The 57,671-nt window shown below is 40.4% G+C and carries 43 protein-coding genes, 1 tRNA gene and 1 riboswitch (1 of these 45 running past the window's edge); of the genes, 10 read left to right on the top strand and 34 right to left on the bottom strand.

Features of this window, described 5'->3' with window-relative positions; all coding sequences use genetic code 11:
* From rpoC to AB3I34_RS10470, 5 genes are all read right to left on the bottom strand, one after another.
* Positions 1–3,327 carry the 5' portion of a DNA-directed RNA polymerase subunit beta' gene (rpoC, locus tag AB3I34_RS10490; protein ID WP_081115775.1) on the bottom strand. 327 nt of this gene lie to the left of the window's left edge, so 3,327 of the gene's 3,654 nt are visible here — the first part of the coding sequence; the start codon lies at positions 3,325–3,327; its stop codon lies beyond the left edge, outside the window.
* A gap of 166 nt (positions 3,328–3,493) precedes the next feature.
* Positions 3,494–7,108 (bottom strand): DNA-directed RNA polymerase subunit beta, encoded by a 3,615-nt coding sequence (rpoB, locus tag AB3I34_RS10485; RefSeq protein ID WP_002389470.1) that lies wholly within the window; start codon positions 7,106–7,108, stop codon positions 3,494–3,496.
* Positions 7,109–7,478: 370 nt separating this feature from the next.
* Complete coding sequence (locus AB3I34_RS10480) at positions 7,479–7,820, bottom strand: type II toxin-antitoxin system PemK/MazF family toxin (protein WP_002360937.1); 342 nt, start codon at positions 7,818–7,820, stop codon at positions 7,479–7,481.
* Positions 7,820–8,050, bottom strand: coding sequence for a hypothetical protein (locus AB3I34_RS10475; RefSeq protein ID WP_002354773.1), 231 nt, complete (start codon positions 8,048–8,050; stop codon positions 7,820–7,822). The genes AB3I34_RS10480 and AB3I34_RS10475 overlap by 1 nt, the downstream gene beginning before the upstream one ends.
* Positions 8,051–8,372: 322 nt before the next feature.
* Positions 8,373–8,588 carry a zinc ribbon domain-containing protein gene (locus tag AB3I34_RS10470; RefSeq protein ID WP_085444190.1) on the bottom strand — a complete coding sequence of 72 codons (216 nt, stop codon included), beginning with the start codon at positions 8,586–8,588 and terminating at the stop codon, positions 8,373–8,375.
* A 138-nt stretch (positions 8,589–8,726) separates the two neighbouring features.
* On the opposite strand from AB3I34_RS10470, the gene AB3I34_RS10465 reads away from it, so the two are divergent.
* Positions 8,727–9,719 carry a biotin--[acetyl-CoA-carboxylase] ligase gene (locus tag AB3I34_RS10465; protein WP_081115774.1) on the top strand — a complete coding sequence of 331 codons (993 nt, stop codon included), beginning with the start codon at positions 8,727–8,729 and terminating at the stop codon, positions 9,717–9,719.
* A 263-nt stretch (positions 9,720–9,982) separates the two neighbouring features.
* On the opposite strand, the gene AB3I34_RS10460 is transcribed toward AB3I34_RS10465, so the two are convergent.
* Positions 9,983–10,621, bottom strand: a complete 639-nt coding sequence (locus tag AB3I34_RS10460; protein WP_002375448.1) for a lytic polysaccharide monooxygenase — start codon at positions 10,619–10,621, stop codon at positions 9,983–9,985.
* 429 nt (positions 10,622–11,050) lie between these two features.
* Positions 11,051–11,217, top strand: a riboswitch (M-box (ykoK) riboswitch).
* A gap of 91 nt (positions 11,218–11,308) precedes the next feature.
* Here AB3I34_RS10460 and AB3I34_RS10455 point away from each other — a divergent pair.
* The 3 genes from AB3I34_RS10455 (at position 11,309) to pepG1 (ending at position 13,783) form a co-directional block, all read left to right on the top strand.
* Entirely contained in the window at positions 11,309–12,925 is a 1,617-nt protein-coding gene (locus AB3I34_RS10455; protein WP_085444189.1) for a phosphatase PAP2/LCP family protein, read from the top strand.
* A 289-nt stretch (positions 12,926–13,214) separates the two neighbouring features.
* Positions 13,215–13,337, top strand: coding sequence for a putative holin-like toxin (locus AB3I34_RS10450; RefSeq protein ID WP_002404776.1), 123 nt, complete (start codon positions 13,215–13,217; stop codon positions 13,335–13,337).
* Positions 13,338–13,639: 302 nt separating this feature from the next.
* A complete protein-coding gene (gene pepG1, locus AB3I34_RS10445) occupies positions 13,640–13,783 on the top strand; it encodes a type I toxin-antitoxin system toxin PepG1 (RefSeq protein WP_306297395.1) in 144 nt (47 codons plus the stop codon).
* A gap of 177 nt (positions 13,784–13,960) precedes the next feature.
* Here pepG1 and AB3I34_RS10440 read toward each other — a convergent pair whose 3' ends face one another.
* The 6 genes from AB3I34_RS10440 to pplA all read right to left on the bottom strand — a co-directional run bounded on the left by AB3I34_RS10440 (position 13,961) and on the right by pplA (position 25,996).
* Entirely contained in the window at positions 13,961–17,020 is a 3,060-nt protein-coding gene (locus tag AB3I34_RS10440) for a WxL domain-containing protein (RefSeq protein WP_162784119.1), read from the bottom strand.
* A 211-nt stretch (positions 17,021–17,231) separates the two neighbouring features.
* Positions 17,232–21,077, bottom strand: coding sequence for a WxL domain-containing protein (locus AB3I34_RS10435; protein WP_240187225.1), 3,846 nt, complete (start codon positions 21,075–21,077; stop codon positions 17,232–17,234).
* Between the two features lie 955 nt (positions 21,078–22,032).
* Complete coding sequence (locus AB3I34_RS10430; RefSeq protein ID WP_085444187.1) at positions 22,033–22,395, bottom strand: LPXTG cell wall anchor domain-containing protein; 363 nt, start codon at positions 22,393–22,395, stop codon at positions 22,033–22,035.
* Between the two features lie 387 nt (positions 22,396–22,782).
* Positions 22,783–23,730 carry a 1,4-dihydroxy-2-naphthoate polyprenyltransferase gene (gene menA / locus AB3I34_RS10425; protein ID WP_085444186.1) on the bottom strand — a complete coding sequence of 316 codons (948 nt, stop codon included), beginning with the start codon at positions 23,728–23,730 and terminating at the stop codon, positions 22,783–22,785.
* Between the two features lie 13 nt (positions 23,731–23,743).
* Positions 23,744–24,811 carry an FAD:protein FMN transferase gene (locus AB3I34_RS10420; RefSeq protein WP_368027846.1) on the bottom strand — a complete coding sequence of 356 codons (1,068 nt, stop codon included), beginning with the start codon at positions 24,809–24,811 and terminating at the stop codon, positions 23,744–23,746.
* A 255-nt stretch (positions 24,812–25,066) separates the two neighbouring features.
* Positions 25,067–25,996, bottom strand: coding sequence for an extracellular electron transfer flavoprotein PplA (gene pplA, locus AB3I34_RS10415; RefSeq protein WP_002378870.1), 930 nt, complete (start codon positions 25,994–25,996; stop codon positions 25,067–25,069).
* Positions 25,997–26,273: 277 nt separating this feature from the next.
* Here pplA and AB3I34_RS10410 point away from each other — a divergent pair, with 277 nt between their 5' ends.
* From AB3I34_RS10410 to AB3I34_RS10395, 4 genes are all read left to right on the top strand, one after another.
* Positions 26,274–28,220 (top strand): NAD(P)/FAD-dependent oxidoreductase, encoded by a 1,947-nt coding sequence (locus tag AB3I34_RS10410; RefSeq protein ID WP_002354747.1) that lies wholly within the window; start codon positions 26,274–26,276, stop codon positions 28,218–28,220.
* Positions 28,221–28,437: 217 nt separating this feature from the next.
* Positions 28,438–28,860, top strand: a complete 423-nt coding sequence (locus AB3I34_RS10405; protein ID WP_002358956.1) for a NusG domain II-containing protein — start codon at positions 28,438–28,440, stop codon at positions 28,858–28,860.
* A gap of 11 nt (positions 28,861–28,871) precedes the next feature.
* Positions 28,872–29,429, top strand: a complete 558-nt coding sequence (locus tag AB3I34_RS10400; protein WP_002354743.1) for a Gx transporter family protein — start codon at positions 28,872–28,874, stop codon at positions 29,427–29,429.
* A gap of 37 nt (positions 29,430–29,466) precedes the next feature.
* Positions 29,467–30,453, top strand: a complete 987-nt coding sequence (locus tag AB3I34_RS10395) for a polyprenyl synthetase family protein (protein ID WP_002358954.1) — start codon at positions 29,467–29,469, stop codon at positions 30,451–30,453.
* 856 nt (positions 30,454–31,309) lie between these two features.
* On the opposite strand, the gene AB3I34_RS10390 is transcribed toward AB3I34_RS10395, so the two are convergent.
* The 6 genes from AB3I34_RS10390 to folB form a co-directional block, all read right to left on the bottom strand.
* Complete coding sequence (locus tag AB3I34_RS10390) at positions 31,310–33,358, bottom strand: hypothetical protein (protein ID WP_025191050.1); 2,049 nt, start codon at positions 33,356–33,358, stop codon at positions 31,310–31,312.
* A gap of 452 nt (positions 33,359–33,810) precedes the next feature.
* Positions 33,811–34,602 (bottom strand): dihydropteroate synthase, encoded by a 792-nt coding sequence (folP, locus tag AB3I34_RS10385; protein WP_010706955.1) that lies wholly within the window; start codon positions 34,600–34,602, stop codon positions 33,811–33,813.
* Complete coding sequence (locus tag AB3I34_RS10380) at positions 34,595–35,188, bottom strand: non-canonical purine NTP pyrophosphatase (protein WP_002415410.1); 594 nt, start codon at positions 35,186–35,188, stop codon at positions 34,595–34,597. The genes folP and AB3I34_RS10380 overlap by 8 nt, the downstream gene beginning before the upstream one ends.
* 3 nt (positions 35,189–35,191) lie before the next feature.
* Entirely contained in the window at positions 35,192–35,761 is a 570-nt protein-coding gene (gene folE / locus AB3I34_RS10375; protein WP_002415412.1) for a GTP cyclohydrolase I FolE, read from the bottom strand.
* Positions 35,755–36,240: a 2-amino-4-hydroxy-6-hydroxymethyldihydropteridine diphosphokinase gene (gene folK / locus AB3I34_RS10370; protein ID WP_002410681.1), complete on the bottom strand. Its 486-nt coding sequence runs from the start codon at positions 36,238–36,240 to the stop codon at positions 35,755–35,757. The genes folE and folK overlap by 7 nt, the downstream gene beginning before the upstream one ends.
* On the bottom strand, positions 36,241–36,603 hold the full coding sequence (gene folB / locus AB3I34_RS10365; RefSeq protein WP_002415413.1) for a dihydroneopterin aldolase: 363 nt from the start codon (positions 36,601–36,603) through the stop codon (positions 36,241–36,243).
* 177 nt (positions 36,604–36,780) lie between these two features.
* Here folB and AB3I34_RS10360 point away from each other — a divergent pair, with 177 nt between their 5' ends.
* Positions 36,781–37,554: a helix-turn-helix domain-containing protein gene (locus AB3I34_RS10360; protein WP_002415414.1), complete on the top strand. Its 774-nt coding sequence runs from the start codon at positions 36,781–36,783 to the stop codon at positions 37,552–37,554.
* Positions 37,555–37,668: 114 nt separating this feature from the next.
* On the opposite strand, the gene gor is transcribed toward AB3I34_RS10360, so the two are convergent.
* The 15 genes from gor to AB3I34_RS10285 form a co-directional block, all read right to left on the bottom strand.
* A complete protein-coding gene (gor, locus tag AB3I34_RS10355) occupies positions 37,669–39,018 on the bottom strand; it encodes a glutathione-disulfide reductase (RefSeq protein ID WP_002415415.1) in 1,350 nt (449 codons plus the stop codon).
* A gap of 86 nt (positions 39,019–39,104) precedes the next feature.
* Complete coding sequence (locus AB3I34_RS10350) at positions 39,105–39,503, bottom strand: hypothetical protein (RefSeq protein WP_002375430.1); 399 nt, start codon at positions 39,501–39,503, stop codon at positions 39,105–39,107.
* A gap of 22 nt (positions 39,504–39,525) precedes the next feature.
* Entirely contained in the window at positions 39,526–40,665 is a 1,140-nt protein-coding gene (locus tag AB3I34_RS10345) for an ImmA/IrrE family metallo-endopeptidase (protein ID WP_002415417.1), read from the bottom strand.
* Positions 40,643–41,308 carry a hypothetical protein gene (locus AB3I34_RS10340; protein WP_010712919.1) on the bottom strand — a complete coding sequence of 222 codons (666 nt, stop codon included), beginning with the start codon at positions 41,306–41,308 and terminating at the stop codon, positions 40,643–40,645. The genes AB3I34_RS10345 and AB3I34_RS10340 overlap by 23 nt, the downstream gene beginning before the upstream one ends.
* A 262-nt stretch (positions 41,309–41,570) precedes the next feature.
* Entirely contained in the window at positions 41,571–43,124 is a 1,554-nt protein-coding gene (locus AB3I34_RS10335; RefSeq protein WP_002415419.1) for a hydantoinase/oxoprolinase N-terminal domain-containing protein, read from the bottom strand.
* Positions 43,125–44,219: a DUF917 domain-containing protein gene (locus AB3I34_RS10330; RefSeq protein ID WP_002354727.1), complete on the bottom strand. Its 1,095-nt coding sequence runs from the start codon at positions 44,217–44,219 to the stop codon at positions 43,125–43,127. It abuts the gene before it with no gap.
* A 19-nt stretch (positions 44,220–44,238) separates the two neighbouring features.
* Complete coding sequence (locus AB3I34_RS10325) at positions 44,239–45,513, bottom strand: cytosine permease (protein ID WP_025189443.1); 1,275 nt, start codon at positions 45,511–45,513, stop codon at positions 44,239–44,241.
* Between the two features lie 133 nt (positions 45,514–45,646).
* Positions 45,647–47,209, bottom strand: coding sequence for a PucR family transcriptional regulator (locus AB3I34_RS10320; RefSeq protein WP_002354724.1), 1,563 nt, complete (start codon positions 47,207–47,209; stop codon positions 45,647–45,649).
* A gap of 23 nt (positions 47,210–47,232) precedes the next feature.
* Positions 47,233–48,480, bottom strand: coding sequence for a U32 family peptidase (locus AB3I34_RS10315; RefSeq protein WP_002368523.1), 1,248 nt, complete (start codon positions 48,478–48,480; stop codon positions 47,233–47,235).
* Between the two features lie 27 nt (positions 48,481–48,507).
* On the bottom strand, positions 48,508–49,428 hold the full coding sequence (locus tag AB3I34_RS10310) for a peptidase U32 family protein (protein ID WP_002415421.1): 921 nt from the start codon (positions 49,426–49,428) through the stop codon (positions 48,508–48,510).
* Between the two features lie 181 nt (positions 49,429–49,609).
* Entirely contained in the window at positions 49,610–50,644 is a 1,035-nt protein-coding gene (locus tag AB3I34_RS10305) for an FUSC family protein (RefSeq protein ID WP_105223152.1), read from the bottom strand.
* 133 nt (positions 50,645–50,777) lie between these two features.
* Positions 50,778–53,273: an ATP-dependent Clp protease ATP-binding subunit gene (locus tag AB3I34_RS10300; protein ID WP_085444184.1), complete on the bottom strand. Its 2,496-nt coding sequence runs from the start codon at positions 53,271–53,273 to the stop codon at positions 50,778–50,780.
* A 2-nt stretch (positions 53,274–53,275) separates the two neighbouring features.
* On the bottom strand, positions 53,276–53,743 hold the full coding sequence (locus AB3I34_RS10295; RefSeq protein ID WP_002354715.1) for a CtsR family transcriptional regulator: 468 nt from the start codon (positions 53,741–53,743) through the stop codon (positions 53,276–53,278).
* A 203-nt stretch (positions 53,744–53,946) separates the two neighbouring features.
* Complete coding sequence (locus AB3I34_RS10290; protein WP_002403098.1) at positions 53,947–55,176, bottom strand: aminotransferase class I/II-fold pyridoxal phosphate-dependent enzyme; 1,230 nt, start codon at positions 55,174–55,176, stop codon at positions 53,947–53,949.
* The gene (locus tag AB3I34_RS10285; protein ID WP_010712921.1) at positions 55,154–56,461 is read right to left on the bottom strand and encodes a PTS sugar transporter subunit IIC; all 1,308 of its coding nucleotides are present in this window, start codon (positions 56,459–56,461) and stop codon (positions 55,154–55,156) included. The genes AB3I34_RS10290 and AB3I34_RS10285 overlap by 23 nt, the downstream gene beginning before the upstream one ends.
* Before the next feature lie 145 nt (positions 56,462–56,606).
* Between AB3I34_RS10285 and AB3I34_RS10280 the strand changes: the two genes are divergently transcribed.
* Positions 56,607–57,464: a MurR/RpiR family transcriptional regulator gene (locus AB3I34_RS10280; RefSeq protein WP_002354705.1), complete on the top strand. Its 858-nt coding sequence runs from the start codon at positions 56,607–56,609 to the stop codon at positions 57,462–57,464.
* Positions 57,465–57,509: 45 nt separating this feature from the next.
* Here AB3I34_RS10280 and AB3I34_RS10275 read toward each other — a convergent pair.
* Positions 57,510–57,583, bottom strand: a tRNA-Pro gene (locus AB3I34_RS10275).
* Positions 57,584–57,671: the final 88 nt, after the last annotated feature.

Here is a 57,671-nt window from a genome sequence, read left to right as displayed (position 1 = left end):
AACTAATGTGTCGTAGTTACGGTCTTTAAATTCTGCGATGTCCATTAATGTTCCTGGAAGGATTTCAGTGTCACCTGGATCCATTACGCGGATTTTACGTAACATTTGACGAACCATTACTTCGATATGTTTGTCGCCGATTTCTACCCCTTGCATACGGTAAACACGTTGTACTTCACGTAATAGGTAGTTTTCAACAGATAAAACATCACGAACTTGTAATAATTGTTTTGGATCAATTGAACCTTCTGTCAACGGTGCACCACGGTGGATGATGTCGCCTTCAGCAACTTTCATACGTGCAGTGTAAGGGACAGTATAGGTACGTGTATCTGTTTTTCCTTTGATGGTTACTTCTTTTTGACGTGTGGCAGGATCTTCAGAAATATCGATAACTTCACCGGTTACTTCTGTAATCACTGCTTGTCCTTTCGGATTACGTGCTTCAAAGATTTCTTGGATACGAGGTAAACCTTGAGTGATATCGTCACCGGCAACCCCACCGGTATGGAACGTACGCATGGTTAACTGTGTACCAGGTTCCCCGATTGATTGAGCGGCGATTGTACCAACTGCTTCTCCGACTTCAACGTCAGAACCAGTTGCAAGGTTACGTCCGTAACAGTGCTTACATACACCATGTTTTGTGTTACATGTAAAGACAGAACGGATGGTTACTTTTTCAATACCAGCGTCCACGATTTCTCTTGCAAGATCTTCAGTGATTAATTGATCCGCACCAATGATGATTGCACCAGTTTCTGGATGAACAACTGATTTACGTGTATAACGACCTAATAGACGTTCGTCTAATGGTTCGATAATTTCGTTACCTTCACGAATGGCTTCGATTTCAAGACCACGGTCAGTGCCACAGTCGTCTTCACGAATGATTACGTCTTGGGCAACGTCAACTAAACGACGTGTTAAGTAACCTGAATCGGCTGTCTTCAAGGCCGTATCGGTCATCCCTTTACGAGCTCCGTGAGTTGAGATAAACATTTCTAAGACAGAAAGTCCTTCACGGAAGTTTGAGATGATTGGTAATTCCATGATTCGTCCATTCGGAGCGGCCATCAAACCACGCATACCAGCTAACTGTGTAAAGTTGGAGATGTTACCACGGGCTCCAGAGTCAGACATCATGAAGATTGGGTTACGAGCTTCCATACTTTCGATCAGTTTTTGTTGGATTTCGTCTTTGGCACCGTTCCAAACGCCGATTACACGTTCATAACGTTCGTCATCAGTAATTAAACCACGACGGAATTGTTTAGTAATTGTTTCAACTTGTTTGTGGGCAGCATCAATGATTGCTTGTTTTTCATGAAGAACCATGATATCGGCAATCCCTACCGTCATCCCAGCATACGTTGAGTGTTTGTAACCTAAGTCTTTCATGCGGTCAAGCATTTTAGAGGTTTCCGTAATGTGGAATCTCTTGAAGACTTCAGCAATGATATTTCCAAGATTTTTCTTCTTGAATGGTAAAACTAATTCTTGCTCTTTAATGTGTGCAGGAATGTCTGTACCAGCTTCTACGAAGTATTTATCTGGTGTTTGAACAGTTAAGTTATAGTCTGTTGGTTCGTTCAAGTAAGGGAACTCAACAGGCATGATTTCGTTAAAGATGATCTTACCAACTGTGGTGATTAAGGTTCGTTCTTTTTGCCAATCAGTAAATGGTTTGTCACCTAAAAGTGTTGTTTGAACCCCAATACGTGAGTGTAAATGCACGTAGCCATTTTGCCATGCTAAAACAGCTTCGTTCATGTCGCGGAAGATCATGCCTTCCCCTTCACGGCCTTCTTCTTCCATTGTTAGGTAGTAGTTACCTAAGACCATATCTTGAGATGGTGTAACAACTGGTTTACCATCTTTCGGGTTCAAGATATTTTGGGCAGCAAGCATTAACATACGAGCTTCTGCTTGTGCTTCTTCATTTAGAGGCACGTGAACCGCCATTTGGTCTCCATCGAAATCGGCATTGTAGGCTTCACAAACTAATGGGTGAAGACGGATCGCACGACCTTCAACAAGAACAGGTTCGAAAGCTTGGATCCCTAATCTATGCAACGTAGGTGCCCGGTTAAGTAAAACTGGGTGTTCTTGGATAACTTCTTCTAAAATATCCCAAACTTCATCTTCGCCACGTTCGATTTTACGTTTCGCATTTTTAATGTTTGTCGCAATTTCACGTTGTACTAATTCACGCATTACAAATGGTTTGAATAATTCAATCGCCATTTCTTTTGGTAAACCACATTGGTACATTTTTAAGAACGGACCAACGACGATTACGGAACGACCAGAATAGTCAACACGTTTACCTAGTAAATTTTGACGGAAACGACCTTGTTTCCCTTTCAACATGTGAGAAAGAGATTTCAATGGACGGTTACCTGGTCCAGTAACTGGACGGCCACGACGACCATTATCGATTAAAGCATCGACCGCTTCTTGTAACATCCGTTTTTCGTTTTGAACAATGATGCTTGGCGCATTTAAGTCTAATAAACGTTTTAGACGGTTGTTACGGTTGATAACACGGCGGTATAAGTCGTTTAAGTCACTTGTTGCAAAACGACCACCTTCCAATTGAACCATCGGACGTAAATCTGGTGGAATAACTGGGATAACATCCATTACCATCCAGCTTGGTTGGTTACCAGAAGCACGGAAGGCTTCTAAGATGTCTAAACGACGGATGGCACGTGTCCGTTTTTGACCAGAAGCTGTTTTCAATTCTTCTTTTAATTGCGCAACTTCGCCATCTAAATCGACGTTATCTAATAATTGTTTCACGGCTTCGGCACCCATAGCAGCTTTGAAGGCTTGGCCATATTGTTCACGTTTTTCACGATATTCGCGTTCCGTTAACAATTGTTTTTTCTCTAATGTTGTGTCACCTGGTTCGATGACAACGTATGAAGCAAAATAAATGACTTCTTCCAATGCACGAGGGCTCATGTCTAAAACAAGACCCATTCGAGATGGAATTCCTTTAAAGTACCAGATATGTGAAACTGGTGCGGCTAATTCAATATGTCCCATACGTTCACGACGTACTTTTGAACGAGTGACTTCAACGCCACAACGGTCACAGACAATACCTTTATAACGGATACGTTTATATTTACCACAAGCACATTCCCAGTCTTTGGTTGGACCAAAAATGCGTTCACAGAATAACCCTTCACGTTCGGGTTTTAATGTACGGTAGTTAATTGTTTCGGGTTTTTTAACTTCCCCATAAGACCAGCTTCTGATCTTTTCTGGTGAAGCAAGCCCTATTTGCATACTTTCGAATTTATTTACATCGATCAAAAGGAATTCCCTCCATTTCCTTATTTAGAGAAGCTGAGTCAGCAACTTGTTAGCAAATGGCAAGCATCACTTGAAAGAAGGTCTGACGACACTTGGAACAAGTAATGGCTTGCGCAGTTGCAACAAAGTCGCAGTTGAATCAACTCATCAGAGTGGTAGCGACAAATTAGTCTCTGTCTTCGGCTGTTTCAATTTCTTGAACAACGTCTTGTGCTTCTTCTTTCACGACTGATTCTGCTTCTTTTTCCAGCTGTTTCGCTGATTGTTGTTCCGCAAATTTGGTTAGTGCGTCAACGGTGATTAAATCATCATCGTCATCGTCCATATCGCGTAACTCAATCTCAGCTTCCTCAATGTCCAAGACACGCATGTCTAAACCAAGTGATTGTAATTCTTTCACTAATACTCGGAATGATTCAGGCACACCTGGTTTTGGAATCGGTTCACCTTTAACGATGGCTTCGTATGTTTTCACACGTCCGACAACGTCATCAGATTTGTAAGTTAAGATTTCTTGTAATGTGTAAGCAGCACCGTAAGCTTCCAGTGCCCAAACTTCCATTTCCCCGAAACGTTGTCCACCGAATTGAGCTTTACCACCCAACGGTTGTTGCGTAACAAGAGAGTAAGGTCCGATTGAACGAGCATGCAATTTGTCATCAACCATGTGGGCTAATTTAATCATATACATGACACCAACGGAAATACGGTTATCAAATGGTTCACCTGTACGTCCATCGTAAAGAACTGTTTTAGCATCGCTAGCCATACCAGCTTCACGAACAGTTTCCCAAACGTCTTCATCGGTTGCCCCATCGAAAACAGGTGTTGCAACGTGAATACCTAATTGGCGAGCAGCCATACCTAAGTGTAATTCAAGTACTTGTCCGATATTCATACGAGAAGGTACCCCTAATGGGTTCAACATGATATCAACAGGTGTTCCGTCAGGTAAGAATGGCATATCTTCTTCCGGCATAATACGGGAAACAACCCCTTTATTTCCGTGACGTCCCGCCATTTTATCTCCTTCGTGAATTTTACGTTTTTGAACGATATAGACACGAACTAACATGTTGACACCTGGTGATAATTCATCGCCAGCTTCACGAGTAAAGATTTTCACATCATGAACGATACCGCCGCCACCGTGAGGTACACGGAGAGACGTATCACGAACTTCGCGGGCTTTTTCCCCGAAGATTGCGTGTAATAAACGTTCTTCTGCAGATAATTCTGTAACCCCTTTAGGTGTGACTTTCCCAACTAGTAAGTCGCCATCTTGAACTTCAGCACCAATGCGGATAATCCCCATTTCGTCTAAGTCTTTCAACGCGTCTTCCCCAACGTTTGGAATTTCACGGGTAATTTCTTCAGGTCCTAATTTTGTATCACGTGCTTCTGATTCATATTCTTCAATATGCACAGAAGTGTAGACATCGTCTTTAACTAAACGACGGCTCATGATAATGGCATCCTCGTAGTTGTAACCTTCCCATGTCATGAAGGCAACTAAGACGTTTTGCCCTAAAGCCATTTCGCCTTCTTCCATAGAAGGTCCATCCGCTAAAGTATCGCCTTTTTCAACTTTTTCACCTAAGTGAACAATTGGGCGTTGGTTGTAGCTTGTTCCTGAGTTAGAACGACGGAATTTTGTAACCATATATTTGTCTAATGCGCCATTGTCGCGACGAACGCGAATTTCTTTTGCATCGACGAATTCTACGACACCGTCATGTTTACATAGTAAAGCAGCACCTGAGTCATGGGCTGATTTATATTCCATACCTGTACCTACCCACGGAGAGCGTGGTTGAATTAACGGCACCGCTTGACGCTGCATGTTGGCACCCATCAAGGCACGGTTGGAGTCATCGTTTTCTAAGAAAGGAATACATGCTGTTGCGACTGCGACTACTTGTTTTGGTGAAACGTCCATGTAGTCAACTTTGTCTACGGCAACTTCTAAGTTTTCACTTTGTAGACGCGCCATAACAACATCATTGGCAAATGTGCCATCTTCATTTAAAAGTGAGTTCGCTTGCGCTACGATATAATGGTCTTCGATGTCTGCTGTTAAGTAATCTACTTGATCAGTAACACGGCCTGTCGCACGATCAACACGGCGATAAGGCGTTTCGATGAAACCAAATTTATTCACTTTCGCATAACTAGATAAACTATTGATCAACCCGATATTTGGTCCCTCAGGCGTTTCAATTGGACACATACGACCATAGTGAGAGTAGTGAACGTCACGAACTTCATAACCGGCACGGTCACGAGTCAAACCACCAGGCCCTAAGGCTGATAGACGACGTTTATGGGTTAACTCACCTAATGGGTTTGTTTGGTCCATGAACTGTGATAACTGTGAAGAACCAAAGAATTCTTTGATACTTGCTACCACTGGACGGATGTTAATTAATTGTTGTGGTGTCAATGTTTCTGTGTCTTGAATAGACATTCTTTCACGAACCACACGTTCCATACGGGCTAAACCAATACGGAATTGGTTTTGTAATAATTCGCCTACTGAACGGATACGACGATTACCTAAGTGGTCGATGTCATCGACATTACCGATATCTTCCATTAAGTTGAAGAAGTAGCTCATTGAAGCAACGATATCTGCTGGACGAACTGTTTTTACGCTGTCGTCTGGATAGCCGTTACCAATCACATTTACGATACGTTCAGGATCTTTTGGTGAAAGAACTTGAATCACTTGGATCGTCATTGGTTCAGTTACTACCGCATCTTCACTTGGATAGTAAGTTACGCTGTTTAAGCCGTTGTCAATGTATTCGCCTAATGTTTCCATGATTTGGTGTGTTAAAACCGTGCCTTTTTCGACAATGATTTCACCAGTTTCTGGATCAACTAGCGTTTCCGCTAAGGTTAAGTTTAAGAGACGTGTTTTTAAGTCTAATTTTTTGTTAACTTTGTAGCGACCAACGTTTGCCAAATCATAACGTTTTGGATCAAAGAAACGTGCAGTTAACAAGCTACGTGAGCTATCTGCTGTTTTTGGTTCGCCTGGGCGAAGACGTTCATAAATGTCTTTCAAGCCTTCTTCTGTACGAGAATCACTTGCATTTTTGTGTAAATCTTTTTCAATTGTGTTGCGTAAGCTTTCGCTGTCGCCGAAAATTTCGAAGATGGTATCATCTGAACCGAAACCTAAAGCACGAACTAACACAGTTAAGGGAATTTTACGTGTGCGGTCAATCCGAACATAAGAAATGTCTTTCGCATCTGTTTCCATTTCTAACCATGCACCACGGTTAGGAATGACTGTTGAGCCAAAACCTTCTTTGCCGTTTTTGTCCACTTTTCCATGGAAGTAAACACCTGGAGAACGAACTAATTGGGAAACGATAACACGTTCTGCCCCGTTGATGATGAAGGTACCCATTTCTGTCATTAATGGGAAATCGCCGAAGAAGACTTCTTGGGATTTAATTTCACCTGTTTCACGGTTAGTTAAACGTAATGTTACATGTAATGGCGCAGAATAGTTGGCATCATGTGCGCGGGCTTCTTCTACTGTGTACTTTGGTTCTTTTAATTCATAGTCAACAAATTCTAAGGATAAGTTTCCTTGGAAATCATCAATTGGTAAAATGTCTTCAAACATTTCACGAAGTCCCTCATCTAAAAACCATTGATAAGAGTCTGTTTGGATTTCAATTAAATTTGGTAATTCCAATACTTCACTGATACGTGCGAAACTTCTACGTTCGCGATGCTTTCCGTATTTTACTACGTGTCCAGCCAAGCTCTTCACCCCTCTAGTTATAAGTCTATCAAAACACCGATCCGAAAAATTACATTTACGTTACATATATTAAATATATGTAACAAAAAGCATTTTTTGCAGTTTTTAAGCAAAAAAAAACCAAAAATAGAACATGCTTCCGAAAAATTTTCTGGCGTTTCTACTTTTGTTTTCCTATAAAAAACCGGAACGGACAATATTTCGCTCCTGCTTCGTCACTTTCAGATAGTTTTTGCTCTATAGATTCTACTACCTTTGTCTAGAAAAGTCAAGGGTTTCTTTAAGGTTTTCTTTTTCATAAAAAGGAGTTTTTTTGTAAAGGGTTTTAATGAAAAAATGCGTAATAAATAATTACGCATTTTTTCAACAACTAGAAAATATATTCAATTATTTGGTCAATTTTCGCCATATCTTTTAATGGCAAATGCTCAATTTGACTTAATTTTCTTTCAGTGAAGTCCAAAGATTTCAGTTGTGAGATCACTACTTGTCCATGGGTTTCTATGTCATCGGGCAACGTATATCGAGTGGGAATATTTTTAATGGTGGAAGTAATCGGGCAAATCACAGCAAACATGGTTTTCCGATTAAATTCATATCTTGACACGACTAAACCAGGCCGTCTCTTCTGAATCTCTTTGCCTGCAGCAGGATCAAAATCAATCCATACAATATCTCCTTTTTTGGGAATGTACTTCTTTTCAACGTTCATTAAAAAAGTTCTCTCCCCTCAGGTGCAAGATCATGCCACTCATCTTTTTCATAATACTCACCTTCTGGACCTTCACTAAATGGATCCTGAATTTTAGGGACTAATGTAATTGTACCGTCGTCAGAATACATCACAATATATTCTTGGTCGACTTTTGGTTTTTTACCATTATCAGTGGGTAATGTTAAAACGACCGAGCTTCCTTGTCTTCTTGATTTAGTTGTTAGCATGAAATCACTCCCTTCGCTTCATTATACTATGCCTTTGCAATGATGGAAAGAATTTTAAATCACACTTAATGTGACTGAGTTTACTATATAATGCGTGTGGGACAAAGATCACTTTGGATTTTTGCTCCACGCTCAAAAACTGATAAACGGCGGGAACAGAAGCAACTCCTTCGGAAATAAGCCGAAATTCTCCAAAAATTAAAGAACAATTTTCGGAAATTCCTTCTTATTTCTCGGAGTTAAACGCTTCTGGCCCGACCTCCTTTTCCCCTATCTTCCTCTTCACACAAAAAAACGAATGCAAAGATGCATTCGTTTTTGACTAACCGCCACCTAATAAAAAGTCTAGGACATTCATGCCGCCGCTTGTTTGGCTGCGGTAAAGTTCGGTGTAGCCGCATTGGATACAGCTAATTGTAATAAATTTTTTATTTTGAACATCAAAAATTTTCGCAAAGTTCCCACCTGTTGCTTGAAATTGGTCCGACACATAGTGCATGTTGCCACATTTCTCACAAACATATTGTTGCTTTTCCATTCCCCTCACTCCTTCTCAATAAAACAAGTATAGCAAACGCCTGCTTCATTTTCCTCCATCCTAAGATGGATTTTTTCACTAGTTGACCAAGCCTTTTCCTTTCCGCTACAATAAGCATAACGAATCGGAGGAAAAAATATGTCGACAAAAAGCCAAGTCCTAACTTTATTGATGAAACAAACGCCCGCATTCCTTTCGGGCGAAGAGATGGCACAACGTCTGTCCTTATCTCGCACAGCTATTTGGAAAGCGATTAATGAATTGAAAAAAGATGGCTATCAAATTACTAGCGTGCAAAATAAGGGGTATCGCCTTGAAAAATCAGATGTCCTTTCTGCAGAAGGCATTCAGTTGGCATTATGGCCACAAACGCCGCCTTTAACAATTACCGTCCTAGAAACATCTGAATCTACCATGACCGATGCTAAGCGGGCGATTTTAGACCAGACGCCCGACAATACATTGATTGTTGCTGACATGCAAGAAATGCCGCGGGGCAGGTTCGGCCGGCCGTTTTTCGCTACGCCAGGTAAAGGGATTTACATGAGCATGGTGCTTCAACCGAACCAAAATTTTGAAGAAATCGCCCAATATACTGTGATTATGGCCGTAGCGGTCGCTCGAGCAATGGATGCTCTGGCAAGCGTTCACACAGAAATTAAATGGGTCAATGATCTTTATTTAAATGGCAAAAAAGTTTGCGGGATTTTGTCGGAAGCCATGAGCAATGTGGAAACAGGGCAGATTTCTAATGTTATCATCGGCATGGGGATTAATTTTTCAATTACAGAAACCGAATTTCCTGAGGACATTCGGCAGAAAGTGACTTCTCTTTTCCCAGATGGTGAACCGACAGCGACGCGAAATGAATTAGTCGCCAACATTTGGAATCATTTTTATCAAATTTTAGACGAACGTTCAACGAAAGACTTTTTAGAAGAATACCGTCAACGCTCCTTTGTGATTGGCAAAGACGTCGCTTTTACCCAAAACGGGCAAGACTTCCGCGGCGTTGCGACAACCATTAATGGAAATGGAGAATTGATTGTCCAGTTGCCTGATGGCACGGCCAAAACGTTGTCTTCTGGGGAAATTAGTTTGGACCAGATTGGTGAATGGCGTCGAGGATAAGTAGGGAAATTTAGAAAAAAGAAAGCGGGACATCAGTCGTTTTGACTGATGTCCCACTTTCTACTTCTGAAAATAATCAGCTGAACAAAAGCAGCCCCTTCGAAAATAAGCCAAAATTGACTTTCTCACACAAGTGTTCGGCGTATCTTAATCCTTCCAAATGTTGAGAATCACGAAGAACGTAGTGATTTGATGATGAACAGGACCTACTTGGTTCTTGGCGCTAAACACTTTTGTCTCAGCCGCATTATCTTGATACCTGATTATTGAACATTAACATCTATCGCTTGATAAAATGAATTAATCGTGTCATTGATATCCCAAACGGCATAAATAACATGGTATCCTTTCCTATCAGCGGGAATATTTATTCTGTGTGTTTCTGTATCATTGACCATAAATCCTTGACCAGGAGGTAAATCTTGACCGATTGGTTGCCCTACTATGCCAATCAGTTCCATTTCGTCCATCGTTAATGGTGCATTAGGATTCCATCCAGGTTTCGTCATATAGTATCTAAAACGATTGGTCTTATGTTTTGCCGTCATCACCCATTTAAAATTATTCTCTCCTGTTGTTATATTACTTTTTACCCAACGAGTGGCTGTTTGTTCATCTAGTTTGGAATAGCTTGCTAATCCAGCTGAAGGCAACCTTCCATTTAATTGACCCGTGTCTAATAATTTAGTTGGCGCTTCAATTCCTTGGGGTGTCGTGATAATTTCTGGCTGTGAGCTGTCTTGACCAGGCCCCCATCCAAATCCGTTTGCTTCCGCATTTTTGACTCGACTGACTGGGCTATCAACATAGCCGTGTGCATAACTCTGCTGTGCATCTCCTAAAGCAAAAACACTGATCATCGTTGCGCCTACTGCAATTATGAATAACATCATTTTTTTCATGTATATCGCTCCCTTATAAGCAAAACCCTTCAAAAAACATGTAATCTTAATCAACTGAAACGTAAAATCTCCACAACATCATTTTTACTTTTTCGATAGCGACCATCAACTTTGTGCACAATTATTGTCGACATATTTATTTTAAATGAACTAGCAATTCAATAGCAACTGTCCGCCTTTTTTACTGAGAAAAACTTATAGCACTCTTATAAAAAATGTTTGTTTTTTAATTTATCATTATTGAACACCTACTATTTATAGCGATTAACCGAGAACAGCCTTGCCCACTCTTTTTTTAGAATGCTCAAGTACTGTTTTTTTTAACTGCTTCACTTCCCCACACCTTTAAATTTATTTAAAAAACAATAAATTTTCTTAAACTTCATTGTGAGAACCGCTGCATAAATTCTATACTTCTAGCGTTAGATAAAATAACCTTGTTAGGTGAGGCTCCTATCCAAACATAGGCTATTGCGCAGAAATGTCGAAAGACACCAATGTGTAAAACAGGAATGGTCGAATTAAGGCTCTTCTAAAAATAGCTAAGAGAAATCTTTACGTTGGATAGTGCTAAAGCTCAGACGATGAGAACCGATTGGCTTGCTGTGTCCTGTTTAGTCGCAAGCGCTTATTTACGATCGATGCTGGCTTAGTCTACTCTTTCAAGGGAAAAAGAAAGGGATTCTCATGCAAACATCGAATAAAAAATTTCCACTTTATGCCCTAACAACGCTTGGTTTTACTTTCCTCACTTTGTTAGTGGCGGCTAGTCCAAATTGGTTTCAACAAATGGACGAAGCTATCTATCACATCAAATGGCAATTAAATGCCCCACTTTTAACAGCGGTCAATCTGTTAGCAAAAACAGCCACAATTGGACCAATGCTGCTATTCTTCTTATTATTGATGGTTTACCTTTTACGCAAAAAAGAAAAAATTCTAGCCTTTTGGGCTGTCAGTAACCTATTAGCTGTCGGCTTCTTAGGGAGCGTTTTTAAACATGTGGTGGGTCGGGCTCGACCAAACCTAGGCGCTTTAGCTGATCGAAGCTCTGCTAGCTTTCCCAGCGGACATTCATTATTAGCAATGGCGCTAGTCTGTACGATTTTGATCATTTTGGCCTATCTTCATGTCGAAAAAACCAAAGGCATCAAAATTTTCTTACTCACTTATTTAGTTTTGATTGTGTTAGGTCGCTTAATCTTACGCGTTCATTATCCTAGTGATGTCATCGCTGGGATGCTCCTAAGTTATAGCTGGATCAACTTTTCATTTCAAATTGTTCAACGTTATTTGCCGGCATCAGAACCAGAGGAAGCAGAAGTACCGACACAACGCCGGCACCGCCATTCTCGTAAAAGAAAAAGTTTATTCGTGGTCTTCAGTTTAACCCTTTTATTTTTAGGCACACTTTCTGTTTCGGCTTACGGCGTCAGCATGTATCGCAATTTGCAAAAAACGGCGAACACCATGTATAAACCAAGAAAATCTTCCACGAAGAGTCCCGATTTAGCCAAAGGGGAGCCGGTTAGTTTCTTAATTATGGGAATTGCGAATGACTCAAAACGCAAAACCGATTACCGCTCCAACGCCTTAATGGTGGTTACAGTGAATAATCAATTACAAAAAACTACCATCACCAGCATCCCGCGCGACTACTATGTGGAAATGGCTGGCACCAATGGCGAATACAATAAAATCAATGCGGCCCACGTTTTCGGTGGTGCCGATATGCAAATTAAAACGGTTGAAAATGTCTTGCACATCCCAATCAATCATTACTTTTCAATTGATATGGATGCTATGAAGGACCTTGGCGATGCGGTGGGCGGCGTCACTGTTGACAATGCCTTTGCTTTTGACGCTGAAGGGATTCATTATCCGAAAGGCAAACAGCATTTAGGGGGCTGGGAAGCTTTACAATACGCGCGCATGCGTTACGAAGACCCCGAAGGCGACTATGGTCGTCAACGCCGCCAACGAGAAGTTTTAATCGAATTAACCAACAAGCTACTTTCTTTTAACAGCTTGCTAAAATATCAAGAAATTCTGGACGTAATCGGCGAACATGGTGAAACCGACTTGTCCTTTGACCAAATGATGGCGATGCTAAAAAAATACACCCCCGCACTAAAAACGATTGAAACCGATCAATTAAAAGGCTACGATTACACTGGCGATGGCGTGACAGGGATTGAAGGTATTTCTTATCAACTTGTTGAAGAGAGTGAACGCCAACGTGTCGAAAATGCCATCAAAGAACAAATGAACCTCTCTACGAAAGACACTGAACAATCGCAATAACGACTAAAAAGCAGCGCCCCTTAATGAAAGGGGCGCTGCTTAACTTTGCCTAGTTAGACGGTCATTTCAAAAATATTAATTTTTGTCACCGTTAGTAACGGCTCTACATCAGAGAGGTATGTTAGCGCATAGCTCTCTTTTCATTACCGTTATAGCACAATTACCTGAAAAAATATATTGGGAACTAATTATTTTTTTGTTTTACATGGTATAATCTAAGTGTAGATAAGTTAACACGGTGGCGACTTCCGAAAGGTGGTGGTGCTTATGAATGTAAGTACTGAAATCTATGAAAGGAGTAGGCCTTTTGTCAGCATATGAGACAATTCAGACGATCCTAGGTTTTGGTATGTTTACCATTGCTTTGATTGCACTGATTGTGAAATTGCTTAAAGAAGACAAAAAGAAATGACCGCTGTTTAACTTTGCCTAGTTAGACGGTCATTTCAAAATCTTTAAAATTTTGTCACCGTTAGTAACGGCTCTACACTAGAGAGGTATGTTACAGCATATCTCTCTTTTCACTGCTATTATAGCACAATTTACTAAAAAAACATATTACAAACTAATTATTTTTTAGTTCTACATGGTATAATCTATATGTAGAGAAGTTATGGTGGAGGCAAGCGCACAGGAACATGCGCTTTGCGACGAGAATCGCAACAAAGTGAGAAGCGTAGGAGCAGAGACTTTCCCCTTTCGGTGGTGATGCGTATGCACGTATTTCCGAAATTCACAGAAAGGAGAGGCCTTTTGTCAGCATATGAAACAATTCAGACGATTCTAGGGTTTGGTATGTTTACCATTGCTTTGATTGCGCTGATTGTGAAATTGCTTAAAAATAACCGTCAACTTTGACCAAGTACGGTTATTTTTAAATAATCCAAAAAGTCACCGTCTTAAACGGCTCTACACTAGAGAGGTATGTTACAGCATATCTCTCTTTTCAACGCTATTATAGCACAACGACCATCAAAAGACCATCAATAAAAATGCCCGAGCCTTAGAAAAATAAGAGGCTCGGGCATTTTTATTTTAGGGGCCAGTCACTAAATTCCACGTGACGGCGGCTTGGTATTGTTGGCCAGCCATACCTTGGTTGGCTGGCACTTCTAGTTTGATGTTAGCTAACGTGAAGTCTAGTTGGTAAACGTCACTGCCTGTGAACTGTTGGTTTGCGACCACCGCTGTTGCGGTATTGTCGGCGGTTAAAGTCACGGTGCTGGTCTTGCCAAGTGGTGTCCTGGTTTCTGTTGGTTGGTTGTAATCGGTAAAGCTTGCAGCAGCGGCCGTTCCTAGCAACAAGCGGGTCGTTGTTGGCAAGCTGTCTGTGGCTGATTTCGGTTGTGACAGCTGGGCCGTTAAACTCCAATTGGCTTGGCTAGTATTCAGGCGTAAATAAGGGTTGCGAGTGCCATTGCCGTAGTAATCTGCGGCCTTCTTCAAACCATATTGTTGCTTACTTCCTGAAATTGCTAGTTTACCAAAATCAAATGTCGGGGTACTAATAAAGCCGTCGCCGTCAGGGCTCGTAATTTCTTGATCTAAATCTTTAATACGGACCGTATCTTTGGCGGTTAAGCTGCCAAAGTTGCCCGTTACCTCAACATCAGCGGTTAAAACTTGACCAGGTTGACCGGTCACGGTGGCTCCTAATATGTTCATTTTTAATTGACCGCCAGCTGGTAAAGGCTGATCCAACGTGATGGACACTCCTGCACCGGTCGTCCATTGTTCTTTGGTGACAGGAAAGGCTTTGGTGTTTTGACCCGTTCCTTGTACAAATATCGTGTTGGGTGCGCCGATGCCAGCCGCCCAAGTTGCCGTTGGCTTGATTTTAATGGTGGTTAACGGCGCTTCGCCTGTGTTCTTCAGTAGTGCTTCCCAGTAGTCCATTGTGGCGCCATTTTCGATTATGTCAACGGCACCTGTTAACGTTAGTTCCGCGGTGGGAATCGCTTCTTGGTACACAGCGGTCATGTCGTCCTCATCATTAAAAGTTGGTGTAAAACTTGGGGTCGTTGTCGTCTTTAATGTTGCTGGCTTGCTTTTGCCTTTAAACCACCCTTGGAAGATATAGGTTTTTTCACCAGCTTGGTAGATTTTCGGTAAAGTTTTTGCGGCAGTGTAGACATAGTTTTCACTGTCCATCACTAGCTGATTTCCTTGTGTAAAGCCAGTTGGTGGCGTGATTTTTGCACCACCATCATCTACAAAATGTTCAGTGACCCGCCGATTTTCTAAGTAATAATAAATGGTGCCATCGGGGGTCGATAAATTATAGTTGCCCCCAGCAGTTCCTGAATAGATACTCATTGAGTAAAGTGTCTTCGTGGGGTCCCACGTCCAGTAAGAACGGCGGGCAGTATAGCGCGTAGCACTTTTTTTGGTCAAGTTATACGCAGTGGTTCCCACTAAACTACTAACAATGTTGTCGGGGTTTTCGATGCCACGGCGCACTTCATTTGGTACTGGATACTTGGTTTTATCCCCTGTATACGCAGTAGTTGGTTTAATCGAAATCGTCTGGTAATACTTAGGAATTTCAACACTCACTTCTTGCGGGCCATAAGTTAAGATTGTCCCATCGTCTGGGCGTGTGTAGACTTTTTGCGGGATGGCTAATTTCTTTAATTGACTTGCTGGCATATCGATTCCATCAATTGTGGGAAAAGTCGTCATTTCCCCTGTGGCTCCGTCACTTTCACCCATGGTCGCACTTAGCTTAAACTTGGCGGGATTAATCAAGTTTCCTTGCTCATCAACATAGCCGAATAAAGCTTCTCTCGCTGGCAACGTATAGGTTTTCATCACTGCTTCTTCATAGACCACATGCAAATCGTCATTGTCATCATAGGTCACCGCATAACTAGGCGTTTTGGTGGTTTCCAACGTGCTAGGTTTTGCATTCCCTTTGTACCAACCTTTAAATAAATACGTCTTCCCATCACTGCCTGTGTAACGTTCAGGCAAAGTGCCTTCTTGGGTAAAAGTAAAATCCTCCCCCGTCACAATGGTTTTCTTATCCTGCGTAAAACCTTCTGGCGCAGGAATCGCCCCGCCTGCGGGATTCTCAAATTTTTCCGTGACACGCCGCTTTGTTAAATAATAATACACAGGACCCGATGTTCCTCGTCTTTGGTGCGAACTAGTTGGACCGCCGACATCTCCATAAAAATAGGTCAGTGCATACGTAACGCCTCCTGGTGCCGTAGCTACCGTATATTTAAACGTCTTTTTAGGACCAAACGTCAGCTTATTGGGCATTTTTTCATTGGTTAACTCTAATTCCGTCTCCGCATTGGCGCCCACATAGTTCGTCACTTTGCCCCCAACGTTCGCAAAAACCGTTGGCACTGGATATTGCGTAGTGTCTCCTGTATAAAACGTACTTGGTCGAATGTCCAGGCTCTGATACTCCTTAGGAATAGTAAACGATACTTCAGAAACGCCATAAATATTACTTGGATCCCGATTGTTGGTATCATATTTAAAAGCTGGTGACGTTGGAATAGACAGTAACTTTCCGCCATTCACAGTGGTAGGCTCAAGGGGGGTTCGTTGTAATTTCTCTTCATAAAACGAAAACGAAGAAAGATTGACCGCCATCGTAATTCGGTCGGGATCAAACAACGTCCCGTCTTCCTCCACAAAGAAAAAGGGAATCTCGCGCCCTTCCACAGAAGAATAACCAATCGCTCGAGAAGCAATTCTTGCCGTTTCCTGTGGCGGCTCTGTTTTCGCTTCACTAGCGACCGTTGCCTGTGACTCTTCGGTTGGCTGTGTCGTCTGGCTCGCTTCGTCACTAGACTGAGATGTTGCTACTCCTTGCTCCGTCTCCCCAGTAATCGTTTCCGCTAACACAGTCACACCAACCACTGAATCCATGAACAAAGAACAACTTAACCCAACAACTAGCCATCTTTTCCAATTTACTCGCTTCATCTTGCTCCTTCTTTCTATGTAAAAATTCAATCTATAGTCTCTATAAAGTCCTTTCTTAATCAGTATCCTGTTATTATCGATACTGATAACTAGCATTTTTTTATTTATTTTACCAAAGAACACACCGCTTGAAATTTCAAATTTTGACATATTGAGTGCCGTTTTTTAGTGATTCCTATCCTTTCAAGGCTGAGCGCCTCTGTTCCCTTTGAAAACAAGTGTTATTTTAGCGAAAATCAAGGATTTAAACGCTCTTTTGATGAACTCCAACTGTTTTTTCCTTAATATTTAAACCAAAAAGCTCAAAATGTTAGTGATAACCACTAACATTTTGAGCTTTTCTCATGATAACTTAACTATTTTAAGGACCTGTAACTAGGTTCCATGTAACTGCGGCCTTGTATTGTTGCCCTTTAACACCTTGATTGGCTGGCACTTCAAGTTTGACATTATTGAAGGTGAAGTCCAACTGGTAAACATTACTACCTGTGAATTGCTTGTTGGCAATAATACTCGTCGCCGTGTTGTTGGCTGTTAAGCTAATGGCACTCGTAGTACCGACCGCATTTTTCAACTCGGTTGGTTGATTGTAATTGGTGAAGCTAGAGACAGGTGCCGCCCCTAATAATAAGCGGGTCGCTGTAGGCAAGCTGTCTGTCGCTGATTTTGGTTGCGACAGTTGCGCTGTTAAGCTCCAATTTGGTTGAGTTTTCTTAATTCGGACATACGGATTGCGTGTGCCGTTACCGTAGTAATCCGCAGCTTTTTTCAAGCTGTGTTGTTGCTTACTTCCTGCAACGCCCACTTGACCGAAATCAAAGGTTGGTACACTGATGAAGCCTTCGGTCGTTGGTGTGACTACTTCTTGATCATTTGGACGTATTCTCACGAAGTTGTCCACTGCACTATCTTTAATACCACCAAATACTACAACTTCTGCTTTCAAAACAGTGTTTGGTTTCCCTGTTGCGCGAGTTGTGAAAGCAATTGAAACTTTTTTGCCGATAGGAACGGCATTTGGTAAAGAAACCCCATTTGTCCAAAGTGTACTATTTACTGGGATTGATTTTGTCGTTTCTCCTTCTGGTGTCACTTCCATGAAGGTCGGGATCGTCAGACCAGCTGACCAATTGGGCCCTTTTTTCAAGGTGAGATTCTGTAAGGGTGCTTTGCTGGTATTCGTGATCGTTGTTGTCCAGATTACATTGGTATTCGTATCGATCACTTCTTTTGGTCGAGTTAATGTGACACTAGCCGTTGGTATTTCTTCCTTATACATGGCGGTCATATCGTCATTGCCATCAAAAGTCGCATTAAACGTTGGTGTTGTGGTTTTGTTCAAGGTACTTGGCTTGGTTTTCCCTTTATACCACCCTTGGAACGTATAGGTCTTGCCACCTGCAGTATACGTCGCTGGTAAAGCTTTTGCGGCTGTGTACTTGAAGGTGTTACTGTTCATTGGTACTTGGTTGCCTTGGGTGAAACCTGTTGGTGCAGTAATCTTGGCACCGTTGGCATCGACAAAGTTTTCGGTAACTTGTTTCCGTGTGACTTTGTAGACAAGTTTCGTTTGATTCGCAGGACTTTCATTAAACAGTGCCATCATTAAAAGTAAGCTACTTCCTGAAGAACTATAGCCTAAGTTTATGTTGAAAAATCGATTATTTGCATTATAAAAATAGGTTCCGTCTGAGCTAAAATTGAGCGAGTTAATCTGTTCTGTAGTCATATTATACTCTGTTGGTGCGACATTAGGATCAAAAATCGTGGAACTGCCGCTAGTGTACTTATGACCATAATAGTTCAACGGGCTACTTTGAGCGGTATCTATTTGAATACCATCTATATATTTTAATTGTTGGTCGATTGTCAATTTATCAACATGGAATCGTAATCTATTGGTAGAGCTAATCGGCAGACCATTATTGTATTTTTTTAACAACTCTTGGGACAAAGGAATACTGCCATTATTGATACTTACCGTATATTGCCCATTGCCATTATTTTTTGAGGTCACGTCATATAAATTATTAATTACATTGTCACTCGTACTTTGTACATAATACTTACCACTAAAAGTTAACGCCGGTGTGAAAGCCCCGCCTTTTTCATTCACAAAGTTCATATCGACTGATGGATACAATGTCGTAACTGTTTCTTCCTCATACACCACATTCAAGTCATCATTGTCATCGTAGGTCACTTGATAACTTGGCGCTTTGGTAGTTGTCAATGTGTTGGGTATGGACTTGCCTTTGTACCAACCTTTGAACTTGTAGGTCTTACCACCTGTTGTATAGGTGTCTGGTAAGGTACCTGCTTGTTTGAAGGTGTAGGCATCGCTTGTGATTGCCGTTTTTTTGCCTTGGGTGAAACCTGTTGGCGGTGTGATTTTAGCACCGCTTGTGTCTACGAAGTTCTCGGTGACACGGCGATTTTCTAAGAAATAATACATGGTGTCGTCTGTAGTGTAGTAAGCAGGTGCATTTCCTGCATTTGCTGTTGATAAAATTAAGTCAAATACGGTTTTAGTTGTATCTGTCTCCCAGAAGAGTTGTCGTAGTCGATAAGAATGAGCGGTTGTCGTTGTAGCTAAAGTATACTCACTACCATCTGTTGCTAAACGATCATCAGGTAAGACACCACCTACGTATCTCATTCTTGTTGTAGCAATTGGATAAGCGGTACTAGAGCCTGTATAATATGTCCCAGGCTTAACTGTTGGCAACTTATACCGTTTAGGAACAGTTACACGGAAATTTGTACCACCAGAATAAGCAGAACTAACCGTTGGTGTATACGTTAGTTGTTGGCTCGGAATCGTTAACTGTTTCAAGTTACCATTGTTCACACCACTAGCTGTGCCGACTTGTTTCGGCGTACCATTCATGACAGTTGTTAAATTAGTTGTCATGTTAAAATTCGTTGGTGCGACTAAAGCACCTTTTTCATCGACAAAACCAAATTTATACGTAACTGCTGGAATCGTGGTGGTCTTTTCTTTTGTTTCCTCATACACCACATTCAAATCGTCATTATCATCATAGGTTACCCCATAACTTGGCGCTTTCGTCGTTTTCAAGGGCTCGGTTTTGGTTTTCCCTTTGTACCAGCCTTTGAACTTGTAGGTCTTACCGCCTGTTGTGTAGGTGTCGGGTAAGGTGCCTGCTTGTTTGAAGGTGAAAGCATTGCTGGTCATTGGTGTTTTCTTATTTTGAGTAAACCCTGTTGGTGGTGTAATGGCTACGCCACTAGTATTTACGAACTTTTCGGTGACTTGTTTCCGTGTGACTTTGTAGTTCATTGTTTGTTTATACGTAGAAGTCCCATCAAAGCCAATTAATACCATTTGCTTTTCTGGAGGATTATCAGAGACCGCCACTCTTAATAATCGAGGATAGGTTGTATTGGAACTACCTGCACCAAAGGTTGTTTTCATAGCAAATTTATTATCTGTTCCTTTTTTAAAGCCTTTATCTACGGCATTTAAAAAAGTAGGGTCCCCATTATTGAAAACAGGATTGACTCCCACATAACCAATAGGATACCTTGCTACAGGAATTTCTGTAGTTGTTGCTTCAATCTTATCGACATAATTCAACGTATTCGTGATGGTGATATCATCAATTGTATAGCCACGAAGATTATAAATATCACTGACTTGTGTATCAAAATTTGCAGGCATAGCGACTCGTGATTGTGTTCCTATTTTATACTTGTTGTTTTTTGAAGTATCTTTTGTCCCAACAATTGGTGTACGTGTTCCCGTTTGATTTATCGTGTTATCCGCTTTTCTTAAAAATTGAGTATAGTTACCAGAAAATGTTAATGGCTCATTGAATGCTTGACCATTTTCATCGACAAATTCTGCATAGAAACCTGGATAAACCCACGTATCTTGTGGAATCAATTCCTCATACACCACATTCAAGTCATCATTCCCATCATACGTCACCGCATAACTTGGCGCTTTCGTGGCGGTCAAGGTACTTGGTTTGGTTTTGCCTTTGTACCAGCCTTTGAACTTGTAGGTCTTACCACCTGTTGTATAGGTGTCTGGTAAGGTGCCTGCTTGTTTGAAGGTGAAAGCATTGCTGGTCATTGGTGTTTTCTTATTTTGAGTAAACCCTGTTGGCGGTGTAATAGCTACGCCACTAGTATTTACGAACTTTTCGGTGACTTGTTTACGTGTGACTTTGTAATTCACTGTTTGGCGATACATCGTAGTACCGTCAAACCCAAATAGTATTGGCCTACTCGGTGTGTCTCCACTACTTACTTGCAACAAATTCACCAAACCACTATTATCCGTATGAAGTGTTGAACTCAGAAAAAAAATGTTTGCACTACTTTTAGAAAATATAGAACTTCTTGCCCCAATTCCAATCGAACCATCGTTACCAAACTGTACTGTCTCAGGTGTCTGTTGAGCACTGTATTTGGTCAACCATAACTGATTTGAAGTACCTGAAGTATTAATACTGTCAACGTATTTTAGCGTATTATCAATTTTTAGCAAATCAATTGCATATCCCTTCAAGTTATAACCAGTTGGTAAATCTGTAAAGAAATTATATGGTAAAGGAACTGCTTGGCTGACCGCCACTTGGTATTGACCACCACCTACATTAGAAGAAGTAATTGGATAACTAACAGGGTCTGGGCTTCCGCCCCATTGATTATTAACATTACGGAACACCTTAAGATATCTTCCTGACAACATTAAGTTTTCATCAGTAAAGGCTTTCCCTGTTTCATCCGTAAAAGCAAAGGTCATTCTCGGATAAATCACTTGATTATTCGGCACCCAACGTGGTGAAATGCTCTTTTGTAGGTCATTTTCACTACTAGTTGCTGGTGTTTCTGCTTGTTCCACTTCTGCTTGCGGTTCTTCTTTCTGCTCTTCTTTTACTTCTGTTTCTGCTTGTTTCTCCGCTTCTTTCGTTGCTTCTTCCTGACTCGTGTCAGTCGTTACTTGACTATTTTCCGTACTGGCTTTCGTTGTTTCTTCCTTCACGCTACTTGCTGGTGTTTCTTCCTTGGCACTACTTTCGGCGGTCGGACTACTTTCAATCGTCACGGTTTCCGCAACTGCCGTCACGCCAGAAAAGGCATTCACTAGCAAAGAACTACATAAGCCAATAGCTGCAATACGTTGCCATTTATTTCGCTTCATGTCGTCCCCTCTTTCTATGTACGATTCCCGCCAAGCCAATTAAGGCGAAGCCGAGAATGCTCAAATTTGCCTGACTCTTGCTCCCTGTACGAGGGAGCTGCGAGCCAGTTGTGGTGGTCTGTGTCGAACCACCACTTCGTTGACCTCCTTGCGGGGGACCAGCTGGTTCCTTGGGATCAGCAACTGGCGCATCTGTTTTCGGTGGGGGATCTTTAGGAGCGGGTGTTCTCGGATTTTGGTAAAATTCAATCCCCACCGAACTAGAACCACCATCAGACGCTTCAACATTTATAAAAAAACTAGGAGAAGATAGTAGACACACAATCATTAAATAACGCTTTTTTTTCATTGAAAAACCTCCTTTTAACTCGCTAGCCTTTCTTGCCCTTTTACACAAGAAAGACAAAACAACCTTTTGTTACTCCTCTATAATAACAAAGAAACCCCCAGCAGAAATTGACGATTTTTTCGCACCCCATGCGAAAATTTTGAAGGTTCCTATTCTGACAAGGGTTACAACAGCTGTTATTTAATAATCGGCTCAAAAAAAGGGCGATTTCGGCAAATTTTTACCAAAATCCCCTGACAAAATTTTAAGATTCCGCTATTTTTAACAAGAAAAGCTCAAAATGTTAGCAACGAATACTAACATTTTGAGCTTTGTTTGATTGTTTTGACGCAGGCCTCTGAAAAAAAACAGTATTTTTTTCGCCCAGCCCGCTATTTTTCCGCAAGACTAACCAAGTAAGGCGCTAATGAATAGCCCTAAGGCATAGGTGCCATTGAAAACCATTAAGTTCTTAATGGAATGACGGAAACTTTTCGGCTGCGGCAATTCTTGTTTAAACGTTTGAATATTTTTCCAAATGACAGGCAAAGTGGCAAACGTGATTAACACAGGCCATTGATAAATACCACTAATGAAGCCGAATAAAATCACCAGATAACCAGCTAGCGCTAACACTTGAAACAGCACAATCCCTGCTGGGCGCCCAATATAATAGACTAATGTATAACGGTGGTTCTCAATATCCGTGTCTAAGTCCCGTAAATTGTTGGCGAGCATGATGTTAGCAATCGAACAGATCAAGGGTAAGGACGCCACGACAATCGCAAGTACCGCCCAGAGATTGCCGTCTAAACGAAAGGCGCCGCTAGCGAAATCGACCGTTAAGTAAAAAGGCGGATTGGTGACGACGTTCAAGTAAACGGTTAAGACGAAGATGCCTAAGCCCATCGTGAAGCCACTGAAAATTTCTCCCAAGGGCATGCGGGATAACGGAATCGGTCCATACGTGTAGAAAATACCGATGAAGCAGCAAATCCCGCCTAATACGAGGAAGAGCCAGCCTGTTTGAACCGTTAAGTAAGCACCCACAACGGCAGTGAAGGCAATCATGGCGAAAATCATGTCGCGGACCAGTTGTGGTGAAACGCCTGATTGTCCGATAATGTTTTCTTCATACTTGTAGACGTCCGATTTGGCTTTTTTGAAGTCCATGTAATTATTAATGGCGGTGGTGGCCATATCAAAGACCACCATACCAATGAAGAAAACCAGCGTGTTGCCCCACTGAACTTCCCCAAAATAGGTCATTGAAAACAAGACCCCGATAATAAAGGGAAAGAGACTGGCAAGCTTCGTCTGAATTTCCACTACTTTTAAAAACACATTTAAAGACATTTTTAGTCGCTCCTTATTTCAAATCGGCCCGATTCCCCATCGTATAGCCAGAGTCTTTGCCGATTTCAAAGTTGCCTTCGATATCTTTGCTGATGTAGACTTTGTCGTCTTTTGTGACGAAAATGGCATCGGTTCCTTTCAGACTTTCGACATATTCTAGTCCTTTTTTGACGCCCATTGAGAAGACGGCTGTTGAGAGACCATCACCATCGATGGATTTGCCGGTGATAATGGTGACACCTGCGATGTCGTTATCAAACGGATAGCCAGTTTCACGATCGAAGAGATGGTGGTACGTTTTGCCATCGACTTTTAAGTAGCGTTCATAAATTCCTGATGTGACTAAGGTTTTGTTGCTTTCTTTGACTTGACCTAAGACTGTGTTGCGGGCTTTATTCGGATCTTGAATCCCGACTGTCCAATCCATGTCTTTGCCACGTGGGCTGTGTCCTAAGACGTAAACATTCCCGCCTAAATCGACGATAGCGGTGGTGACGCCGTTGTCTTTGAGGACTTTCACGACTTCGTCGGTGATGAAGCCTTTGGCAATTGCGCCTAAATCCAATTGCATGCCTTTTTCTTCAAGGTAAACGGTTTGCTCTTTGTCGTTGAATTTGACTTTCGTGTAATCAACGAGTTTCAAGGCTTGATCAATTTCGGCTTGGCTTGGTTTGCGGGCATCATCGAAGCCAATGTGCCACATAGAGGTGATTGGGCCAATTGCCATGTCGAAGCCGCCGCGGGAGTCTTTGCTGTATTCATAGGCTTTTTTCAACAAAGGATACAGGTCATCTGAGACTTTGACTGGTTTTACGCCTGCTTCTTGGTTGATTTCATCAATTTCTGAACCTGGTTGGTTGACGGTGATTTTATCGCCTAGTTCTTTGACACGGGCAAAGGCTTTCGGTAAGACGTCTTCTTTGCCATCATCGTAGATGCGAATTTGAACGTAGGTACCAAGCATTGTTTGACGGTCAGAGTATGGTTCTGTATTAATTTTCGCTTCTGGTTTTGAGGAACAAGCAGCTGCCACAAACAGCACTGCTAGAACACTCACCATGAGCAGAAGTTTCTTTTTCATAGGATTCCCTCTTCTTTCCTTCTTTAATTAAAAAATAAGTTCTCTTGCATAGTAGCCTTTTTTGGAAAAAATGAAAAGTCTTTCTCTTGGAAATTCACAAATTTCTGTGAAAAAAATTTGTGAAATGATGGACAGAACTAGCGAAGAAAAAGGGGCGGGAAAGTCAGCTAACCGACTTTTTCCCAACCCCTCAATGGTGTCAAGTAATTGCTGAAAAGCGTTTCAGGAACTACTTCACGATTCATTTATTATTACTTATTTTGTTACGATGTTGTCAACAACGATTTCAGTTGTGTCGCCTTTTTCAGCAGCGTTCACTAATTGTTGTGCGTAGTTGATGAATGAATGTGTGCTGTGTGTTGCACCAGTTACCACTTCAACACCTGCAGGTGAGCCGTCTTCTTCGCCCATTGCTTTAACAAATTCTTTGTTTAATGTTTCGATATATTCTTTTGGTCCAACGCCAGCAACGTCTTTCATTTTGCTTTCGTATTCAGTGTCATCTTTTTTAGATTTGCCGTCAGCGTTCACGTTATCGTAGTTAGATTCAGTCACTTTACCATCTTTCACAGTCATTGAGAATGTTGTGTGGTAGCCGTTTGAGTCATTTTTTTCTTTCAATGAGTACGTACCATCTTTCAATGTTGCCCCATTGTCGATTTCGATTGTGTCTGTGTTACCAGCTTGTGCTGCTTGGATTAATTGTTGTGCGTAGTTTTGGAATGATTCAGATGAATGAGTCGCACCAGTTACTACTTCCACACCGCTTGCGCTTTGTGCTTTAACAAAAGAATCGTTTAATTGTTTGATGTATTCTTTTGGTCCAACACCAGATTTTGCTTTCATGCTTTCTTCATACTTAGTGTCTTCTGTTTTAGATTTGCCGTCAGCATTGATGTTGTCATATTTAGATTCAGTGATTTTGCCGTCTTTTACAGTCATTTCAAAGACTGCACGGTAACCATTTTTTTCATTTTTTTCTTCTAATTTATACGTACCATCTTTTAAATCGCCACCGGCAACTTTTTTCGCTGGTGCTGATGATTCAGTTGATTTTTTCGTTTCTGAAGATGCTGCGCTAGAAGAGTTCGTTGTGTTGTCTTTCTTGTCTGCACCACATGCTGCTAAGACTAAACTTGATAATGCAATTGCCGCAAAACCTTTAACAAATTTATTCACTTTCATTGATAGTCACCTTTTCTTTCATGATTTTCACAAACATAAAAAGTTTGTGATACATTACACATTATAATGGTTTTAAAAACGTTGTCAAGACCATCCCCTAAAAATATTTACATTTCGGTCTTTTTTTCATCAAAAACTCATCGTTGGAGTAAATTTGTTGACAATTAAAATTTATATTAGACAAATTCGTGAAATACTTATATAATGTTAGTCGATTGTGTACTTATTAATCATTATCACTATTTTACTACTTACAATATTAAGGAGCGGATTGTCAATGACAAAGCAAAATATTGTCGTTGTAGGTGCTGGGTATGCTGGCGTTTCAGCTACTAAATTTCTAGCAAAGAAATTTAAAAAAGATACGGACGTAACAATCACATTGATTGATCGCCATTCTTACCACACTATGATGACCGAATTGCATGAAGTAGCAGGCGGACGTGTTGAACCAGAAGCAATTCAATACGACTTACAACGTTTGTTCTCACGCAAGAAAAACGTAAAATTGGTAACAGATACTGTTACTGGGATCGACAAAGAAAATAAAGTTGTGAAAACTTTAGCAGGTTCTTATCCATTTGACCAGTTAATTCTGGGTATGGGTGGCGAACCAAACGACTTTGGAACACCAGGCGTGAAAGAAAATGGTTTCACCTTATGGTCATTTGATGATGCAGTGAAAATTCGTCATCACATTGAAGCAACCGTTGCTAAAGCAGCCATCGAACCAGATGCTGAAGTACGCAAAGCAATGTTAACATTCGTTGTCTGTGGTTCTGGTTTTACTGGGATCGAAATGGTCGGCGAATTAATCGACTGGAAAGATCGTTTAGCGAAAGATGCCAAAATTGATCCAGACGAAATTACATTAATGGTTGTTGAAGCAATGCCAACCATCTTAAACATGTTATCTCGTAACGATGCTGCCAAAGCAGAACGTTATCTAGAAAAGAAAAATGTTCAATTATTATTGAACTCACCAATCGTTGAAGTTGCAGCAGATCACATTAAATTAAAAGATGGTTCTGAAGTACCAACGCATACGTTAATCTGGACAGCTGGTGTGAAAGCAACTTCTGATGCCGCTGACTTTGGTTTAGAAGCAGCACGTGGTAGTCGTTTAGTTGCGAATGAATACATGCAAGCAAAAGGTTACGAAGACAAAAACATTTATATCATTGGTGACTTGGTTTATTACGAAGAAACACCAAATACACCAACTCCTCAAATCGTTCAAGCAGCTGAACAAACAGGTCATACTGCGGCTGCCAACATCGTTGCAGATATTAAAGGCGGCGAAAAACACGCCTTTAAAGGAAACTACCAAGGATTCATGGTTTCCATCGGCGCGAAATGGGGCGTTGCCAACTTATTCGATAAAATTCATTTGAGTGGTTTCTTAGCCATCATTATGAAACATATCGTTAACTTGAAATACTTCTTTGATATTCGTTCTGGTTACTACATGTTCCAATACATTATGCACGAAATCTTCCATATTAAAGATGATCGTTCTGTTGCTCGCGGACATACGTCTCGTTACGGCAATGTCTTGTGGAGTGTTCCGCTACGTGTCTTCTATGGTATGGTTTGGTTAGTCGAATCAATGAAGAAAATTGTCGGCAACGGCGATTACTTGAAACCAAGCACTTGGTTTGGTGATGGTTCTTGGTTCACAGATAAAGTCGTTTTCCCATTCCCTTGGTTACAAGAACAAGTAACAACAGGTGCTTCTCAAGCAACTGAAACAGCAACAACTGCTGCAAGTGGTGCGGCGGATGCGGCGGCAAGCGGTGGTGCCGATGCGGCAACACAAGCAGCGCACTTTGGTTTAAGCTACGCTTACGGCGAAACACCAATGCAAGTGTTTGATCACATGCCTAAATGGTTCGAAAGCGTAATGAAATTTATGATGCCAAACCAAGAAGTTGCTTTGTTCATGCAAAAATTCATGACAATCGTTGAAGTATGTATTGCTTTAGCATTGATTGCTGGTTTATTCACTTGGTTATCAAGTGCTGCTACAATTGGTTTAACAATTGCCTTCTGTTTATCTGGCATGTTCTATTGGGTAAATATCTGGTTTATCTTTGTCGCTTTTGCTTTGATGAACGGTTCAGGCCGTGCTGTCGGTTTAGACCGCTGGGTAATTCCATGGATTCAACGCAAACTTGGTAAAGCGTGGTATGGTACCCCGAAAGCTAGATACGGCGGTAAGTAAGCAATCGATAATCGATTGACAACTACGAGCAAAAGCTGAGACACATGTCTCCAGCTGACTATCATAGGATTTAGTATGTGGGACAGCAGTCAAGCATGACTTTTGTCCCACATATTTTCTTTTATATAATATGGTGGCTCAACTGGAAAAGAATACTTCTTTTCCGTTCATTATGTTATGATAGACAAGAAAAAAACACCAAAGGAGAGAGAAGAAAATGACGATCAAAGAATTCATTAAGAAAAGTCGCTTGAAAACATGGGACGTTATTATTATTGCTGTTTTAGTTCTTGGTTCTTTTCTGCCCCTTGTTGTTTTTGCCATGCAAAACCGTGGTCAAGAAGCGGCTACGTATCAAGCAGTCTTGAAAGTAGACAACAAAGTAATCAAAGTCTTTGACTTAAAAAAGGACGGCCCGCATTATACATATAAATACGAAGCAAAAGACGGTGATTACAACCTGATTGAAGTAGATGGTGATCGTATCCGCGTGAAGGAAGCCAACTGTGCTGACTTAGTGGATGTTCGGCGAGGCTGGATTTCCAAACCTGGTGAAACCCCGATTGCCTGTCTGCCCCACAATTTGTTTATCACCGTGGAAGCTTCTGATGGGAGTGAAGACGGTAGCTTAATTTATTAAGCACGACAACTATGAGCAAATTACACAAGAATATTTATATTGCTATGCTCGTTGCCCAAGGGGTCATTATTGGTTTAATCGAAAATATGATTCCTTACCCTTTCGCATTTGCTCCTGGGGCAAAGCTCGGTCTAGCAAATTTAATTACCATTATTGCGATTTTCACCATGCGTAAGCGTGATAGTTTTTTCCTGGTCTGTTTACGTTTGATTTTAACGACATTACTGGGCGGCACACTTTCGACCTTTTTCTATAGTGCCAGTGGTGCCTTATTAAGTTATTTCGGCATGTTGCTTGTCAAACAGCTGGGTCCAAAACGGGTCAGCATCATTGGGATTAGTGCCGTTGGTGGTTTCTTACACAACGTTGGTCAGTTGCTAACGACCTCTTTCTTTGCTCATTCGTGGGCGCCGATGCTGTACTTACCATTTCTATCTCTGTTTGGGTTACTTTCGGGGATTGCCATTGGGATTGCCGCTAATTATTTACTACAACATGTCCAGACGTTACGAAAATTCCAACTAAATTATGAACAAACAACGAAACATAAGTGGAGTCAATTTTTCTAATTGAAAACCTGTCCGCCACAATTAAAGGAGTCATCTTATGAATATACATCCTATGTGGAATACCTATCCTACGTTATCAAAAGAATTAACAACTACTCTTCGCTTGATGGAACAAGCGGTTCAAATCGATAATCAAGAGATTCAAGCTGCTGTCCATGACATGATTCATTCTGGCGGCAAATTGCTACGTCCAGCCTACCAACTGTTGTTCTCTTATTTTGGTGAACAGCGGGACCCTAAAAAGGCGACAGCGTTAGCGGCTTCCATTGAATTACTGCATACCGCCACGTTAGTTCACGACGATATTGTCGACGAAGCCGATACGCGTCGTGGCTTGCCAACATTGCGTTCGCGCTTTGGGAATAGCACAGCCGTGTATACAGGCGATTATCTTTTTGTTTGCTGTTTCAAGCTCTTATCTGATTATTCTTCTTCATTAAAAAGCATTCAATTAAATTCGCGCAGTATGGAAAAAGTCCTGACTGGTGAGCTTGGTCAAATGGACAATCGCTATAATTTCGAGGTAACAATTGACCAATATTTAAAAAACATTTCCGGGAAAACTGCGGAACTGTTTGCGCTAAGTTGTTTTGTCGGTGCCTATGAAAGTGGCACCTCCCAACGTTTTGCCAAACGTTGTGGTGAAATCGGCGAAAATATCGGACTGGCTTTTCAAATTATTGATGATATTTTGGACTATACACAAACTGCTGATGCTATCGGCAAACCCGTCTTAGAAGACGTACGTCAAGGCGTGTATTCTTTGCCCTTGATTTATGCACTTGAAGCCAATCGTGAAGTCTTGTTGCCACTTTTAATGAAAAAAGAAGCCTTGACCGATGAAGAAACACAGGAAATTTATCGTCTTGTCCATGAACTAGGTGGCGTAGAAAAGGCCCAACAATTAGCCACTCATTACACAGAAAAAGCGCTGAAAGAAATCAGCAAACTTCCTGAAACAAAGGCCCAAGCGAAAGAACAATTGTATGAAATTACACAAACGATTTTGACAAGAGAAAATTAAAGAAGCCGCTAAATCCTATTGAGGATTTAGCGGCTAGCTTTTTAGGTGATACCTTGGTATAATAAACACGAAGAGAGCGTACTAGACATACGCTCTCGGGTAGACCGTTTAAGACGGTAGCTTGATTTTAATACGGAAATAAACCCGTCAATCCTTGCTAAAGATTATGACGGGTTTATTTTTTGTCGTTTTTATTACTGATTTTGACAATTAATGTTGCGAAAGCAATCGCAAGCATCAATGCTTCAAAGACAGTCACTGCTATTCCTTTCTAGGGAAAGAGCAAACAAGCAAAAACATTGGGAGTCCCTCTTTTTTGAGAAATTGCCACCGTCATAAACTTCCTACTTGTGTAGTATAACACATTTGTACCTTGAAGGAATACGCTTTCTTTTTTTATTTACTATTCGACTTTTCCGTTTCAACTTGCTATAATAAACACGAAGAGAGCGTACTAGACATACGCTCTCGGGTAGACCGTTTAAGACGGTAGCTTTAATTGTGGATAAATAAACCCGTCAATCCTTGCTAAAGTTATGACGGGTTTATTTTTTGTCGTTTTTATTACTGATTTTGACAATTAACGTTGCGAAAGCGATCGCAAACATCAATGCTTCAAAGACAGTCACTACTATTCCTTTCTAGGGAAAGTGCAAACAAGCAAAAACATTGGCAGTCCCCCTTTTTTGAGAAATTGCCACCGTCATAAACTTCCTACTTGTGTAGTATAACACATTTGCACTTTGTTAGAAGGCGCTCTCTTTAAAAAAGTAGGAGCCCCAGAGAGATCTATAAAAAAGTGTCCAATTATCTATTGATAGATCTTTGGACACTTTTTTCTTATTAAACAAAGGGGTTATTCTGGCGCATCTTCCAGAGACCACCGCAATACTCCACTATACCTTCCGACTGGATCAGAAGGAAAAATCGTCAACTGAAGTTGTTTGGTCAAATTAGCGGTAGCGTTGCCGCTTCCTTGCAAAATAGGTTGGCTATCTGCATTAATTAGAACACGCTGATTCTTCTCACCATAACTTATTCTTTTGTCGAGTAACTCACCGCTTTCGTTCTTTAACGGTTGTTCTTCTTTTACTTTAATTGTCCACCGACTTTTATCAAGTTTGCTTGTATCTTCAATGCGGATTTCTTTATTTGTAATAGAAGAAATCATTGTCTCTGTTGCGGGAATTTCATTCACACCAAAATTGATTGTATCAGGTAAAATGAGCTTGGGCCCAGATTCTTTTTGAAGAGTCCGACTGTCTTTTTCTGACTCTTGATTGTTCTCATCTTTTATATAAAAGAAAACCTCTCGATTCAACCAATGTTCAGGAAAAGTATACGTAACTTTATCAACAACCGATTCTGGCGCATCTACATATTTTTTTAATTCTTTTTCTTCTGTGCCACACTTCGCTATTAAAGTTATATTGGTTGATGGATCATGAGAAAATGAAAAAGTAACTTCTCGCTGATTTGTAAAACGTGAGACCAATAGCGGATTTTCTTCATCCATCAATTTGAATTGTAATAACTTCTTTTCACGATAACGATGAATAATTGTTTGCTCCTCTGGAAGAAACATTCCTTGATCTTGTTGGGTCTTAATTGGTTCATAGCCAGCTATTTGGGGATACTGATTAGACAAGTCAAAAGGCGTGGTTAAAATCCCTTCTTTTGTGACTGGTTCATAAATAGCATTATCTTGTTCATTTAAAAACACAGCCGTTGCTTTCCCCACATAATTCACACTGGATGTAGCAGTCGTTTCCTCTAAATTTTCTCCATCTAAAAGAGTTCTTGCACTAAACGGCAAGTCTAATTTTCCATTTGAAATGAGCGCCGTATCGACTGGATTTTGAGTCCCTTGCCATTTCAAGTAAACTTTATATTGTAATACGGTATCGTAGAGACGACTATCTGACAGATTTTTTGTCATAATTTGGACATTTTCACCATCTGTTTGGCTAGTAAATAAATCCGTTAAATCTTCTCCTTTAAAGTCTGTAACTAAGACTTTGTCAAATTTATATTGCTTTGTTTGATTTACTTGGTTCAGGTTAACGTTTACAACCATTTGACTAGGTTTTGTCCACTGATCAATATTGGGAATGGTCTGTTGCACATTTAAACAAACAGCCGTCTCTGCATTTTCAAAATAAGTATCCATTGCGTAGGCTGGTGGAAATTCTGGTTTTGCCAAAAAATCCGTAAAGTAAACAATGGATGACGGCGTTGTGTCATTGTTGTGGACTACAAACGTAACAGTAGAAATACTTTTGGTCGTCATTTCAAAACGCTGGCGAGGGTCCCGCCAAGGTACCCCTGCAGTAACGTTTTTTAGATATAACCAATAATCATCGTCTCCGCCATCCCACGTATCGTAAAGAATATGTGTAGGATTTTCCGCATATAAGGCATCAATTATCGTTCCAGGGTTTTTATAGCCAACATATTTGTTTGAATTTAACCCATAGTAATTAAACGCTGTTTTTATCGTTAAGGGCTGACCATAATTATCAACAAAATCATAGGTAACCAGCATTTCGCCTTTAATCGTAATTCCTAAAAAATAGCTTTCAGTAAAACTAATTGATCCTCCATCCAAATTACTTTTATTCCGTTGTAATGTAACTAATAAATTAACTGCTTTTCCTTCATAGAACCCCACATTTTTTACTATTGCTTTACTTTTATTTGTCGTTCGACTAACTGCCATGTAGTTTGAATACACTTCGCCTTCAATTGGTTCGACGGATGTATTTTCGCCGTAATGCATAATAAATGTGTTTGCCGCTGGTGTAATCGATTGATTTGCCCAATGGAAATAGCCCAGTTCTGTTAATGGTCTAGGAGCAGCCTCTACTTTTTCAACTCCTAAAAAGATCCCTCCAACTATCCACAATAAAATCAATAAATAGTTATGTTTTTTCAATTGAGATTACAACCTCCTTACTTTTACTTGTAAAAAATAAAATAAATATTAAATAACAATTGATATTATTTGAAGATCCAAAGACAATTGTAATAGAATTTCTATGCTGTATCTACTCTAAAATATTTCTTAAAAATACCTAAAAAACGAAAGCTTATTTAACAATCGACTTTCCCGTTTCAACTTAGCATAATAAACACGATAAACATGAAGAGGTCAGGACAGAACCGATTAGTTCCGAAGGCGTTGGTTCTGTTTCTGCCGTTTATTAGGTTGCGAACGTTTAAGACGTCATCTTTAATTATAATCAACCTTCGGTAAAAGTTATGACAGGTTTATTTTTTATTACTGATTTTAGCAATAGACTAAACAGACCGACCATCAAAAAAGATGGTCGGTCTGTTTAGTCCATTGCTCTGCCCTTACTCCTTCTCCGACAATGCTCGCCAGACATCAAATGTTTGTTTTAAGCCTTGGACATTATGAACACGTAAAATTTCTACGCCTTGTTGTGCTGCATACAAGGAAGCAGCGGCTGAACCAAAATCACGGTTGGCTGGTTCTGGTTCGTTCGTTAAAGCGCCAATGGTTCGTTTGCGAGAAACGCCGTATAGTAACGGATAATCTTGGTAGCGAAAGGCGTTAGGATCTTTTAACAGTTGAAGGTTTTCTGCGACAGTTTTATGAAAGCCAATCCCTGGATCGAAACAAATTTTTTCTAAGGAAAGCCCATATTTTTGGCATTGTTCAATTTTTTCTGTATAAAATTGGTGTAACTCTTCTTTTAAAGAAAGAGATTGGCGTTTTCTAGAATGCATAATCACAACTTGGATTTCAGGGTATTGCGCGAGGACTTCTGCCATCCCCGGAGTGTCTAATCCTTTGATGTCATTAATCATTGTGGCGCCAGCTTGGATCGCGGCTTCCGCTACTTCGGGATAGTAGGTGTCCACAGAAATCGGCGCTAGAGAAGTCTCACGTATTTTTTTTATTAATGGTAATACTCGTTCTGCCTCAACTTGTGGAGAAACTTCTTCGTAGCCAGGGCGTGTGGATTGGCCGCCAATGTCTAAAATATCGGCCCCCGCTTCTAGTAGATGAAGCGCATGTTGATAGGCCACGTCGACCGTTGTGTAGCTACCGCCATCAGAAAAAGAGTCGGGGGTCGTGTTGACAATCCCCATAATTTGGTAATTCTTTTTTAAATCAATCATTGTCACATTGCTCCTTTATCTGCTGAATCATCTTTCGTAAAGCCCGCATTCTAGGACTTATTTTCATTCGTTCACTTGTGGACAACTCCGCTAAGGTTTTGCCTCGGTCTGGTAAATAAATAATCGGATCAAAACCATAACCGCCTGTACCGCGCGGTTCAACTAATTCACCAGTCAAAGTGGCTTCCGTTTGCAACAGTTTGTCGTCATCGAGTACATAGACCAACGTGGCTGATAAGGTTAACTCTCGGGTCGACTGTTGCCCTTCAAATAAGTGCAACAGTTCGCGGTTCTGTTCTTCCGGATTGGCTGAATGGAAAAAGCGGCTTGTATAAATCCCTAATAAATCAGGAAAAGCAGTTAACGTTAAGCCGCCATCATCACCTAACATTGGGCGGCCAATTAATTGTTGGAAAAAGCGAGCTTTTAGATAAGCATTTTCAGCATACGTAGTACCAGTTTCTGCCGGTTGTTCTTGACTGGTGGTATACTTTCGATAAGAGACAAGTTGAATAGCATGGTCCTTAAGTCCTGATTGCATTTCTTTTAACTTACCTTGGTTATTCGTGCCAACAATGATTTCCATTTTCTAACGTATCTCCATTAAAAATTGATTTTTCCACTCTTGTTCTTTAAATAGTCCTGTAAATTGAAATGTTTTGGTGCTACTTTGTGGTGTTTTCACGCCGCGCATCGTCATACACATATGTTCCGCTTCAATGGCTACTGCAATGCCTTTGACGGGAATATTTTCTTGGAGTTTGCGGGCAATTGTCACTGTTAAATCTTCTTGAACTGTGGGACGTTTGGCACAATGTTCTACTAATCTTGGTAACTTGCTTAGTCCCAATACTTTGCCACCTTCTGGCAGATAAGCGACATGTACTTTTCCATAAAATGGCAATAAATGGTGTTCACACATTGAATAAAAGGCAATATCTTTTACTAGAACCATTTCGCCTTCATTTAAGCTATCAAATAATTTATAATCGTCAAATTCAGATTCGGTTAATCCACTAAAAACTTCTGCATACATTTTAGCTACACGTTTGGGTGTATCAATGAGTCCTGACCGTTGAGTATCTTCCCCCACTGCTTCTAAGATTGTGATAACTGCCTGCTCAATTTGCGTTTGTTTTTCCTGCTCCATCTCTACCATTCCTTTTCGCTTACTCGCACTTCTTCTTGATTGCCACTGCGCTGAATCCACGTAGCTATTGGCGTGCCCAATAATTGTTCCTCTGCGTAAACATCACTTAAGGGAATCAAAACAAATGACCGTTTTGTTAATTCTTGATGAGGAACTTGTAAGTGGGGCAACGCGACTGACTGTTCCCCTAATAATAAAATATCAATATCAATAATCCGCGGACCCCAGTGAATTAATTTTTTACGTTTCATTACTTGCTCAATCCCTTGGGTAACAGCCAATAACTCTTCAGCGGTATAGCTAGTATCAATTTTCAATACGGCGTTCAAAAAATCATCTTGGTCTGTATAGCCGTAAGGATCCGTTTCATAAAGTTTTGAAGAAGCCACGACCTGAATCTGCGGGTCTTCGTTTAAATAATTGCGGGCTTTCACTAAATTTGCGTATGGATCGCCGACGTTACTACCTAATGCTACATAGCCAATCATCTATACTTCTCGCTCCATTTCAATTTCAATATTGTCAAAAAGGCCGGGCATCGGCACACTATATTTTCTAATTTTAATGATAATTTTGTTCAATTGTTCTTGATAATCTGCGGAAATATCATCTAAAATAGCACTCGCTAAACCTTCGATTAAATCGTACGAGTGATTGTTTACTCGTTGGGCAATCAATTCATTCACTTCGGCATAATTGACGGTTTGGGTGACATCATCTGTTCGCCCTGCCTCGGCTAGCGACAACTGCATTTCAAGGTCGATTTCTAATTGCTGTCCTAGACGTTTTTCTTCTGCCAAAACACCATTTTTTGTGAAAAATTTCAAGTTGTTAATTCTAATTTTATCCATCCTCTAACTCCCTACCCTCTGTTTTGCTGATTTTTTTAATCATAGCATATTTCTTGGAAAAGTCAGTAGTTAAAAGATGTTATTGTTTATTTAATAGCAATTATTTGCTTATCAACCACTAGTTGATTGAAACATATAGCGGAATAGACTACTCTAAAAGCAAGGAGGTAACGAATAATGTTAATCCAAACTATTTTAAAAACACGGAGAATAACTAATCACTATACGCAAGAACAAATTGCCCACAAATTACATGTCACTACACAAGCTGTTTCCAAATGGGAAACTGGCCAATCCATCCCTTCAATTGATAATTTACTGATGCTTTCTGATTTATACAATGTTTCTATTGATGAGCTAATCCAAGGTAGTCCTTATTTTAAAAAGCCCCAAGTTGTTGGAAAAATTTATAATCTAAAAAAAGGAATTTTATTTTGTATTGTTTGGACTTGTTTCTCTTTGCTACTTACTGGTTTTGGTTATCAACCTTTTTGGTTGTTTAGTGCAATCATATTTATCGGTCTACTTTTAGTTTTTCCAATCATCTTTTCAGATTATTGGATAATTAACCAACAAGATATTATGGTCCATCAATTCTCCAGAAACCCGATTCTGAAAATCATTGAATGCATAAAAAACAATTCTACACAAATAAAAATTCCTTATTCTGAAATTGAATCCATAGAAATCATTTATACCAAAAAGATAAGAGCGTCCGCTTTTGATAGTAGTCCCGACTATTTTTACTTGCTAGTCACCTATAATAATCAAACCACAAAGTTATATTTAGATATCTATGCCAAAAGATTTTTACCACAATTTATTGCGTTTTTATCTCGACAAAGAATTACTATTATAGATAAATCTGAAATCATTGAATTACTCGTTTCTGATACTTCCTTATATCAACATTTTAATGAAAAAAATGTTGCAACTGATAATAGAAAATAGCTAATTTCATCACGTTTGTCAGCACCCAATTGGTTATAAATTGAATGAAATAACTCGTGTATTCAAAAAAGAGCGTTGCATCAGCAACGCTCTTTTTTGGGGTTTATTCGCCTTTTATCGCATTGTTACAAATTCTTCTGAGCCTGTTGGATGAATCGCAACAGTATTATCAAAATCAGCTTTGGTCGCGCCCATTTTAATAGCGACTGCAAAGCCTTGTAGCATCTCGTCAACACCGATGCCGATGCCATGCAAACCGACAATTTTTTCTTCTTTGCCGACACAGATTAATTTCATGTCGCATTTTTGACGGTATTCTCCTAAAGCGAAATACATTGGCGTAAAGCTAGAGCGATAGATTTTCACTTGGTCTTCACCATATTCTTCAAGCGCTGCTTTTTCCGTCAAGCCAATTGTCGCAACTGGTGGATGGGTAAAGACCACCGTTGGCACCAAGTTATAATCCAAATATAAATCGGTTTGTCCGTTAAATAAGCGTTCAGACAGGCGCCGACCAGCGGCAATCGCGACTGGCGTTAAGTCGATTTTCCCAATGACATCGCCGACTGCGTAGATGCCATTTTGCGTGGTATTTTGGAATTTATCTACTTTGACGTAGCCTTTTTCATCAAGAGCTACTTTCGTATTTTCTAAGCCTAATTGATCCGTGTTCGGCTGACGGCCTGTCCCGAAAATCACGGCATCTGTCGTGATTGATTCACCATTTTCAAATGTAATAACGTACTCATTCTGCGCCTTTTTTTCAATTTTAGCTGGTGTTGCATTCGGATGAATTTGCATGCCCATTTCTTGATAGCGTTCTACGACTTTTTCAGAAAGCATGTCATCAAAGCTTCGTAATGGTCGTTCATGACGGAAGGCCCAATGTGTTTCTGCGCCTAAGCCATGTAAGGTTCCTGCTAATTCGGCTGCGATGTAACCTGCACCGACAAAGACCACACGTTTTGGCATTTCTTCTAATGCAAAGAAGCCGTTTGAATCTAAGGCATATTCTTCTCCTGGAATACCTAGTTTTTTCGGACGACCACCTGTCGCGATTAAAATGTGCGGCGCCGTATATTCTGTCCCATTGACTTCAATTGTTTGCTCCCCAGTAAACGTAGCGTAACCATGGATACGTTCAATGTTGTTACTGTCTAAACCACGATTATACGCACCATGTAAGAAGTCGATATATTTTTCACGATTTTCAACTAATTGTTTAAAGCTAAAATTTTTGATTTCAACATCAAACCCGTAGCCTGCTGTGTCTCTTTCCATCATTTCCATCATGCTGCTGGCTTGCCACATGACTTTTTTAGGCACACAACCAACGTTGACACAGGTCCCACCAATTTCGTTGCCCTCAATTAAAAGGACGTTGGCTCCGTGCATTCCTGCGCGGTTAGCAGAAGCAATCCCGCCACTACCGCCACCAATAACAATATAATCATAGGTTTTCATTTATTCTGGCTCCCTTTCAATTTGAACTTTCTCCCTTATTATCGCAAAAAATAGCAAAAAAAGACAGTCGTATTACTTACTTTTGTTTAGTTTTCTGCCGCTTCTGTTTCATGGATTCGTTCCGTAAAAGCACTGGGGGAAAGGAATTCAATCGTAGCATTGTCGAAGGGAATTCCTAAATCTTCTTTCGTTACGTTTGGATTCATTGTAATGACATAAAGTGTTTTGCCTAAGGAAAGTGCAATCCCAATTTCTAAGTAACTTAGTCGGTCAAAGTCACCATTAATAAAAACGTAGGTTGCTTCGTGAAGATACCGTTTTATCACTTCAATATCTGTAAACATTCCGGTTTGAACACAATCTGCTAAACCGAAGCCCACACCCCCCGCACAGCCATGCTCATCTTCAAACAGCTGAGGATCTACCAAAAGGTCCGTTTGAATACGAGGGTTTTGACCAATTTGGTAGGCGAATAATTTAGCCATAGTTATTCCTCCTTCTTTTTGATTACTCGTTAGAACGTAATAATTCAAGAACAATTTCTGTTTTGTCCTGCTCCGTTTGAATAGCTGTTCCTAATATCTTTTCTATTTCTTCTTTAGGTAATTTAAAAGCTTGATTTAGTTGACTTGCAGGAATGACTTGGTGCTCTAAAATCATGTGGTAAACTTTTTGGAAAACTTCTGGCTGTTCGATAGTCAGTTGTTCATCGTAAGGCTCTTTCGTTTTCCATTTATTTTTAGCAATTCTTTTATTTAAATAGAGACGTTGATCATCATTAATTAACGCTAATGTGTATGTTTTTTGAATCATTGATTGAAGAGAAACTTTCCAATACTTTTTCAAATCAATATAGTATTCTAACGAAATAGACAAGAGCGAATCAGAAAAAGCCGCTGAAGGAAGTAGAAAATGCGCAGCAAATAGATTTGCTTGATACTCAATAATGTTCTTTAATTCTGTTTGCGAATACTCATGAATACTTTCAACACCGTTGTGTAATAAAATATGTCCTAGTTCATGCGCCACGTTAAAACGACGACGGACAGCAGATTCATGATTATCTGTGAGCATAATAAACGGCCGACCAATCATCCAACGCGAGACCGCATCTAGTGTTGGATTGGACATGTTGGCTTCTGAAATAATCACACCATTTTGTTCAGCTAACTGAATGAGATTAGGGACTGGCGAAATCAAGTCTAAGCCCCAAATTTTCCGTAATTCCTCAGCCTTTTTCACAATTTCTTCTTCTGTGATTTCATAAATACTCTTTTCAATTAATTCTGGTAAACAAACTTTGGGAAAGTTCACATATGTTGCTAATACTTTATACACTTCTTGCACATATTTTAACCGCTCTTTTTGCATATCTCTTACTTTCTTCGTCGCCGCACTTCGGCTTCTAAAAAAAGTTGCGCCTGAATACAATTCAAATGTATCTGCTGAAAAGAAACTACGGGGAAATTGTAAAACAGAAATTAGTTTTAATATGCTATCTGCTTTAGGAATTGTTTTTCCCGATTCGTAATTCGAAATTATTTGCCTAGATAGCTCTGCTTTCTCGGCTAATTCTTTCATTGTTAATCCTCGTGCAATGCGAGCCGAAGTTAATTGCTTTGGATTAAAAATCAACCTCTCGTTCATTTTCTAGCCCTCTCCTTATCAGTTCGTCAGCGGTTGACGTAAAAGTCAAATGTAGGTCCTTACGAACTTCCTCTGGATTTTTTAAAAGAACTGGTGCCTGCGTAATATCAATTTGGTCAATCCAACGACCAACTCCCATATCTGGTAACCCTAATCTAACAAAACGTAATTGATGATTTGATCCGCCATAAGTTAGTAATAAGAATGGCGGTTGATTGGCATCATAATACTCATTCAAATCTTCTGGTTTGTCAAATAAATTATACTGCTTATTCAATAAGCTCCCACGATTTCTAAATAATGCCTTTTTAGGAACTGAAGCTTCTGATAAAACTTTAGCTGGCGTCAAAATTGCTCCTTTGGTTTCAATCATTAAGTACGTATGACCATTGACATATCGACTACTAGCTTTGTCAGCTATTTCATGCGGGATTGCTGATGAAGTTAACACTTGTTTTAAACCAACATCAACCAATCCATGCCGAACGTGTCCCCAAACTTTTTTCATTTCTGCTCGTTGAAAAATAGATTCTCTTTCTGTTAGCTCATTTAAGTAGCGATATGCTTCTCTTATGCTTAACGATAAAACACCAACCATTCGTGCATCACAATTTCTTTTTAAATGTTCTTTTAAAATACTCATTATTTTCTCTCCTTTTTTCACAACACCCCAACAACATACCATGTTAACATTTTGCCTTTTCTAAAAAAATATGTCAACACAAAAAAATAAACCTAGGAAGGTAAGTCATTTCGACTTACCTTCCTAACTCTGAATTTTAAAATAAACGGCGAGACAATCATAGCTTCTTCTGAACTCTTCAGAATAATACTTCAATTGACAGTACTAGCCCAACCTTATATTTCAAATAACTATTCTTATAACTTTTGTTTTGCACTGGTCCTCAATACATGTTCCCAACCACTTTTACTCGTAAGCGGGTTGCATTTTCTGGATGATAGGCGAGTGGTGTTTCTTCCACCTCGACTAACTCGATTGTGCCAGGGACTGCACCTGCAAGTTCAGCTTGTTGGACGGCTTTTTCTTGGGCATCGGCCAACGCCGCGTCCCGTTGGATTTTTGAATAGACATAAATTTGTTCGTATTGTCCGCTAATCTGAGCGATAGAGGCACCGATGGCATTCGCCACTGCTCCGTTTTCGTTGCGAATTAGCGCTTTAACGCCTGTCAATTCTTCGGGGATGATAATACTCCCACCACCAACTAAAACGACCGTCACGTCTGCGGAACTGGTCTTCATGCGATCAATCGCTTCACTGACCAATTCGCCAATTTTTTGGTACACTTTTTCCGCAAACGCTTGGTCTAAATGAGCCACTTTACTAGGGTCACCGACTTGGGCATGGCCTAAGCGAACCGCAATATCAGTGGTCGTTAATTGTGTGCCGCCAAAAATAAGGGCCTCTTGTGTAATATGGTAGCCGACACTGTCGGGGCCAACTGTCACAGAACCATCTGGTTGTTCACGCACTAGACTGCCGCCGCCGACACCAATTGACACGATATCTGGCATTCTAAAATTGGTCCGTACCCCGCCAACATCAACGGCCAGTGAAGATTCTCTTGGAAAGCCATCCACTAACACGCCAATGTCGGACGTTGTGCCACCAACATCTAAGACAACCGCATCTTTCAAGCCGGCTAAGTAAGAAGCCCCACGAATACTATTGGTTGGTCCACAAGCAATGGTTAAAATAGGAAACTGTTTGGCGTACGTTAACGACATTAACGTACCATCATTTTGACATAAGTACACTTGGGCGTGATGAATTTTTTCTTGTTCTAAGGCTTGTTCAAAGCCTTCGCTGGTCACTTTAATTACTTTGTGCAACGCAGCATTTAAAATTGTCGCATTTTCCCGTTCAATTAAACCGACAGATCCAATCATTGAGGAGCAAGATACAGGAACATCTGCCCCTAACACTTCCTTCGCAAGCGCTTGAACAAACAATTCTTGGTCATTTTTTAAAGAAGAAAAAACGCCAATTACTGCGATTGCCTCTACTTCTCCTCGCCAAGAGGCCAAAATCCCACGCAATTCTTCTTCGTCCAGTGCAGTCAATGGTTGTCCATCATATTCGTAGCCGCCATGTGCTAAAGCATACGTTTCTGAAAGAGTGGCCACTAAATCCTTGGGCCAAGCTGTGTAAGGCAAGACCGAAGCGGTTGCTGGATAGCCCAAACGAAGGACCCCAACTTTTGCTAATTTTTTTCGCTCGACAATGGCATTCGTACATTGGGTCGTGCCCAACATTGCATGTGTGACTTTAGTTGGGTCCACTGCTGATTCTGCCAAGACTTTATTTAAGGCACCGGCAATCCCTGTTTGAATATCATCGGTTGTTGGAACTTTCACTGAATGAATCAAGTTTAATTGATGATCTAAAATAACAGCATCTGTATTTGTGCCGCCGACATCGATACCGATTTTATACATTTATTTGTCCTCCTTCGCTACTAAGTTTTCTAGTGGTTGATAATCCATTTCGTAGCCGAAATACCGAGGACCCACTGTTTCGATACCTTTTTTCGTTCGCCAGGCGGCATTCGCTTTCAAGCCCATTACTTGGACACGTTTGCCGTATTTCAAGCTTTCTGTTGTCACAGGCGTTAAAGTTTCTAAATCTACCATACAAATCAAATCAGGCGTCATCGCAATTACCTGACCATCTTTCTCGGCAATTAAATTTTCATTTTGAAAATGGACGACTGCTTCTGAACCAGCATCACTGTTTAAGCCACTCAATTTGACACGTCCCAAATTGAAGCCACCTTTTACTTCTCGTTCCACATCTAGAATTTTTCCTTGGAACAATTCAAACCCATCCGTAACTTCTACTAATGCTTGGCGTTTTTCTTGTTCATCTGCATAGGTACCTCGAATCACTTTGCCAATTTCTTCTGATAATGTCACGATGTTGTGAATACCATAGTCTTGTAATTGTTTGCCTGTCGCGGGATAAATGCTCACTAAAGCACTGGCGCCCATTTCAACCGTTTGGACACGGGCAAGACGTTCTGTCCAAGTATTATCAATCGTTTCCATAATGCCAATATTTCCTTTTTCATCGGTAATTGCCATAGGGGTCGCTGACATCCCATTCAAATGGAACGTTACCATAGGCAATTCTGGAAAGGCCCGACCCATACCATCACAATCCACCAAGGGAATGCCTAGCTTCGCTGCAACAACAATTGGAATCATTGAATTGACGCCCCCAGCTTCCATTGGAAAGGTTCCCGCAATCGTTTCTTGGTCTAAATATTTTCCTAACTTCTCAAAGACACGGACGAATTCGTCGCCTTTGGGAAATTTTTCAATTGCGACAGATGGGGCACCCATCATTGCGGCGGGTAGGAAAAAATCCTCCGCGGCAATTTCTTCTGGAGAAACCAGTTTGACAGGTCCGTTTTCTTCGATGGCGGACAAAGCCATCATTTTACCAATGTAGGGATCACCGCCACCTCCTGTCCCTAAAAAAGCTGCTCCTGTGGCTATATTCTCAATTGCTTCTGCATCTAAATAACGCATTCTCCGACACTCCTCTTCTTCATTCCATTTCTAATGATTCGGTGTTCGTCTGTTGACGTTTTGCACCGAAATAATAAATAACAAACGATAAAACAATGCCAATTAGCGGTTGGTTAGGCAATTGAGGGGCATTGGGAAAGAAACTCATAATCACCGGAATGCCCCCCACTGCAGCACCAATTAGCCATGAAAAAACACCTAATTTATTCACGCCAGGCGTTGGCTGCCATTTGGTTCGATCGCCTTTGTTAATCAACCAATAGGCAGCAATCATTACACCAGCCACTGGTGGAACCATCGCAGAAAGGACGGACATAATCGGCATAAAGTAATTTAAAATCCCCACGACTGCTAATAAGGTTCCAATAGCACCGGCCGCACCAACAGCGACTTTTTCTTTTTCTTTTGGAATATCAAAGACATTAATCAAGGCCAGTCCGCCAGAAAAAGCATTCACGGCATTCGTGGTCCAAGTTGCTAAAATCAGCGCAATAATTCCTAAAACTGGAAAACCGAGATTCATAAAAACTTCCGTGATATCTGCGGTGTTCGAAGCAATGGTCAAGACCGCACCAACGCCAATCATCAACAAGCCTGTCGGTAAAATCCCTAAGGTGGCCGCTCTAACCACATCTTTACGAGAAGAAACATATTGAGAGTAATCTCCAGCAATTACTGCGCCTAATGCAAAAGAACCGACAGTCATTGAAAGACCTGACATAAAGCTTCCTGCTGTTTGAGGTGTATATTGACTAACAGCCGCCCAACCGTTGTTTCTTAACGAAGCCACCAAGCCATAAAGACAAACCAGAACTAACACAGGAACCGCAAAATAATTCAGAATTTTCAATATTTTTATGCCATAAAGAGCCGAAATAAGCATGATAACTCCCCAGATTAAGGAAGAAAGCGACACAGGTAAATCAATGCCGTAAATTTTTAAAAAGTTCGTGAAGGCGCCGCCGCTGACATTGGCTTGCAAACCAAACCAACCTAAGCAAGCAATCGCTAAAATAATGGAAATAATCTTTTGCGAACCTTGAATGCCAAACACTTGAGAAGCGACTTTGACAGAAGGTTCTTGTAAGTCGGAACTTTGAATTCCTTGTAAAATCATTAAAATAACAATAATACCGTAACCAATAAATCCTGTTAACAAAGCTTCCCATAAAGGCATGCCTGCAACTAACGTTCCTCCAATAATTAATCCTGGCACGCTAATCATTGCGCCCGCCCAAACAAATGCTAAGCTAAGCCACGATTGTTGTTGCTCGTTTTTTAATTTCATTCTCATTCCTCCTTAATTATTTTTTCAATTATAACGAAAAATCAGTCATAGGTCTTTTTCAAATTGAAAAAAATATCAAGGAAGTTTTGGCTAAAAATAAAAAATCAGACAATCGGCTACTGCCGATTGTCTGCTTTTTTCATTCATTCGTGACCAAGCGATATAAGATCATCGCCAAATAGACTTCATAGGCTTCGGCGGCGTTGGTCATATCATAGCCGAGCGCTTCATTAATTTTACTGATACGATATTTGACCGTATTTTTATGAACAAATAGGCGTTCGCCGCATTCTTTAAAATCACTACTTGCATCTAGTAAAAACGTCCCTAATGTCATTAACTGCTCTGATTCTTTTAAGAGAGGTTGGATAACTGCTAAGCGTTGTTGGATTGCTTCTTCTCCTGCTTGGAGACACGTCATCATTTGTTGAACTGTACGAATTTCCGCGATTGATAACACTTTTCTTTGTGGATAGACGCGCTTTAAAAACGGCGCGACTTGATTAGCGGTTTGGTAGCTGACACGCACTTCAGTCGTGTTACGAACTTTCGGACAAAGGATGATTTCACCTAAATAGTCCTGATAGTCTGTGGCTTGCAAGTATTCTTTACTAATCGTGGCTTCAGGCTGTTTGTGTAAATAATTACCTAAGAGAACAATCAGGTAATTTTCTGTTTGCTGGACAATCGTTGTTTGGTAATAGTAACGTAGGAAATCTTTCAAATCTTGCTGAATAGCGTGGATTTCTTGTCCTTGTTGCCAAATAGGTAAAAGCCACATCGTTTCGACAGAAGAAATATCAATCATTAATTTTTTGGCTAATTGGTACATCTTATCACTTTCATCGTTAATGATTGCTTGGACTAAGGCATACTCACTGACTTCGTCATAGTTTTTCCCCCATAAATTCAGAGCCATCTGAACGACTTCCACCGCTTGATTCATCTCAAAAGAGGTTAACTGCTCTTCTTCTCGAATGAAGTAAAGCTTCAATGTTTGTCCATCTTTCTGAGGAAGTTTTTGCGAGGTAATGAAGTAGGTCGTTTCTCCCAACGCTACTTTCTCTTGTGATTGATAAAGTAACTTGGTTAAGGGCAATTTCGTGCTTCGCGGCCAATTGATGGTACTGATGATTTCATTGGTATAGGTGGTTAACGCAATGTTGACTTTTAAAAAATCGGATAGGATTTTCAAGGTCATTTCCACACTGCGGTTTTGTTCAGGCAAAAGGGAAACTTTTTCCAAGAGGTCCGTTGCAAAAGAAGCCATTTTATTTTTATTGACTAACAATTTCATGACTTCATAAATGACTTCGTTGTAGCGTAATGTGGGATCATTTTTAGGCATTTGGATTAAAATGAAACCTAAAGAATCCGCTAATTGAATCACTTCCTCTGCAACTTTCGGTACGATAATCCCAACGTAGTACAAGATTAGGCCTACTTCGCCTAATTCATGGAGATGCCGAATCGTTTCGCATTGCTTCACCACATCATGACGAATGGCACAAAATGAACCAATCAAAATTTCGCCAGCATGGTATTCATTTGTTTTGTGAAGTTTTTCCGAAAACAAAGACATATCAGAGACTTCTAAAAAAGAAAGAGAAGCAACAGATGTGTCCAATTGGTTTTTACCAGAAAGTACCGTTGCTTCTCGCAAAGACGGTAATTTTAATAAATCATTCACGCGGACACTCATATTTACTCCTCCTTTTGGCTGGTTTATTTTTTCTTACGAATCATATCGCCGACTGCAACAGGTTGCGTCACTTCCATTGTTAATAACATCATGGGATTAGGTGCCCGATCGATCGCTTCACCGTCTTCATTATACATCTCTTTAACGGTTTGGTGGAAATGGGTAAACCCAGGACCATAAAATTCAATTTCATCGCCGACACTGAAAAGGTTCCGTTGACGAATCGTTGCGACTTGCGTCTTTTCGTTGTACGCAATCACTTCACCAACAAATTTATATTGTGGAATTTTACGACGTTCGCCGAATAATTGTTCATTTTCACTTGGTGTATTGTAATAAAAACCAGTTGCTAATTCACGTTGTGCTACTTTCCATAATTCATCAATCCACTCTTGTTGGCAGACATAGTTTTCAGGGTCTTCCATGTAAGAATCGACGGCTTTTTTATACACATTAGCGACTGTCGAAACATAGTGAATGGATTTCATGCGGCCTTCAATTTTAAAACTATCGACACCATTTTCAATTAATTCTGGAATATGTTCAATCATAGACATATCTACGGCGCTCATTGAAAACTCTTCTTCAACTTCCCCTTCGCTGGTTTTGCTCCGACGTTCTGTCCCAAAAGGCATATCAAATAACTCATATTTCCAACGACAAGATTGAGAGCAACCGCCACGATTGGCATCCCGCATCGACATATGATTGGACAAAGTACAACGTCCTGAATATGAAATACACATTGCTCCATGAATAAAGGCTTCAATTTCAATGTCCGTATTTTCACGAATAGCTGCAACTTCCTCCATTGAAACTTCGCGCGCTAAAACCACACGTTCTAAGCCTTCATTTTTCCAAAATTCTAATGTTTCATAGTTGGTTGCTGAAGCTTGTGTCGATAAATGGATGGGTAAACCTGGTGCTTCTGTCGCACAAATTTCGATTAAAGCTGGATCGGAAACAATCACAGCTGAAATTCCGATGTCTCGCAATTCTCTGAAAAACGCTCCTGCCCCTTCCTGGTTTCCTTCATGAGTGACCATATTGGCAGCGACATAAACTTTCGCATTATGTTCGCGGGCAAAGGCTACGCCTTCCGCCATTTCTTCTGGCGTGAAATTTCCTGCGCGGCTACGCAGACCGTAGGCATTCCCTCCGATATAAACGGCATCGGCACCGTAACGAATTGCGACTTTTAGTTTTTCTAGCGTCCCGGCTGGAGCCAACACCTCGGGACGCTTCAATGTTCGTTCTGTCATTACTTTCATGTTCTTCTTCCCCTTAAATGAATCAATTTATTTTATTGCATCGGCACTTAAATCAAAGAAACCATTGTCTAAGCCACGACCTGTTGGATGTAATTTTTCAATTTCAGCTGTTGCATGAGCTGCTTGATCTTCTGACCAAGTTCCCGCTTCAAGTGCTGCTTTCGCTTCAGCAAATACGCGAGCAATCGCGACAAAATTTTCACCTGGTGTGTAAAGGCCATCGAGCTTCCATGTACGATAGTGATGGTCATACAAGTTTGTTAACTCATTCATCAAGTTCACATCGTTATTGGCAAAAATATGCGTACCATGACTATCTTCATAAATGGAATAGTGGGTTTCTGGTTTTTTGGGTTCAGAAATAAACAGCCCTTCGTCTTTCGTAACCCCTTTGTCGTTCTTTGTGTAATTGTAGTAATTTTGAATTAATGGGCGTTTCGATTGATGAATACAGGTCGCCCCATAGACAAGAATTTCAGCTGGAACTGCTAAGTTTTCTTCCATTGCTACCATTTCTTCAAAAGGCACTTCCCGAGCTAAGACAGCCCCGATGGCTCCTCGTTTACTCCAAAAATTGATTTGACGTGAGCTCGTTACCAAGGTTTCGCCATCATAAACGTAAGGAATTTCTAATCCATCTCGTTGCATAATAAACACAATACCTGGATCACCCAAAGTAATTTTATCGACGTTGATTTCTTTTAAAAATGTCAGATACTCTGGGACTAATTTCATTTTTTCAGGGTGCATAATGCCATTTACTGCAACTAGCACTTGTTTGCCCATTTCATGTGCACGTTTCACAATCTCGCGTTGTTCATCTCGTGTAAAAGATACGGGCAAACGCAACCCGAATGTTTCTTCTCCAATATATAATGTATCCACACCTGTTGCGAGTAATTCTACAGCCTGCTCAACAGATTCTGCAGTTGCAATCAGTTCAATCATAAATATAGCCTCCTTCTTTATGACCGTTTAATAGTATCATACGTTCACAAACTTTAAAAGAGCCTATCTGTATTAAACGTACATTTTTCACAATGTTTCCGGAAAAAATTTTGGTAGAGAAGCGCCATCCGCTTACCTACCAAATGCTCTTTTTTTTAATTACTGGTCATCTGTTCTTTGGTCACTCGTTCAAGTGATATTTTCGTTCATAAAACGTTACTACAACGGTGAATAGCCACGCTGCTGCTAAGCCTAACAAGCTGCCTAAAACAATCCCTAAAAAGCGGAATTGAATCAACGTTATCACGTACTGCTGACGAACGAGCAATGACAGCATCAGAGCCATAGGCGTTGTGAAAAATTGCGCCAATCCATAATTACGACGAATAAAATACTCAACGGTCACAAATAAGATTGTAATCACGACAATCGATTCAAAAGTTGTCAAAGCTAAATTAAGCAGAAAAGCGGAAATAACCAATCCAATCGTTGTGCCAAAAATTCGCTGAATATTTCGCTGCTTAATCGCACGTAAATTGTCTCCTTGTAAAATGGATGCACAGGAAACGACTAACCAATACGGATTCTGTAAATGTAAACTTTCGCTGATATATACAGCAAAAAATAAGACAAAGCTATAATATATGCTATCTAATGGCGCTTCTGGATGCCGATAAATTCGTTCCCGTAATGATCGCTTAGTTAGCGGGGCACTGATTTCCTTCTCTGTAAAATGCAACACTAGTGCAAACAAAATAGAAAAGCCAATACCTAATAACATACAGCCACTCATGAACGGAATTTTTGCTAACGGAATACTCGTACTGGCACCCATCGCTGTCACCATCACACCAAAGAAGGCCCCTGGTTTTGAAATATCGTAGACTTCAAAGAAAAAGCGGCCACCAAAACCGACCAGTGCAACAACAATGGGAATAAGCCATGCAATATGGGTCGATAACATGCCTAACAAATTTCCTAAAAAAAGGTAACTACCGACCACAGATAAACGAGTCATTAACTGTTTTAATGGTAGCGGCTGATAATATAAAAAAGTAAAAATACCTAACGAGCCAAAGCTTGAAATCAATAATTGATGATTGATATAGCCCAAAAAAAGAATGCTGAACATAACCAAGCCAGCAAACACTAGTCGAAAAGGATTATCCTTTGGACGCTGATAATGTAGTAATTCTCGAAAAAAAGATTGTTCCATTCCATCACCCCTCCTTATTAACGTAGCACAGAAAAATCAATCTGGCAATTCTCAAAAAGAAATCGCCACTGGAAAATAGAAAAGCCTGGTATAAAAACCCTAAATGGTTTTTATACCAGACTTCGCATCTCATCTATACAGTTTGTAATTCTTTTGCTTCTGTTTTTGGTGCTTTTGGTGCCCGCACATTTAACGTAATTTTGCCTTTGCTAGCACCTAAGGTTACTTTATCCCCTAACTGAATTTGACCGGAAAGAAGGGCTTCACTTAAACGATCTTCCACTTCTTTTTGCAAGGCCCGACGAATTGGACGTGCGCCATATTCTGGATCAAACCCGACTTTACCAATAACTTCAATTGCAGCTGGTGTGATTTTCACTTTAACCTCTTGTTCGGCCATCCGTTTCACGACAGATTGACTCATAATTTTTACGATTTCATGAATTTCCTCTTGTTTCAAGGAATGGAAGACAACCGTTTCATCAATTCGGTTTAAGAATTCTGGACGGAAGGCTTTTTTCAATTCTTCCATGATTCGTTTTTGCATTAATTCATGATTTTTAGAAATGTCTTTCACATTGAAGCCGACATGTTTTTCTTCACGAATCGCTGTTGCTCCTAAGTTGGAGGTCATGATTAAAATCGTGTTACGGAAATCGACTTTTCGTCCTTTGGCATCCGTTAAATGGCCATCATCTAAGACTTGTAATAAAATATTAAAGACATCTGGATGGGCTTTTTCTACTTCATCTAGCAAAATAACGGAATAAGGACGTTGACGAATTTTTTCAGTTAGTTGGCCGCCTTCTTCGTAGCCGACATAACCTGGAGGAGAACCGATTAAACGGCTAGTACTGTATTTTTCCATAAACTCAGACATGTCCACGCGAATCAAAGCTTCTTCGCTGCCAAACATCGCTTCGGCTAAGGCTTTGGCAAGTTCTGTTTTCCCAACCCCTGTTGGTCCTAAGAACATGAAGGAACCAATCGGTCTTGCTGGGTCTTTCAAGCCACTACGCGCACGACGGATAGCGCGTGAAACAGCTTCCACTGCTTCATTTTGGCCAACGACCCGTTGATGTAAAATGGTTTCTAATTCCATTAATCGTTCGCTTTCTTTCTTCTCTAGCTGCTGCAAAGGAACGCCTGTCCATTGTGAAACAACCCCAGCCACGTCTTCTTCTGTTACTTGCGTACTGTAACCAGACAGACTTTTTTCTTTCACTGCAATCAATTCTTCTAGTTTTTCCATCACTTGTTTTTCTTTTTGACGAATCCGAGCAGCACTTTCAAATGATTGGTTTTGAATGGCCTCTTCTTTTTCCGTAATTAATTGAGAAATTTCGGTACGCAATTCATTAATTTCTGAAGGTTGATCTGCCTTGTCTAAACGAACTTTCGCTGCAGATTCGTCCATTAAATCAATTGCTTTATCTGGTAATTGGCGATCATTTAAATAGCGAATCGATAATTGAACTGCCGCATGTAGAGCTTCATCTGTAATTTCTACGCCATGATGTTTTTCATAGCGTGAACGCAAGCCTTTTAGAATTTCTTCTGCTTCTTCCGGCGTTGGTTCTGCTACTTGAATACGGGCAAAACGACGTTCCAAAGCGGCATCTTTTTCAATATATTTTTGGTATTCATCCAGAGTTGTCGCACCAATTGTTTGCAACTCGCCACGTGCTAAAGCAGGTTTTAAAATATTTGAAGCATCAATCGCCCCTTCTGCACCGCCAGCACCGATCAAGGTATGCAATTCGTCGATAAATAAAATGACTTGTCCATCTTGATAGATTTCATCGACAACTTTTTTCAAGCGATCTTCGAACTCACCTCGATATTTGGTTCCAGCAACCAAGGCACCCATGTCTAGCATCATTAAACGTTTGCCTTGCATATCTTCAGGGACTTCCCGGTTGACAATTTTCTGGGCTAACCCTTCTGCTATCGCTGTTTTCCCAACACCTGGTTCACCGACTAAGACAGGATTGTTTTTGGTACGGCGACTCAAAATTTGGATTAAACGACGAACTTCGGTACCGCGACCAACTACTGGATCCAAGCTTTGTTCTCGTGCTAACTTGGTTAAATCTCTTGCTAAAGAATCCAATGTTGGCGTCCCTTGTGGCGCATTTTTATTTTGACCATTCCGACGACGTTGTGCGCCATTGGGTTCGGAAACGCCCATTTTTTTCAATAATAATTGACGCATTTTGGATAAGCTTAATCCTAAATTCACTAAAATTCTAGACGCTAAAATTTCTTCGTCTCTTAACAAGCCCAATAATAAATGCTCGGTACCAATCTTTTGAGCCCCTAAGCGCTTCGCTTCATCTCCAGCATAGGCAAAGATTTGTTTGGCTCTTGGTGAATAAGGTAAGTATAAGTTGTTATTCCCCATTGGACTTTGCATGGTGCCATAGCCACTTAAATGCTCAATTTCTTCACGGATGTCTTCTGTGTCAGTATTCAATTGTCGTAATGTTTTTCCGGCAATCCCATTCGGTTCTAAAACGAGCGCTAATAATAAATGCTCAGAACCGACGGATTGGTGACGAAAATACTTCGCTTCTTCTTGGGCAATCGCCAGTACGGTTTTCGCACTTTCTGTAAATAGTTCATCCATAGTTATTCCTCCTCATAGCTCAAGCGCTCTAAAAATGAACGCATTATTTGAGCTCTTAGAAAATCTTCGTGATTCCCCAGACCATTCAATGTGCTTTTACTTAAAGCAGCTAGCATTAAATTGCCTTCCTTTTTCGTAATCACTTCTTCTTCATACAATGTTTGAATAAATGTTAGCGCATCTTTTTCTGTTAAAGTTGCGCCAATCAATTGATCCATTTGTTTTAGTAATTGATCGTTATCTGAAATTTGTACTTTGACAATGCGAATATAGCCGCCTCCACCACGTTTACTTTCAACTGCGTAGCCTCGTTGGATGGTAAAACGTGTATTAATTACATAGTTAATTTGTGAAGGAACGCAATTAAATAAATTAGCCATTTCCGCCCGACGGATTTCAATTTTATTACTTTCTTCTAAAATCTTTTTTAAATAAGCCTCGATTAAATCTGACGTATTTTGATTACTCATAGTCTTCCATCCTTCTTCTCTCTTGACTAATATTGACCATTATTATATCGAACTTTGCCTATTAAATAAAGAGGAACGCTTTGACTTTAATAAAAAAATGCAAAACAGGAGGAGCAACCTCAGTCAAACTGACTTAAGTTCCCCTCCTAAAATTGAAAATATGTTATTGAATCACAGGCAGACAATGGCTCCGCCTTAATGTCTCACAAAAGCGATTCTTCGCCATAGGCTTGATCCAAGGCTTGTTGAATATCTTCGATAATAGATGTTGGCTCTTCCAAACCAACGTACATGCGAATGTGTGCTGGCGACAAGCCTCTTTTCTGAACAGCCGCCAAGTTATTACCTTTGAATACAGGCAAGGCCAAACTTTCAAAACCACCCCAACTGACCCCAATTGTGACCAGCGTCAATGCATTCACAAATGTTTTCAAACGTTCAAAATCGGTATCTTTTAAATCAATCGCAAACAATGAGCCATAACCTGTTAAATATTTTTCTGCTAACGCTTGTTGTTGTTGATTTCCTACAAAAGGATGATATAAGCGACTGATTCGCGGATCCTTTTGCAAAGCCAACAACACCGTTTGGATGGCTTGAGACTGATGCGCCAACCGAACAGGCATGGTACGAATACCTCGTAACGCTAACCAAGAATTGAAGGGACTATTGACTGCGCCTAATGCTTGATGACCATGTTCAAAAATTTGATCTACAAGCGCTGCTTTGCCAATGACAGCCCCCGCTACAATATCCGAATGACCACCAATATATTTTGAACAAGAATGAATCACTAGGTCCACATTATGGCATAAAGGATGCTGAAATAACGGTGACGCCCACGTGTTATCAATGACAGTGTATGCGCCAATTTTTTGTGCTAACGCAGTTATTTTTTCTAAATCTAGCAGTTCAAACTTTTGTGAGGACGGACTTTCAAAGTAAATGACTTTGGTGTTTTCCTGAACAAATTGAAAAAGTTCTTCTGTTTCTGCAACGTCTACTTTGGTCAAAGATACGCCAAATTTCTCTAAATATTGCACAAACGAAACAGATTCTCCATAAATTGTATTGACCATTAAAACATGATCACCTTGTTGGAGCAACGTAAACAGCGTTGCCGAAATAGCGCCCATTCCTGAGGCAAAAACTTTACATTTTTCTCCACGTTCCAAACGAGCAATTTTTTTCTCTAAAATTTCTGTTGTGGGGTTGGTGCCACGTGTGTAAACATAATTATTTTTTTCATCCATACTCGCTGCCATAAATTCTTCATAAGTTGGAAAATAAAAGGAAGAGGTTTGAACCAACTCGGGCACCATCGGATGATACATTTTTTCCATTCCTTTTTCCACTTCACAACAAATATTTTCATCATTCTCAACATGCATTTCCTTCACTCCTCTTTCTCTACAATGTTTCTGGTACTTCATGGGCTTCTTCTTTTTGATATTGTCGATCTAAGGCTTTTACAAATGGATAATAAATAACGACACTAGCGGCAACAGCTAAAACTTGCGTCACTGCACCTTGCCATTTTCCCACTAAAAAGCCCGAAAACAGAAAGGGCGTAGCCCATGGTGCTTGAATGTTTGTAAACATTGGCATGAACCCAATTTTCATTGACAGAAAGGCAATCAAGACCGATACAATCGGCGCGACCGCAATCGGAATCAATAATAAAGGGTTAAAAATAACTGGGAGTCCAAAAATCAAGGGTTCATTAATGTTGAAAAATGCTGGAACAAACGAAATTTTCGACATGGCTTTCATTCTAGATGAATGTCCGACGATGGCCATTGCAATAGCCAAGCCAATCGTGCAACCAGCGCCTCCAATTGTGGCAAATTGATCGAGCATTTGGACCGTGCCAAAGTTGCCATTTTGAGCAGTTAATTGTCCTAATTCCGCTAAGCTTTGGTTTTTGTCTGCATTCGCATATAAAATAGGATATAGCATGGAATTGATGACAGTTGGATGAATCCCAAACCACCAGAACAGTCCATTTAAGCCAGCCACAATAATAATTGCAAAAGGGGTTCCGATTAAACCTTGCAGTGGCGCTTGAATCACCGCATAAATTAATTGCGGGAAGGAATCCGCAAACGAAAGCCCAATCCCATTAATCAATAAAGCCACCGCTACCACAAAAATCCCAGGAATCAATGCACTAAAAGCTTGGCTGACCATAGAAGGCACGCTGTCAGGCATTTCGATGACTAATTTTTTCTTAATACAGAAACGAGTTAATTCAACCGAAAGAATTGACATAATAATAGCCGTAATTACCCCTTGGGTTCCTAACCAGTCAAACGATAAAACTTTTGTCACAACTTCGCCTGATTCAGTGGTCACCGTTTTCGGTAAAACGACTACGTAAGCAACAATTCCTAAAATTAATGAAGTTAAACGATCCATTTCGTAACTTTCCGCCAATTTATAGGACATCGTCCCAGCAAAAATAATTCCCATCATGTTGAAAGTCGCTCGATAAGCTGGCGAAATCATATCCGCCCAACCTGCACCGAAAATTCCAGCCATAAAATCGCCATACCCTGCTACTGGAAAATCTGTAATCAACATAAAAATCGATCCAATAATTGTTAACGGCATAATTGCAAAAAAACCATTTCTTAAGGCTTGAAAATAACGTAAACTTGTAATCCTTGAAACTTTAGGCACTACGGCTTGCTCCACCCAGTTTGTTAACTTATCCATTTCACTTCTCTCCTTAATCCTTTGTGATATCCTCATCATAAAGAAACCGCTTTCTGATGTAAATACGACTAACTGATTCTGTAACTATGTTTCATAATTCATACGCTTAAGGTATACTGAAAGCGAAACAAAGTACCACAGAGAGGTGAACCCATTGAATCTAATCGAATGTTTAGAACAAAAAGAACGCTATACATATAACGAAGGGCTAATTATTGATTTTATTTTATCTCATACTGAACGAGTCCTGCATATGTCGATTTATGAACTAGCAGAAGCCACCAACTCTTCAACTTCCACGATTGTTCGTTTGTGTAAAAAAACAGAAACTAGCGGTTTCAAAGAATTTAAAATCCGCTTGTCCCGCGACTTAGAAATTCACTACCAAGCAATCCGGAATGTTGATGCCAATATGCCTTTTTTAGCGCAAGATTCTGATTTACTAATTGCCAAGAAAATTGCGCAGTTAACGACTGAAACCGTTCAATCCACTCAACAGTTATTAACCGAGGCCATGTTAAATAAAAGCATTGATTTACTTTTAACCGCTGAAAATATTTTAGCAGTAGGCGTCAGTAACTCCTACATTCGCTTAACGGATTTTCAAACAAAGTTATTACGCATTCAGCTATTTATCCATTTAATCCCTTATCAAGCTGAACAATTTTATTTAGCCATCAATGCCACCAAAAATGACGTAGCCATCCTCGTCTCTTACAGTGGTAACACTGCAGAAATCGTAAATGAAGCACGGATTTTTGCAGAAGGAGGCACCCCGATTATTGCCATTACTTCAGACTTGAACAGCCAATTAGCTAAATACGCTACAGTGATTTTGCCCATTCCTAACGTTGAACATGCCGATTTCAAAGTCTCGACCTTTTCCTCTCAACTAGCCATCGAATATATCCTCAATGTCCTTTATTCCTGTATTTTTAGTCGCAATTTCGATAAGAATTACACATCACAAAAAAATACACCTACTTCGATACTTAAATTTTAAACAAAACAAAAAAACAGTACTGATGATCAGTACTGTTTTTCACAATCGGGAAGACAGGATTCGAACCTGCGACCCCTTGGTCCCAAACCAAGTGCTCTACCAAGCTGAGCTACTTCCCGGGCTATGAAGTTAAAGTAATAAAAAAAGACTATCGAATTAAAAAGAAACTCACGTGCACCTTTTTAAAACTTAGTCAATCACTCAACT

This window comes from Enterococcus sp. C102(2024), from assembly GCF_040888205.1.
GTDB lineage: Bacteria > Bacillota > Bacilli > Lactobacillales > Enterococcaceae > Enterococcus > Enterococcus faecalis.
The sequence above is the reverse complement of the archived record's forward strand: the minus strand, read 5'-3'. Positions and strand labels throughout refer to the sequence as shown.

Excerpts from the sequence above, each read along its gene's own strand:
- menA (WP_085444186.1), bottom strand. The coding sequence starts at position 23,730 with ATGTCTTTAAATGTGTTTTTAAAAGTAGTGGAAATTCAGACGAAGCTT.
- AB3I34_RS10455 (WP_085444189.1), top strand. The coding sequence starts at position 11,309 with ATGCAAACATCGAATAAAAAATTTCCACTTTATGCCCTAACAACGCTT.
- folP (WP_010706955.1), bottom strand. The coding sequence starts at position 34,602 with ATGATTGATTTAAAAAAGAATTACCAAATTATGGGGATTGTCAACACG.
- AB3I34_RS10315 (WP_002368523.1), bottom strand. The coding sequence starts at position 48,480 with ATGAAAGTAATGACAGAACGAACATTGAAGCGTCCCGAGGTGTTGGCT.
- AB3I34_RS10465 (WP_081115774.1), top strand. The coding sequence starts at position 8,727 with ATGTCGACAAAAAGCCAAGTCCTAACTTTATTGATGAAACAAACGCCC.
- AB3I34_RS10380 (WP_002415410.1), bottom strand. The coding sequence starts at position 35,188 with ATGGAAATCATTGTTGGCACGAATAACCAAGGTAAGTTAAAAGAAATG.
- AB3I34_RS10325 (WP_025189443.1), bottom strand. The coding sequence starts at position 45,513 with ATGAGAATGAAATTAAAAAACGAGCAACAACAATCGTGGCTTAGCTTA.
- AB3I34_RS10405 (WP_002358956.1), top strand. The coding sequence starts at position 28,438 with ATGACGATCAAAGAATTCATTAAGAAAAGTCGCTTGAAAACATGGGAC.
- AB3I34_RS10310 (WP_002415421.1), bottom strand. The coding sequence starts at position 49,428 with ATGATTGAACTGATTGCAACTGCAGAATCTGTTGAGCAGGCTGTAGAA.
- AB3I34_RS10300 (WP_085444184.1), bottom strand. The coding sequence starts at position 53,273 with ATGGATGAACTATTTACAGAAAGTGCGAAAACCGTACTGGCGATTGCC.
- AB3I34_RS10335 (WP_002415419.1), bottom strand. The coding sequence starts at position 43,124 with ATGTATAAAATCGGTATCGATGTCGGCGGCACAAATACAGATGCTGTT.
- AB3I34_RS10410 (WP_002354747.1), top strand. The coding sequence starts at position 26,274 with ATGACAAAGCAAAATATTGTCGTTGTAGGTGCTGGGTATGCTGGCGTT.
- folK (WP_002410681.1), bottom strand. The coding sequence starts at position 36,240 with ATGATTGGCTATGTAGCATTAGGTAGTAACGTCGGCGATCCATACGCA.
- AB3I34_RS10480 (WP_002360937.1), bottom strand. The coding sequence starts at position 7,820 with ATGAACGTTGAAAAGAAGTACATTCCCAAAAAAGGAGATATTGTATGG.
- AB3I34_RS10320 (WP_002354724.1), bottom strand. The coding sequence starts at position 47,209 with ATGAGTGTCCGCGTGAATGATTTATTAAAATTACCGTCTTTGCGAGAA.
- AB3I34_RS10295 (WP_002354715.1), bottom strand. The coding sequence starts at position 53,743 with ATGAGTAATCAAAATACGTCAGATTTAATCGAGGCTTATTTAAAAAAG.
- folE (WP_002415412.1), bottom strand. The coding sequence starts at position 35,761 with ATGGTAGAGATGGAGCAGGAAAAACAAACGCAAATTGAGCAGGCAGTT.
- AB3I34_RS10400 (WP_002354743.1), top strand. The coding sequence starts at position 28,872 with ATGAGCAAATTACACAAGAATATTTATATTGCTATGCTCGTTGCCCAA.
- AB3I34_RS10290 (WP_002403098.1), bottom strand. The coding sequence starts at position 55,176 with ATGAAGTACCAGAAACATTGTAGAGAAAGAGGAGTGAAGGAAATGCAT.
- AB3I34_RS10305 (WP_105223152.1), bottom strand. The coding sequence starts at position 50,644 with ATGGAACAATCTTTTTTTCGAGAATTACTACATTATCAGCGTCCAAAG.
- pplA (WP_002378870.1), bottom strand. The coding sequence starts at position 25,996 with ATGAAAGTGAATAAATTTGTTAAAGGTTTTGCGGCAATTGCATTATCA.
- AB3I34_RS10285 (WP_010712921.1), bottom strand. The coding sequence starts at position 56,461 with ATGGATAAGTTAACAAACTGGGTGGAGCAAGCCGTAGTGCCTAAAGTT.
- AB3I34_RS10470 (WP_085444190.1), bottom strand. The coding sequence starts at position 8,588 with ATGGAAAAGCAACAATATGTTTGTGAGAAATGTGGCAACATGCACTAT.
- AB3I34_RS10340 (WP_010712919.1), bottom strand. The coding sequence starts at position 41,308 with ATGAGTATTTTAAAAGAACATTTAAAAAGAAATTGTGATGCACGAATG.
- AB3I34_RS10360 (WP_002415414.1), top strand. The coding sequence starts at position 36,781 with ATGTTAATCCAAACTATTTTAAAAACACGGAGAATAACTAATCACTAT.
- gor (WP_002415415.1), bottom strand. The coding sequence starts at position 39,018 with ATGAAAACCTATGATTATATTGTTATTGGTGGCGGTAGTGGCGGGATT.
- AB3I34_RS10345 (WP_002415417.1), bottom strand. The coding sequence starts at position 40,665 with ATGAACGAGAGGTTGATTTTTAATCCAAAGCAATTAACTTCGGCTCGC.
- AB3I34_RS10350 (WP_002375430.1), bottom strand. The coding sequence starts at position 39,503 with ATGGCTAAATTATTCGCCTACCAAATTGGTCAAAACCCTCGTATTCAA.
- AB3I34_RS10475 (WP_002354773.1), bottom strand. The coding sequence starts at position 8,050 with ATGCTAACAACTAAATCAAGAAGACAAGGAAGCTCGGTCGTTTTAACA.
- AB3I34_RS10395 (WP_002358954.1), top strand. The coding sequence starts at position 29,467 with ATGAATATACATCCTATGTGGAATACCTATCCTACGTTATCAAAAGAA.
- AB3I34_RS10430 (WP_085444187.1), bottom strand. The coding sequence starts at position 22,395 with ATGAAAAAAAAGCGTTATTTAATGATTGTGTGTCTACTATCTTCTCCT.
- AB3I34_RS10440 (WP_162784119.1), bottom strand. The coding sequence starts at position 17,020 with ATGTCAAAATTTGAAATTTCAAGCGGTGTGTTCTTTGGTAAAATAAAT.
- AB3I34_RS10450 (WP_002404776.1), top strand. The coding sequence starts at position 13,215 with ATGAAAGGAGTAGGCCTTTTGTCAGCATATGAGACAATTCAGACGATC.
- AB3I34_RS10460 (WP_002375448.1), bottom strand. The coding sequence starts at position 10,621 with ATGAAAAAAATGATGTTATTCATAATTGCAGTAGGCGCAACGATGATC.
- pepG1 (WP_306297395.1), top strand. The coding sequence starts at position 13,640 with ATGCACGTATTTCCGAAATTCACAGAAAGGAGAGGCCTTTTGTCAGCA.
- AB3I34_RS10420 (WP_368027846.1), bottom strand. The coding sequence starts at position 24,811 with ATGAAAAAGAAACTTCTGCTCATGGTGAGTGTTCTAGCAGTGCTGTTT.
- folB (WP_002415413.1), bottom strand. The coding sequence starts at position 36,603 with ATGGATAAAATTAGAATTAACAACTTGAAATTTTTCACAAAAAATGGT.
- AB3I34_RS10330 (WP_002354727.1), bottom strand. The coding sequence starts at position 44,219 with ATGCGTTATTTAGATGCAGAAGCAATTGAGAATATAGCCACAGGAGCA.